General features: G+C 68.0%; 42 protein-coding genes and 1 tRNA gene (1 of these 43 running past the window's edge). 17 read left to right on the forward strand and 26 right to left on the reverse strand.

Annotated features, from left to right (window positions below; all coding sequences use genetic code 11):
- Positions 1–660, reverse strand: partial view of an N-6 DNA methylase gene (locus ABZ321_RS35665; protein WP_354899636.1) — the 5' portion only. Its footprint begins 1,269 nt before the window's first position; 660 of the gene's 1,929 nt are visible here — the first part of the coding sequence; the start codon lies at positions 658–660; the stop codon falls past the left edge of the window.
- A 203-nt stretch (positions 661–863) separates the two neighbouring features.
- Between ABZ321_RS35665 and ABZ321_RS35670 the strand changes: the two genes are divergently transcribed.
- Positions 864–1,391 (forward strand): hypothetical protein, encoded by a 528-nt coding sequence (locus ABZ321_RS35670; RefSeq protein WP_354899639.1) that lies wholly within the window; start codon positions 864–866, stop codon positions 1,389–1,391.
- Positions 1,392–1,559: 168 nt separating this feature from the next.
- Entirely contained in the window at positions 1,560–4,454 is a 2,895-nt protein-coding gene (locus tag ABZ321_RS35675; RefSeq protein ID WP_354899642.1) for an AAA domain-containing protein, read from the forward strand.
- A 20-nt stretch (positions 4,455–4,474) separates the two neighbouring features.
- On the opposite strand, the gene ABZ321_RS35680 is transcribed toward ABZ321_RS35675, so the two are convergent.
- From ABZ321_RS35680 to ABZ321_RS35695, 4 genes are all read right to left on the reverse strand, one after another.
- Entirely contained in the window at positions 4,475–5,410 is a 936-nt protein-coding gene (locus ABZ321_RS35680; RefSeq protein WP_354899645.1) for an HNH endonuclease, read from the reverse strand.
- Between the two features lie 155 nt (positions 5,411–5,565).
- Positions 5,566–7,023 (reverse strand): site-specific integrase, encoded by a 1,458-nt coding sequence (locus ABZ321_RS35685; RefSeq protein WP_354899648.1) that lies wholly within the window; start codon positions 7,021–7,023, stop codon positions 5,566–5,568.
- Positions 7,024–7,128: 105 nt separating this feature from the next.
- A complete protein-coding gene (locus tag ABZ321_RS35690; RefSeq protein WP_354899651.1) occupies positions 7,129–7,341 on the reverse strand; it encodes a helix-turn-helix domain-containing protein in 213 nt (70 codons plus the stop codon).
- Positions 7,342–7,364: 23 nt separating this feature from the next.
- On the reverse strand, positions 7,365–8,189 hold the full coding sequence (locus ABZ321_RS35695; protein WP_354899654.1) for a replication-relaxation family protein: 825 nt from the start codon (positions 8,187–8,189) through the stop codon (positions 7,365–7,367).
- 976 nt (positions 8,190–9,165) lie between these two features.
- Between ABZ321_RS35695 and ABZ321_RS35700 the strand changes: the two genes are divergently transcribed.
- Positions 9,166–9,555, forward strand: coding sequence for a helix-turn-helix transcriptional regulator (locus ABZ321_RS35700; protein WP_354899657.1), 390 nt, complete (start codon positions 9,166–9,168; stop codon positions 9,553–9,555).
- A gap of 442 nt (positions 9,556–9,997) precedes the next feature.
- Here ABZ321_RS35700 and ABZ321_RS35705 read toward each other — a convergent pair whose 3' ends face one another.
- Complete coding sequence (locus ABZ321_RS35705; protein ID WP_354899660.1) at positions 9,998–12,370, reverse strand: DEAD/DEAH box helicase family protein; 2,373 nt, start codon at positions 12,368–12,370, stop codon at positions 9,998–10,000.
- Positions 12,371–12,429: 59 nt separating this feature from the next.
- Between ABZ321_RS35705 and ABZ321_RS35710 the strand changes: the two genes are divergently transcribed.
- On the forward strand, positions 12,430–12,738 hold the full coding sequence (locus ABZ321_RS35710; RefSeq protein ID WP_354899663.1) for a calcium-binding protein: 309 nt from the start codon (positions 12,430–12,432) through the stop codon (positions 12,736–12,738).
- 3 nt (positions 12,739–12,741) lie between these two features.
- Entirely contained in the window at positions 12,742–13,896 is a 1,155-nt protein-coding gene (locus ABZ321_RS35715) for a hypothetical protein (RefSeq protein WP_354899666.1), read from the forward strand.
- Positions 13,897–14,052: 156 nt separating this feature from the next.
- On the opposite strand, the gene ABZ321_RS35720 is transcribed toward ABZ321_RS35715, so the two are convergent.
- Positions 14,053–14,475: a helix-turn-helix transcriptional regulator gene (locus ABZ321_RS35720; protein ID WP_354899669.1), complete on the reverse strand. Its 423-nt coding sequence runs from the start codon at positions 14,473–14,475 to the stop codon at positions 14,053–14,055.
- A 110-nt stretch (positions 14,476–14,585) separates the two neighbouring features.
- On the opposite strand from ABZ321_RS35720, the gene ABZ321_RS35725 reads away from it, so the two are divergent.
- Positions 14,586–14,861 carry a hypothetical protein gene (locus ABZ321_RS35725; protein WP_354899672.1) on the forward strand — a complete coding sequence of 92 codons (276 nt, stop codon included), beginning with the start codon at positions 14,586–14,588 and terminating at the stop codon, positions 14,859–14,861.
- Positions 14,858–15,361, forward strand: a complete 504-nt coding sequence (locus ABZ321_RS35730) for a hypothetical protein (RefSeq protein WP_354899675.1) — start codon at positions 14,858–14,860, stop codon at positions 15,359–15,361. Before ABZ321_RS35725 ends, ABZ321_RS35730 begins: the two co-directional genes overlap by 4 nt.
- A 55-nt stretch (positions 15,362–15,416) precedes the next feature.
- On the opposite strand, the gene ABZ321_RS35735 is transcribed toward ABZ321_RS35730, so the two are convergent.
- Together ABZ321_RS35735 and ABZ321_RS35740 are read right to left on the reverse strand one after the other, a co-directional pair.
- Positions 15,417–15,827: a hypothetical protein gene (locus ABZ321_RS35735; RefSeq protein WP_354899678.1), complete on the reverse strand. Its 411-nt coding sequence runs from the start codon at positions 15,825–15,827 to the stop codon at positions 15,417–15,419.
- 205 nt (positions 15,828–16,032) lie between these two features.
- Positions 16,033–16,350, reverse strand: coding sequence for a hypothetical protein (locus ABZ321_RS35740; protein ID WP_354899681.1), 318 nt, complete (start codon positions 16,348–16,350; stop codon positions 16,033–16,035).
- A 433-nt stretch (positions 16,351–16,783) separates the two neighbouring features.
- On the opposite strand from ABZ321_RS35740, the gene ABZ321_RS35745 reads away from it, so the two are divergent.
- A tRNA-Arg gene (locus ABZ321_RS35745) sits at positions 16,784–16,859 on the forward strand.
- Between the two features lie 21 nt (positions 16,860–16,880).
- Here the strand turns inward: ABZ321_RS35745 and ABZ321_RS35750 are convergent.
- The 11 genes from ABZ321_RS35750 to ABZ321_RS35800 all read right to left on the reverse strand — a co-directional run bounded on the left by ABZ321_RS35750 (position 16,881) and on the right by ABZ321_RS35800 (position 25,125).
- Positions 16,881–18,029, reverse strand: coding sequence for a site-specific integrase (locus ABZ321_RS35750; RefSeq protein ID WP_354899683.1), 1,149 nt, complete (start codon positions 18,027–18,029; stop codon positions 16,881–16,883).
- Positions 18,029–18,241 (reverse strand): excisionase family DNA-binding protein, encoded by a 213-nt coding sequence (locus ABZ321_RS35755; RefSeq protein WP_354899686.1) that lies wholly within the window; start codon positions 18,239–18,241, stop codon positions 18,029–18,031. Before ABZ321_RS35755 ends, ABZ321_RS35750 begins: the two co-directional genes overlap by 1 nt.
- Positions 18,234–19,937, reverse strand: a complete 1,704-nt coding sequence (locus ABZ321_RS35760; RefSeq protein WP_354899689.1) for a replication initiator — start codon at positions 19,935–19,937, stop codon at positions 18,234–18,236. The genes ABZ321_RS35755 and ABZ321_RS35760 overlap by 8 nt, the downstream gene beginning before the upstream one ends.
- Positions 19,934–20,200 carry a hypothetical protein gene (locus ABZ321_RS35765; protein WP_354899692.1) on the reverse strand — a complete coding sequence of 89 codons (267 nt, stop codon included), beginning with the start codon at positions 20,198–20,200 and terminating at the stop codon, positions 19,934–19,936. Before ABZ321_RS35765 ends, ABZ321_RS35760 begins: the two co-directional genes overlap by 4 nt.
- Positions 20,201–20,214: 14 nt before the next feature.
- Positions 20,215–20,715, reverse strand: coding sequence for a DUF2637 domain-containing protein (locus ABZ321_RS35770; RefSeq protein WP_354899695.1), 501 nt, complete (start codon positions 20,713–20,715; stop codon positions 20,215–20,217).
- 17 nt (positions 20,716–20,732) lie between these two features.
- Positions 20,733–20,969: a spread protein gene (locus tag ABZ321_RS35775; protein WP_354899697.1), complete on the reverse strand. Its 237-nt coding sequence runs from the start codon at positions 20,967–20,969 to the stop codon at positions 20,733–20,735.
- The gene (locus ABZ321_RS35780; protein WP_354899700.1) at positions 20,966–22,567 is read right to left on the reverse strand and encodes an FtsK/SpoIIIE domain-containing protein; all 1,602 of its coding nucleotides are present in this window, start codon (positions 22,565–22,567) and stop codon (positions 20,966–20,968) included. Before ABZ321_RS35780 ends, ABZ321_RS35775 begins: the two co-directional genes overlap by 4 nt.
- Before the next feature lie 281 nt (positions 22,568–22,848).
- A complete protein-coding gene (locus ABZ321_RS35785; protein ID WP_354899703.1) occupies positions 22,849–23,238 on the reverse strand; it encodes a transcriptional regulator in 390 nt (129 codons plus the stop codon).
- A gap of 131 nt (positions 23,239–23,369) precedes the next feature.
- Positions 23,370–24,098 carry a GntR family transcriptional regulator gene (locus tag ABZ321_RS35790; protein ID WP_354899706.1) on the reverse strand — a complete coding sequence of 243 codons (729 nt, stop codon included), beginning with the start codon at positions 24,096–24,098 and terminating at the stop codon, positions 23,370–23,372.
- 144 nt (positions 24,099–24,242) lie between these two features.
- Positions 24,243–24,623 carry a hypothetical protein gene (locus tag ABZ321_RS35795; protein ID WP_354899709.1) on the reverse strand — a complete coding sequence of 127 codons (381 nt, stop codon included), beginning with the start codon at positions 24,621–24,623 and terminating at the stop codon, positions 24,243–24,245.
- 184 nt (positions 24,624–24,807) lie between these two features.
- Positions 24,808–25,125 carry a hypothetical protein gene (locus ABZ321_RS35800; protein ID WP_354899712.1) on the reverse strand — a complete coding sequence of 106 codons (318 nt, stop codon included), beginning with the start codon at positions 25,123–25,125 and terminating at the stop codon, positions 24,808–24,810.
- 370 nt (positions 25,126–25,495) lie between these two features.
- Between ABZ321_RS35800 and ABZ321_RS35805 the strand changes: the two genes are divergently transcribed.
- From ABZ321_RS35805 to ABZ321_RS35815, 3 genes are all read left to right on the forward strand, one after another.
- Entirely contained in the window at positions 25,496–26,752 is a 1,257-nt protein-coding gene (locus ABZ321_RS35805) for a helix-turn-helix transcriptional regulator (protein WP_354899715.1), read from the forward strand.
- Between the two features lie 25 nt (positions 26,753–26,777).
- Complete coding sequence (locus tag ABZ321_RS35810; RefSeq protein ID WP_354899718.1) at positions 26,778–27,416, forward strand: 2'-5' RNA ligase family protein; 639 nt, start codon at positions 26,778–26,780, stop codon at positions 27,414–27,416.
- A 456-nt stretch (positions 27,417–27,872) separates the two neighbouring features.
- A complete protein-coding gene (locus ABZ321_RS35815) occupies positions 27,873–31,526 on the forward strand; it encodes an NB-ARC domain-containing protein (RefSeq protein ID WP_354899721.1) in 3,654 nt (1,217 codons plus the stop codon).
- A gap of 898 nt (positions 31,527–32,424) precedes the next feature.
- Here ABZ321_RS35815 and ABZ321_RS35820 read toward each other — a convergent pair.
- Both ABZ321_RS35820 and ABZ321_RS35825 read right to left on the reverse strand, forming a co-directional pair.
- Positions 32,425–32,751: a DUF6331 family protein gene (locus ABZ321_RS35820; protein ID WP_354899724.1), complete on the reverse strand. Its 327-nt coding sequence runs from the start codon at positions 32,749–32,751 to the stop codon at positions 32,425–32,427.
- On the reverse strand, positions 32,711–33,091 hold the full coding sequence (locus ABZ321_RS35825; protein ID WP_354899727.1) for a hypothetical protein: 381 nt from the start codon (positions 33,089–33,091) through the stop codon (positions 32,711–32,713). The genes ABZ321_RS35820 and ABZ321_RS35825 overlap by 41 nt, the downstream gene beginning before the upstream one ends.
- Positions 33,092–33,417: 326 nt before the next feature.
- On the opposite strand from ABZ321_RS35825, the gene ABZ321_RS35830 reads away from it, so the two are divergent.
- Positions 33,418–34,518: an ATP-binding protein gene (locus ABZ321_RS35830; RefSeq protein WP_354899730.1), complete on the forward strand. Its 1,101-nt coding sequence runs from the start codon at positions 33,418–33,420 to the stop codon at positions 34,516–34,518.
- Here ABZ321_RS35830 and ABZ321_RS35835 read toward each other — a convergent pair.
- Positions 34,502–34,945 (reverse strand): hypothetical protein, encoded by a 444-nt coding sequence (locus tag ABZ321_RS35835; protein ID WP_344501393.1) that lies wholly within the window; start codon positions 34,943–34,945, stop codon positions 34,502–34,504. The two genes, ABZ321_RS35830 and ABZ321_RS35835, sit on opposite strands and share 17 nt — an antisense overlap.
- Before the next feature lie 116 nt (positions 34,946–35,061).
- Between ABZ321_RS35835 and ABZ321_RS35840 the strand changes: the two genes are divergently transcribed.
- From ABZ321_RS35840 to ABZ321_RS35855, 4 genes are read left to right on the forward strand one after another with little or no spacing between them, the layout of a single operon-like run.
- Positions 35,062–35,919 (forward strand): ABC transporter ATP-binding protein, encoded by an 858-nt coding sequence (locus tag ABZ321_RS35840; protein WP_354899733.1) that lies wholly within the window; start codon positions 35,062–35,064, stop codon positions 35,917–35,919.
- Positions 35,916–37,421, forward strand: coding sequence for a hypothetical protein (locus ABZ321_RS35845; RefSeq protein ID WP_354899736.1), 1,506 nt, complete (start codon positions 35,916–35,918; stop codon positions 37,419–37,421). Before ABZ321_RS35840 ends, ABZ321_RS35845 begins: the two co-directional genes overlap by 4 nt.
- A complete protein-coding gene (locus ABZ321_RS35850) occupies positions 37,418–37,909 on the forward strand; it encodes a SigE family RNA polymerase sigma factor (protein ID WP_354899850.1) in 492 nt (163 codons plus the stop codon). The genes ABZ321_RS35845 and ABZ321_RS35850 overlap by 4 nt, the downstream gene beginning before the upstream one ends.
- On the forward strand, positions 37,906–39,009 hold the full coding sequence (locus tag ABZ321_RS35855) for a hypothetical protein (protein ID WP_354899738.1): 1,104 nt from the start codon (positions 37,906–37,908) through the stop codon (positions 39,007–39,009). Before ABZ321_RS35850 ends, ABZ321_RS35855 begins: the two co-directional genes overlap by 4 nt.
- Before the next feature lie 17 nt (positions 39,010–39,026).
- Here ABZ321_RS35855 and ABZ321_RS35860 read toward each other — a convergent pair whose 3' ends face one another.
- From ABZ321_RS35860 to ABZ321_RS35870, 3 genes are all read right to left on the reverse strand, one after another.
- Entirely contained in the window at positions 39,027–39,662 is a 636-nt protein-coding gene (locus ABZ321_RS35860) for a response regulator transcription factor (protein ID WP_354899741.1), read from the reverse strand.
- An 11-nt stretch (positions 39,663–39,673) separates the two neighbouring features.
- On the reverse strand, positions 39,674–40,225 hold the full coding sequence (locus ABZ321_RS35865) for a DM13 domain-containing protein (RefSeq protein ID WP_354899744.1): 552 nt from the start codon (positions 40,223–40,225) through the stop codon (positions 39,674–39,676).
- A gap of 72 nt (positions 40,226–40,297) precedes the next feature.
- A complete protein-coding gene (locus ABZ321_RS35870) occupies positions 40,298–41,731 on the reverse strand; it encodes a VWA domain-containing protein (protein ID WP_354899747.1) in 1,434 nt (477 codons plus the stop codon).
- Between the two features lie 168 nt (positions 41,732–41,899).
- Between ABZ321_RS35870 and ABZ321_RS35875 the strand changes: the two genes are divergently transcribed.
- A partial coding sequence (locus ABZ321_RS35875) for a hypothetical protein (RefSeq protein WP_354899750.1) occupies positions 41,900–42,241 on the forward strand: 342 nt, incomplete at its 3' end.

Below are 42,241 nucleotides of genomic sequence, written 5' to 3' on the forward strand. Positions count from 1 at the left end.
CGAGTCGCCGGTGATGACCTCGCCGGGCACGCTGCACAGCTCCAGCCACAGTGTGGCGAGGCGGGCGAGGGGTTCGTCGAGTTCTTGTCCGTACGCCGACGCGCACCCGGCGCGGGCAGCGGCCTGCAGGGTGCCCCCGGAGCCGGCCGCCGGATCGAGCACCGCGCCGCCGTCGACGCCGGCGAGCCCGACCATCAGGTCGGCGAGGTCATCTGGCGTGGCCCGCGGACGGCCGGGCGAAGGCTCGGAAAACCGTCGCCACAGTTCCTCGAAAGCGCCTCGGGCCCCGAACTCGTCAGTCAGGTTTTCGATCTCCGGCAGCAGGTGCCTGACATCGGGGTCGACCTGCCCAGCGCCGACCCTTCCGTTGCGTTGGTGGGCCACCAAGACCGCGGTGACCGACGCAAGCGTAACCGCGGGGCTGTCGGCTACAGCGACGATGTGCCGCCACAGCTTGTCCACAGTGGATAGTTGAGGTGCTTTGCCCTGCCGGTGGAGCCATCGCTCGATCTCGGCCACGTCAAACTCGGGACTCGCCGGCGTGCCGCCGACCGGAGCGGGAAAGTCCGCATGCCGCTTGCGCCAGTTGCTCACTGCGGCGCGGCCGACCCCGGCGAGTCGGGCGATCTCCGCCGCTGTGATGGTGGGGTCCTCCTGCACCTCAACATCGTGACACAGGTGTCAAGCATCCTGTCTGTTGACACGGTTCACGGACGATGCTCTCATTGACGTCGACGCCGGGTCTCGGATTGCGTCCGAACCGGGTTCGACGGACACCGCGTACCTGACGTGGACCCCGCACCGCATCACCCCGTGCCAGGAGTGCCTGCCCGGGGTTCCATCCCCGAAGGAGCAACAGCATCATGCGCAAAATCGTCACCGGACTGGCCGCTGCGTTGGCACTGTTCGTCCTGGCCTGCGGCGCTGCCCCGAAGAGCGACACCATCAGCAAGGCACCCGCCGCGACCGGCTCCGGCGCACCTGTCGCCGATGCCGGCAAAGACACCCCGGCTGCCGCACCCGAGGGCCCGAAGAAGCTCGCCGTGGGCGAGGTCGGCGTGCTGTCGATGTCCGACGGCTCGACCGGTGAAGTCGTCGTCAAGAGCGTGAAGATGCAGGGCAAGGTGATCGTCGCGGCCGTCTCGATCACCTGCAAGACCGGCAAGATGGACTACAACCAGTTCCACTGGTCGATGCTCGCCGGCGACGGCACCAAGCTCGACTCCGGCTTCGACATCGGCGTGAAGAACCAGCTCCACTCCGGCGACATCGGCGCCGGCCAGACGGCCGCGGGCAACCTCGTCTTCGAAGGCACCGCGGCGCAGCTGAAGGGCGCACAGGTGCAGTTCGCCCCGTCGTTCGAGACCCTCGCCTACTGGGTCAACCCGTAACGCCAACCACCACTCCTTCGTGGCGCCAGCCGCTGCCCGGATCGGTAGCAGATCCTGCACGGACGGTTGCGGACACCAAAGCGCGGCGCGACTACCGTCATCGATCAAGCGGCACGCCGCCACACCCTCCTGGCGGCGGCGCCGACCCTGTCCAGAAAGGTTTCGCGGATGGCGATCGGCCGGGTGCCAAGGCTTGTCACCCTCGTGCAACGAGCGCTGGCGGCAGGACCGATGCCGCAGGAAGAGCTGCTGGAAAGGCTCCGGCAGGCCGGTCTGCGAGCCGATGTCGGCGTGGTCTGGGAAACGTGCCGTACCCACGGCATCGCCGATCTGAGAGATGACGTCTGGACGCCAAGAGGTTGGGCACCGCCTGCTGTCGCCGCCAATCCGTCGGGTGATACGACGACGCAGATACCGGCGCAACGCATCGATGGGGAGCGGTCGTCGAGCAGCCGAGCCGAACGCCGCGCAGCGATCCATGTCCGGCGCTATGCCAATGACCTGGGTTTGGCGACACCGGAGCCCTTGGCTCCGGTCGGGCCCGTCCCTGCCGGGTGGGAATCGGCGGTGCACGGAGCGTGCCGGGCACTCGCTGACGAATTGGTGAAAGTCACCAGCCGGCGCACCGAGACAGACGTTTCCCTTGTCGATGGTCATGAAGCCGGGAGGACAGCGAGCCGACGGCTCGTCCGGTTCGAGGCCCAGAGCGAGATCGGCGCCGCCGAGGGCACCCGTGGCGTGCTGATCGTGGACGACCTGCACCTTGAAGTCGATGTCATCTCGGTGTTCGGCACGGTGGTCACGCTGTCGTTGCCGCCGGACGCACCGGCAGCGATCCGGGAGGCGACCCTCCGGCTGGACCTTTCCTGGTTGCTCAGCCTCCAGAGCCGACGACTGCGGGAACTGATGCACGGTGGTCCAGGCTTCAACGCCGAGGCGGCCCTGGCCGCCGTCAGCCCCGACAATCCGAGCAGCCTGTCCCAAGCTCCAGCGATTGAGCACCTGGGGCCCGACGAAGCGGACCAGCTCAACGACGGCCAGCGACATGCCGTGGAACTCGCGCTGGCGCACGGCACAACGTGGTTGTGGGGGCCGCCGGGCACTGGCAAGACGACAACTATCTCAGCTCTGGTGGCCGCGCTGCACGCCCGAGGCAAGCGAGTGCTGCTGGCCGCCCCGACCAACGCGGCCTTGGACGTGGCGGTCGCATCGGTGCTCAAGCGAACACCACAACTCGCCAGCGGAGGTGCCCTGGTCCGCCTGGGCCAGCCAACCGACACGCTCGTCGCGCATCCAGCCGGCGGCGCCGTACTGGTCGACGCCATCGCCGCGGAACGCGGTGCAGCGGTCGCCGAGGAGCGGGTGCGCGTCGGAAACCAGCTCCGGCAGTGCCGGCAGGCGTTGGCCGAACTGCGCCGGATCAAACTCGCGTTGACGGACAGCCAACAGCGAAAGCGCTCCAACCTGGAGAACCAGATCGCCGAGCTCAATGCCATCGCCGCCGGACTGGATCGCCTCCTGCTGGAGGCGCGCCGCAAGATCTGCCGGGAGGCGGCAGTGGTCGCGGCCACCGCCCACCAGACGATGCTTGACACGCTGAAGTCGCTGACCTTCGACGTCGTTGTGCTCGACGAGGCGAGCATGACGACCGCAACGCTTGCCATGCTGGTGGCTGGTGCTGGTTCCGGCCATACGGTCATTGCAGGCGATTTCCGCCAGCTTCCTCCGGTGGTCCTGGCGGACACTCCCGCTGCTCAGGAGTGGTTGCACAAGAGTCCGTTCGAAAAGGCCGGCATCGCGCGTGCCGTCCACGACGGGCGTACCCCGAACCGGCTGGCGGCACTGAATACTCAGTACCGCATGCGTTATGCCATTGCTCAGGTGGTCAGTACCGCGTTCTATCGGGAGAGCCCACTGATCACCGCGGACGTGGTGCTCTTCCGGGAACGGCGCAGTCAGGCGGCCTGGGCGCGTAGTGACCTCGTCGTGCTCGACACATCTGGGCTTGCCGCCCGCACCGCCCGACGGCAGGGCGGCGCCTCCAGGTACAACCTCATGCATTCCCAGCTGGTCGCCGCGCTGCTCGGTGGGGCCACGACCCAAACTCGCGACCTGGCGATGATCACGCCGTTCGCAGCCCAGGCGCGCCTGCTGGAGTCGCTACTCATCGAGTCCGGCCTCAACGGGTGGGCGTCCTCCACAGTCCATCGGTTCCAAGGCGACGAACGTGACATCGTCGTCTACGACACTGTCGACACCGGCCACGGCCTGACCAAGCTCCATCGGTGGTTCACTGACGACGACGCTGACAGCACCGGTCCCCGCCTGCTCAACGTGGCGGCGAGCCGAGCTCGAGACCACCTCGTAGTCGTCGGCGCGTTCAATCAATTGCACCGCAAGGGTTCATCCACAGGTCCGCTGTGGCGATTCTTCGCCCACCTTCTCGACGGCGCGACCAAGCTGAGCTGGCAAGAGGCGATCGGACTGTCGAACGGCGCCACCGAACACGTTTCGCGCGAGTCGGTACTGCGGCGGTTGTGCGGCGACATCAGCAACGCCGCAACCGTCGAGATGTGGCTGCCCACTGCACCGTTGGTGGGTCTGCAGACACTGCTACCGGCCCTGCGTGCGCTGCCACCGGCAGAGGGAGACGCTCGACCCGACACGATCTGGATTGAGCCGGAACGCGACGGCTTTCCGCCGGCGGAGGCTTTGCACGCCCGACGTCAAGGCGTCAACATTCGCCTCTGTACACCGATTCTCGAGTCAAGCGCCGTGATTGGTGACGTCGTCTGGTCAGCCGGCGGCTCGCTTCTCGGCCCGGACCCTGGCGTTGTGCTTCGAACCCAGAACAGGGCCTTCGCCGACCTGGTCCGCCGTACCCAACGCCGCAAGCGATCTCAGACAGTTCCCGGCACCGGGCAGCTCGGAGACGACTGCGGGCGCTGCCGGCGCCTGCTCGTCCGCTTCGAGCTGCCCAGCCGCGGAACCACGGACATGCGCTACCACTGCCCGGCCTGTGATCGCTCGCCGAGCAGCACTCGGGACAAGCGTCGGCGATAGTCGTGCAGGTGTGGCGCCCGTCAGGCGGCTTTGAACATGGTCTCGACGTGCCACTCAAGGAATTCCCGGTTCGGTCGGTCAGGCTTACGTTCCGGGACGGCGATCTGCTCTCCGCTTCGCGAGTAGAACTCTTCGCCGTTGCCGAAGTCTGCGCGGAGTCGAGGACTGACCAGCAGGCGATACGACGGGTCGATGCTGAGATACCCGCGATCGAACATGATGTGGACGTCGGAGCGCAGCAACAGGCCGTTGTCGAGCCGGTGCTCGCCACCGTTCGGCAGCGGCAGGATGTGTGCTGCCTGCAGCACGGGTCGGATCTTCGCTCCGGTGATCGCGCAGCGGCGGTGGTAGGCATCGAGCACGACACCCTGGAAGGCCTGCTGCCCAAGCCGTTGCGGCCGGAGCCTCGGGTCTCCGTACACCGGTCCGCCTCGATGCCACGGCGCGCTCAGGTCGATCTCGAAGTCCGTTCCGGTAAGCCGGTGAAAGAGGTCCAGGAAGTACCGGGCAGACCCACTTTCGGCCAGGTCGTAGCCCTTGCCCTGCACGATGTTCGAGGCGAAGTCAGGTGGCGGCCCTGCGATCGCGTCGGGTTCGAAGAAGCGGGTATCGCGGATGAACAGGCACCCGATGTCCGGATCCTCGTGTAGTGGGATCGGTTCGCGCCGGTAGCGGCCGATGTCCTCGCGCATCTGATGGAGGCCGGCAGCGCCGTTGCCCTCGCCGTACAACTCCCAGGCGGTGGAAATCGGTAGCCGCGCGAAGCCGCTGAAGAAGCCACCGCCAACGACCCGGTTGTGCGGATGGTGGGTCTTGAAGAAGAACGGCTCTCCGATCTGGACAGCGTGGAAGGCCTGCTTGCTGGACGGCCGCCAGAAGTTGACCTCTTGCAGGTTCGGTCGCTCGGCAAGGAACCGATACCAGTCGCCGTCTGTCACACCAACGTAGGCCCTCACAACAGACGAGTTTGCCGTACGGATCGGCCTCGTTCGAGCGCCGGTTGAGCACGGCAGCCATCTTGAGGACTAACCAATCTCGCCACTGCAGCTATAGGGGCAGGTCAACAGGCTGGCGAGGGGTCCCGATGGCGGAACTACTCGGAATCTTCCGATCACAACGTGGCTGCCTTGCCTGCGATTCTGGCGGCAACGGCGTCAGCCGCGTCCTGGTGCATCTGCTTGGTGACGCTTTGGTACGTGTCCCGGGTCAGTGTGGTGGTCGAGTGGCCGAGTTGCTCGGACACGACCTTGATGTCGATCCCCGCATCCAGGGCGATGGTCGCCGCCGAGTGCCGTAGGTCGTGTAGCCGTACCGGCGGCATCCCCGCCTTTCGCGCCAGCAGCCGGAACCGCGCGCTGAACGCGTTCGGATGCCACGGCTGCCCGTCGGGACGGACGAAGAACAGTCCGGTGTCCGGCCACGCCTCCCCGGCGGCGAGTCGCCATGTCGCGCGAAGCGCCCTGTACGTCGTGAGCGCCTGGACGGTGTCGGCGTCGAGGGCGATGTCCCGGTTTCCAGCACGGCTCTTCGGCGGTTTCTGGATGGTCCGGTGACCCATGATGGCGATCTGGTTGTTGACGGTCAGTTCGCGCTTGGCGAGCCGCACTTCGGTGTCGCGCAGTCCGACGGTTTCGCCTCGGCGGAGTCCGCGGTACGCCATCAGGTGCAGCATCGGGTGGATCACCTGGTCGTGGTCGGCTACATAATCGAGGAACGTGGCGACCTGCTCGGCGGTCCAGACCATGACCGGCCCGGGGACCTCGCCGGTGGCCCGCCATCGTTCGACGCGTTCGTCCTCCCACACGATCGGCAGGGCGCGGTCGGCGGGGGTCTTGACGAGCATGGCGGGGTTGGAGCCGACGATGAGTTCGTCGGCGAGGGCGTCGTTGATCGCTTTCCGGAGTACCGCCCGGATGTGTTGCCGGGTGACCGGTCCAGTGGGGCGGACTCGTGCGACGGTCCTGCGGACCGCCGGGTCCGGGCTCGCCTTGAGCGAGCGGATCTCGGCGTTGCGGTGTTCCATGGCCACGAACATCGCCCGCAGGTGGCTGGTGCGCAGCTTGTCGAGGGGTACGTCGCCGAGGTGCGGGATGAGATGGTTCCGGACGATCGACTCGTACCCATGGATGGTGTTGATGTCGGCGGTGAGGTGTTCGAGCCAGGTGGTGAGGTATTCGCCGACGGTGGGCATGTCGCCGAGCGGTCCGTCACCGCGCAGGCGTTGGCGGACGCGGTCGACGTCGGGGAACGGGAGGCGGTGGCGTACCGCGTTCTGGATGACGTCGCCGATCTCGATCTGGCGGCGGCGGTCGCGGCCAGCGAGCGCGAGCAGGGCGCGGGCGTGGTCGCGTTCGGCGACGGCCTGTTGGCGGGTGGCAATGCCGGATCGGCGCAGCAGCCGCCGTTGCCCGTCAAGAGTGGGTGGGAGTTCGAGTTGGTACGCCCAGTGCCCGTGCTGTGGGTTCCAGGATCGGTTCGGGCGGCGGAGTTGGGGGCAGTGGGTGCCGTACGACTTGTCGGTGTGCGGGTCGCGGCAGCCGCAGCGTTTGAAGATGCTTCCTTCTGCCATGGTCGGTGATGTGCTCCGATCAGGGTGGGCAACGGTTTGTCGTGGTCCATCGACGCTCGCCTCGCCGGCGTGTTCAAGTCGTGGTGGGCGAGCACCGACGGTTGCTTACGCGTCGAGGTGGATGGCGGCGAGCAGCGGCGCGGTCGGTACGCGATAAACGGCGCCGACCTTGAGTAGCGGCACCGGGAAGGCGCCGCGGCGGGCGAGCTTGTACGCGGCGGACCGTGAGATGCCGAGGATCTCCGCGGCGGTGGTGAGGTCGGTGGTCGGCCCGAGCGCCCGGAGCCGCTCGGGAGTCCAGGCGCTACGCGCGGACATAGGAGTGAGGGAGAACGTGGTCTTCACGGTCGTGTGCCTCCGGTAGGCAGGTCAGCAAGCGAGAGCGGCCCGGGGTGGCCGTGCAGCCACCAGGGCCCGGTGGCGGGGTGGGTGCCGGAAACGCGGGCCGCGGTGGCGACCGGCGCCCCGAGCGGGCCGAGATCGGCGAGCCGCTGGTGCAGGTGATGCTCACGATCGGGGGAGTGCAGCCACAGCAGGACCGGCCAGGCCGGCCCGCCGAGCGCGACGAACCGGGCGTACCCGGCGAGCTTGCGCAGTAGCTCGGTGAGGGGTTCGGTGCCGGTGTCGTACTCGAGGAAGAACGGCACCCCGGACCAGACGCCGTGCCCGTCAGGGCGGATGAGGGTCTGCGTGATGAGCTCCACCCGGTCACCTGGTCCGGCGAACGCACCGGGTGTGCTGCACCGCGACTCGGGCCACCACCGTTCCAGCGCTTGCGGGGAGTGCCCGGCGAGCTGCGTGAAGAAGCCGTTGACCCCGAGGCGATGCTGCAGGATCCGCGAGGCGGTCCAGCGGCGGCGGATCGCCTTCGCGTACCCAGGTCTGGGTATCGGCTCGTCGCGTTGCGCCGCGACGACCTCGGCGCCGAGCTGGTCGATGACGTAGTGGAACGGATACGAGCCGCCCTCGGCCCGGAACGGCCGGAACCGGTCCACCACCTTCAGCGCGATGAGCCGCTGCAGGCGGTGCTGCGCGAAGTCCAGCGACGGGAACAGCGCCTCAGCGATCTGCCCGGTCGTCAGGACCCCGTGGTCGTAGAGCCAGTCGAGGAGTTGATGGTCGCGGGCAGTCAGCACCGACTGCACTCGCAAGACCTGGTCAGGCACGGTGATTCCTTTCATCTGGTACAGGGGGAAAGAGAACGCAACGTGTCTCTGAGCCGCCGCACGAACGGCGGGACGGGCCACGTGCTGCAGGGACAGCGGCCGGCGACGTCCGTTGCGGGGTCCGGATCAAGACGGACGCCATGACGGCGGTCAACAAGGACGCCAGCACCGACGGCAGCGCGCCCACCGATCTCGCAGGAGGTCTGACACCCGGCTGGCGGGACCGCCCACCGGCCCGCGAGCCCTACATCCCCCTATCCGCCTTTGTGAGCGCTGGCGAACGCCCCCTCCGCTCACAGCCGCTCACAGCCGCTCACATCGCGTCCGGGTCAGGTTTGTGAGTGCGCTGTGAGTAGCTGTGAACGCGGAAAGGTGCTTCCTGCGAGCGTCACGTGGTACGGCAGGCTTGCACTGTGAGTGCGTGTCAGCTGCTGTGAGCGCCGGCAAGCCGGTCAACGTCGGGGTGTCGACACCGCCCCCGCCATGTCACACGGATTACTGCGGCGGAGCGTGGACATGCAGATGTCAACGAAGAGCATCAATGACATCGCTTACGCGTCATCGCCATGTCAACGACGCTGGTCGATCGCCGGGAACCGCTCGCCGCGGCGCTCTGCCGGATGTCACTCGCGTGTCGATCCCCATCGCGCGTAACGCGCAGTGGGTCAATGTGGCACATCACCCCGACGTGACGGCATGTCAAACACCAGGTGAGACTTCACTTGACCTTGACGAAGGGCTGCGCCGAGGCGGCCATGTCAACGAAGATCATCGATTGATATCGCGGCAACCTAGAGCGTGACGCGCCCTGCTGTCACAGTTGCCGCACCCGATGTCACTCCCTGGTGACACGATCGTCGCCAGTGTCGCGTCACGCGCCGGCGACGATGTCACAGCGCGGTTGACGCGGCATGTCATAACCGGCGCGCGCCGTGCCAGCCCCCGTCCGCGGCGGTGTCACAACGGCCCGCTGATCATGTTCATCGGCAGTGACGACTTGACTCTGCGGCAAAGGCAAGCGTTCATCGACGTCCAGCCATCCCGCAAAACGACCGGCAAGGGAGGACTCATGTCAGACGTACCGCCACGCCACGACCCAGCGACGGCGGGCAGCTTCGGCCAGCTGATCACCCGCCGCAGGCACCAGCTCGGCCTGACCCAAGGCGACCTCGCCGACCAGCTGTGCGCCAGATCCGGACGCCCAACCTTCACCCGCCACGAAGTCTCGCGGTACGAGCACGGCCGGCGAATCCCGACCACGAAGCTGCTGACCGCCATCGCCGACGCACTCGATCTCCCAATGGCCGTCCTGCGCCGGACCGCAGCCGCCGACCGCCAACGCCGACACGCGGGGAGCCGACGTTGAGCGCCACCCACCGGGTCGTCCGCCCATCCTGGATCTGCGCCGCCGACGGACTTCCATGGCCGTGCACCGAGGCGCAACGGAGCCTGCGGAACAACGACCTGGCAATGCTGCGCCAGCTCATGGCCAACCTCATGGCCATCGCACAAGGAGAGCTGGACGACATCGACCTGGCAACGCTATACCGGCGCTTTCTCGCGTGGACCCTCGAAGCCGACCAGCGATGCACCATCTGCGGCAGCCGCCGCCACGCCGTGATCCCCGGCGTACCGCCGCGCCTCATCCGGTGCGATGGCCTCCGAGCAGCCGTTGCCGACAGCGACCAGGCTGACCGGCACGGTCCCGACGCTCGAGACGCCCGATCGTGTGCGGCTGCACCTCCGCTGCGTCCCGATCTTCGATAAAACGACATCAACGCGCTCTTGCTGTCGTTTTATCAACATCCTTATGCGTTGGTGAACCCGAGCGCCCGGTACCCGGGCATGCGGCGCTGGAGCGAGGCGGCGAGGATCGGCGTGGCGCGGTCGTAGTAGTCGTGGACCTCGGCGACGGCCTTGCCGGGCGCGGCGCGGATCACCCGGCCAGCGCACTGGACGAGCAGCCCGTCGTAGGCGACCGGCGCGGCCAGGAACAGCGTGTCGAGGGCCGGCGCGTCGAAGCCTTCGCCGATGAACGGCGTTGTGCCGATGACGAGGACGCCGTCTCCCGCCTTGGTGTCGGCGAGCCGGCTCACGATGGCGCGCCGGTCGCTGGTCGACATGCCGCCCTGCAGCACGTACACCTGGCGTCCCTGCGAAGCGAGTGCGGAGTTCAGCGCTTCCACATGTGCGACTCGTCTGGTGAGCACCAGGCAGTTGCGCCCGCGCTGCAGGGCGGCGGTCACGTCGGCGACGATTTGGGCGTTGCGTGCCTGGTCGACGGCGATGGCGCGGTGCGCTTCTGCGATCGCAGTGGACGGCTCGGTGTCACCGGAGCGGAACTCGAAGGCGGTCTCGTGCAAGTACAGCAGCCGCCGTGGTCCCGCGGCAGTCTCCCAGGCGTCCAGCAATGTGCCTTGATCGTTGCCGGGCGGGTCGTGCGTGATCGTGTGCCGGACCGGTCCGAGTTGCCAGAGGACGAGCTCACCGAGTCCGTCACGCCGTGCCGGGGTGGCGGTGAGGCCGAGCCAGAACTGCGCGGCGATGCGTTTGACCGAGTGGTCGTACGCAGCGGCCGCAAGATGGTGGCATTCGTCGACGATGACGTGCCCGTAGCCGTTGGTGAGTTCGGCGACGTCGGCACGCCTGGCCAGGGAGGGCAGCATGGCGATGTCCACCACTCCGCTGAGCTTGCGCCTGCCGCCACCGACCTGCCCTGGCTTGATGCCCAGGAACTGCTCGATCCGGGTGCGCCACTGCTCGGCCAGGGCCTTCCGGTCGACGAGCACCAGAGTCGCCGTTCCCCGCTCGGCGATCACCGCGCAGGCCATGACTGTCTTGCCCGACCCTGGCGGTGCGACGAGGACGCCGTCGTCATGCCCGAGCAACGCGCCGACCGCCGCGCTCTGTCTGGTGTCGAGTTGTGCTGTACAGGCGACGTCGATCTCGCGGCCAGGATTTCGCACGTCCGTGATGGCGAGGCGTGATCCGGCGCGCTCGACGATCGCTTCGACGGTGTGGCGCAGCCCGCGTGGCAGGACCAGGCGGTCGTCGACGGTCAGGTCGTACCCGCGGATGAACCGCGGCGTGTCCCAGGTGGATTTGCGCAGGCGCTGGAGTTCGTAGAACTTCGGGTTGGCCATGGATGCCGCGTGCTTGAACGTCGACAACGCCGCAGGCGTCAGCTGGGCCGCGTCGACGCTCAGCCCGGCGCCGAGCTCCGCGTGAAGGACTGCGGGAAGCGGCGGATGCACCTTCGTGGCGTCGGATCTGCTCAGCGTGGCGACGTCGGCGCCGACGACCGCCTGTTTCGCGCGTCGGGCGACCCTGGCCGCGTCACCCGGGCTGAGCCGGTCGAGGGTCGACAGGTACGCCCACTGGTCCTCGTGCGGCTCCAGCGTCGCCAGGTCGAGGAACGCCGTTAGACCGTCCCTGCGGCGGCGGCCCTGCAGCGGCGCGGCGATCAGATTGCCGAAGCCGCCCTCGGGCAGCACGTCCTGGTTCGGGAACAGCCGGTCGTAGGACCGCAGGTCCATCGTGCCGCGCAGCACCGTGGCCTCGTGGATCAGCGCGGTGCCGACACAGCGGGCAGTGGCTGCGGAGATCGCTTCGGTGAAGAACACCCACACGTGTGCGCCACGCCCCGACTGGGAAATCTCGAGCGCCGCCGGTACCCCGCTGGCGCGGGCCGCTTTGCTGTAGGCGAGCGCGTCGAGCATCGCGGCCGGGCCGTCGAAGTCCGCCACGACGAAGTGGCATGCGTTGTCGCTGAGCAGTGGGTACAGCCCGATGAAGAGGTCACCCACCAGGTGCGCCGAGAGGACCTCGGCGGTGAGCGGGAGATACGTGGCAGCTCTCCGATCGGCTCCCTTGCGCCAGCCGCCGGCGACCGCGGGCATCCATCCGCTCGTGCCGGTTCGGTTGTTCTCCCAACGCAGCGCGTACACGTCGGCCCGAGCCCGGAACCGGTCGGCGTACAGGGCCAGCTTGTCCGCCACCGGCGACGCCATATGGACCAGGCCCGGCGGAGCGACGGCCACGGACAGCTGCTCCGGCGCCGGAGCGGTGTCCTGACCCCGCAGGTCCAGCAGACGCGACAGGCGGACGTTCTCCGCCCGCAAACGCTCCAGCTCACGGCGCAGCCGAACGAGCTCGCTCTCCACCGTCACGTCGGCGCCCATGGCAGGATCGTCGCACGCTGTTCGTCACCGCTACCGATGGTCTCCGCTATCCTCCGGCGGTGGGTTCGCTGAGCCGGAAAGAACTCGATGCGTTGGTCGAAGACGCGACCGTCGACTGCTACAACGAAGATGAGCAGCTGTCCGGCCTGTACACCATGATCGAGGACAACCTCGCCCTGCCGTTCACGACGCAGGTCCTCGGCGTCGAGGTCACGGTCCGGAAGGTGGACCTGCGGGGCTGGCGGATCGTGGCGATCTGCCACCGGGGTCGTGAGCGGCAGGCGATCGCGATCCTCGACCTCCCGCTGCCGGATCCGCCGCCGGGCGGTTCGGAGTGGATCGAGGCGTACCGGCACTGGGGCGGATGACTCTTGAGCGAGTACCAGTACTACGAGTTCGTGGCGATCGACCGGCCGCTGACCATTGCGGAGCAGGCCCAGCTGCGGGCGGTGTCGACCCGTGGCCGGATCAGCGCATCGAGCTTCGTCAACGACTACCAGTGGGGCGACCTGAAGGCCGATCCCGGCGACTGGATGAGGCGATACTTCGACGCCCACCTGTACCTGGCGAACTGGGGCACCCGTCGGATCGCGCTCCGGCTGCCGACGTCGCTGCTGGACCCGACGTTGGCGGCGACCTACTGCGTGGGTCGCGCCGCATCCTCGGTGAGCACGAAAGAGCATGTGATCCTCGACCTGCACAGCGAGGACGAGGACGGTGACGAGGAGTGGTGGGAGGAGGAGGCCGCTCTCGCATCGATCATCCCCGTCCGGGCGGAACTGGCCGCCGGCGACAACCGCCTGCTCTACCTGGCCTGGCTGCTGTGCATGCAGAACCAGGAGCTGGACGAGGATGCACTGGAGCCGCCGGTACCGCCCGGCCTGGCGACGCTGTCGGGTCCGCTGCGCAGCCTCGCCAGTTTCCTCCGCCTGGACGAGGACCTGATTGAAACAGCCGCCCAGGCCAGCGCGCCACTGACCACGAAGGCGCCCTCCAAAGCGGCGCTCGCCAAATGGGTGAAGCACCTGCCGGTGGCCGACAAGGACGAGGCCATCGTCCGGCTGCTGCGCGGCGACGGCGCACATCTTCGCGCCGAGTTGCTGCGCCGGTACGGCGGTGGCGCGGCCATCGAGACTGCAGGCGGCGGCCGTACGGTGGGTGAGTTGCTGGCCGGCGCGGAGATTCGTTGGGCAGCACGGGAGCGGCAGAAACAGGAGCGCAAGGCGGCCGAACAGGCACGCCGGGAAGCAGCGGCCGCAGCGGCTCGCGAGCAGCGTCTTGACGAACTGGCCGCCGACCCGGAACGGGCGTGGCAGCGGGTGGCGGACCTGATCGCGACCAAGAAGCCCAAGGAGTACGACGCCGCAGTTGCATTGCTGGCCGACCTGAAGGCACTCGGCGAGCGCGACGGCCAACGCAAGACGTTCCGGGCCCGGATCCATCAGTTGTGCCAGGAGCACGCCCGCAAGCCGAGCCTGCTGGACCGCCTGGAACGCGCCGGCCTGTACGCCAGCACACCCGGCTGAGTACGAGATAAGCGGTGAGTCCATAAGCGCAGCCCCAACCTGATCGGGAGATCGCGCCTTGCGACTTGCCCGTCCACATCACGGACGGGCAAGTATCACGTCCGACATCTTCAGCGCACACGAGGCAGGCCGAGGCCCAGGTCAACCGACCTGTGCTCAAGACCGGTAGCTGCCCTTGTCCAGCAGATGATCGAACGCCCCGGTAGCAGCGATCTCGGTCAGCTCATCCAAGGCCCTGGCTCGGCGCTGGACAGCGGCCACCGCACGCAGTGCGGTGTTGATGGTGTCCTTTTTCATCTCCGTCCCGGGCAGGGCGTTCGCCTCCGCCAGCACCTCCAAGACGATGCTGGCGACTTCGTTGACGTCCAAGTCGCCGTTCTCAATTTGGCTGACTCGGCCGGGTGTCACGCCTATGAGATCAGCGACCTGACGCTGGGTCAGTCCAAGGCGTTTCCACTCCTCGGCAAGGTGGAAGGCACTGACCCACGCCGCGGTCCGTGCCCGCTCGGCGGTCAGCGCATCGCTGTCTCCGTCGTCGAGCTCGGCACGGATGTCGTCCCAGTCGTGGAACTCGGCCATGAGGCTTTCACCTGCTGTGTTCGGAAGCCAACAGAGGCAGCTCAGATTTCCGCACGACATCATATGGCCCTCTCTGTGGCACGTAAATAATTTTGTGCTACAGTATTGACATGCCGGTCCGGTTCACCGAAAGTGCAAGGAAGCACGGCTTTACCGAGGATGAGGCGGTGTACGCCATCGAGAATGCGGTGGGACATGTTCAGCACTTCACGGATCCTCAGCCGCCGGCCAATATTCGACCCCATCTGTTCATCGGCCCACGCAGCCTCACGGATCACACGTTGCTTGAGGTCTTCCTCGAAGTTCGCGGAAGTACCGTCACGGTCTTCCATGTCATGGAGGCCCAGGAGCGCAGTCTCAACCTGATCGGAAGGAGCTACCGATGACCTCCGAACCACATGCGGCGAGCACCCCCCTGCCGATCGACGGCTACGAGGCGGCGACGCGGTGGGCGGAGCAGGCAACCTTTGACCCGGACGATCCCACCGTGGAGCGAGGCGAGGTCGCCGCCGCCAGCGGGCGCGCCCTGCTACAAGCCGCCCGCGTCGCGGACGAGCAGATGCCAACTGCCGACGACTACGAAGCAGCGGCGCGATGGGCCGAAACGGCCACGATCGACGCAGACGCAACGGTGGAGTCGGGCCCTGCCGCCGCCGAGAGTGGGCGGACGCTGCTGCGCGCCGCTCGTGCCGGCCGACCGGCGCTTGACGTGCAGAACGAGCCGGGACAGGCCTCACCCGTGCGCCGTTTCCGGCTGTCAGTAACTCTCAACGCGGAACTTGACGACTTCGTGGAAGCCAGCAAAGCCCGCGGACATGACACCACGCCGAGCGATGTCATTCGTGCTGCGCTCACCGAATACCTGCGCTCTCATCCCGCAAGCTGAGGTGCCAGACAACTCGGAACTGGCTGATCGAACCAGCATGGACGCCAGGTGACCGTCATTCGGGCTCGTTGGCCCTGCTCATCCACGCTTGAAGGAACAGGATCAGCGTCAACGGGCCGCTGGCGTGCACGAAGGTGAACATGGCGGCCGCGAACCAGGGGGACGGCAGCTGCTCGGCGCGTGCGAAGACGACCCACGTTGCAAAGTCGAGCGCCAAGGCCAGACCTGCTGCGCCGAGCGCGATGAACCGCTGCCACCGCTGCCGCTCGCGCCAAGGTGCGAACGCCCATCCGGCGGCGGCCGCTGGCAGCACCGCGACAAGACCGGTCATCGCCCCGAGACCGACCTCAGACTCCACTCCGAGCGCGGGGAGTGCCCGCCACGCCTGAAAGCCGGCTGTCAACATTGCCGCTGCTACAACGACCAGCGTCACGGCGCCGAGTAATACCAGCCAGATCGGCGCCATCCGGCGTGCAGAAGTAGCGGCAGGCAGGCGGCGCCTGCCGTCGCTTTGCAGTTGCCCGATCTTCCCGGCTGGGACTGTCGACGGCCGGAAGTCTGTAGATTCGGTTGGAGCCCGCTGCGGTGGTGCTGGGTTGCCCGACGCCGAGACGCCAGTGGTTGACGCTCCCGGCGTATGTAGAGCTGTCTGACGCGCCTGCTCGAGGGCATCAAAGGTCGTGGGCGGCGCCACCGTTGCGGTCGAGTGCGGCAGCGAGGCGAAGCGCGCCTGAAGCGAGCAGCATCGCGAGGAGGTCGGTGAGGTCCGCGCAAGTATCACAGTCCAATTTCCGGCAGCCTGCGTGCCGTTCGATGATGGACAGGACCGTCGCGTGTGTCCACGCGGCTACGTATGGGGCCTGTTGCCAGCTGGGTAGTGCATCGACGGTCTCGGCGAGCTCGTCGACCCGCTGTTGCGGTACGACGTATGCGGCAGCCGCGGCTTGGACCCGGCGTTGGAACTCGTCCCCAGTCAGAACCTCAGCCACGGCTGGCACCACGCTGCCGCCGACCGAAGCGCGTTGTTTCGACCCGGCGGCCGGAGGTGGCGAAGTCCCGTTCACACAACAGCTGAGTCCCTCCTTGCACGGTGCGAGGGTACGCGGCAACACCGGGTTCAAGCTGCCCCGTTCCACGTCCGACGCCGGCATCGTCACGTTGGTCGGACCTGGCGCCCTGACGAAGAACAAGACCATCAGTGGCTGAACCAGCATCAGGCCGAAGACGTCTCGGCGAGTGCTCGGCCAAGCGAGCTAACCTCGGTCACGGGATGCCAACCGGGCATATCGGGCGGACTGGGCCGGTCGCAAGCGCCGATTGTGTGATCGGTCCGCGCTCCCACCAGCCCGAACGAAGCCAGGTCACGCCGGGGTGGGATATGCCGACGCAGGTCAGCGGGGGCGTCGGTACACTGTGCACCGCGCCCTCGTAGCTCAGGGGATAGAGCAACGGTTTCCTAAACCGTGTGTCGCAGGTTCGAATCCTGCCGGGGGCACCAGGCCAAGGCCATGATCAGCACTTACTCGGCCTTCTTACGGATCTTGCGTGCCCGTTGCGTGCCCGATGTCTTGCGGGCCGTCTTGTCCAGGTGAGCTGCGACCTGGTCGTCGCTGCCGTCCATCGCCCGGGCGTAGTGCCTGGTCGTGACGCTGGAGTTGGCGTGCCCGAGCCGCCGCGCCGCAACCAGGACGCCGTGCGACTCAGCGACCCAGCTCGCGTGGGTGGCGCGCAGGTCATGCGGCGTCACGTCACCGAGACCAGCCGCCTCGACCGCGACCCGGAACCGGCGGCGGAACCCGTGGTAGCTCTGCTGTCGCTCGTTGGTGTGCTTCTGCCGACCGCCGAACAGGAACGCGTCATTGTCGTCGGACAGGTTGCCGAGCAGTTTCTGTACCTCCTCCACCACGAACGCCGGAAGGCTCAGCGTCCGGCGCTGGTGTGACTTCGGGGTGCCGATCACCGGGCCGCCGGCCACCTGCGACACCGCTTCGGCGACGACCACACGGCCTTTGTCCACGTCGACATGCCGCCGCCGCAGCGCCAGAGCCTCACCGATCCGGAGGCCGCCGTAGGCCAGGAAGTGGATCAGCACCCGATCCCCCAGCTCGCAGGTTGCCGAAAGTTTGCTGACCTCCTTGACCGTGAGGATGCGGGGGTCAGCCTCGGGCAGCCGAGGGAGCCGGACCCCTCGACATGGCGTCACCGGCACCATGTCGTTGTCGACCGCCGACGTCATCACCTGCGACAGCAGCCGGTACGCCTGCCGCACCTGCGAGGCGGACACGTCCTCGGACAGCTTGCCGACCCAGCTCGACACCGCGATCGGCTTCAACGCCGACAACTTGACCTTGCCCAGGTGCGGGTAGATCAGCCGGTCCAGGACGGACCGGTAGCTCTCCTTGGTCTTGGGCTTCCATCGCGACAGCGCCGAGGCGTACCAACGGTCTGCCCACTCCTGAACCGTCGTCTTCCCTGCCGCAGGCGAGATCCACCGGCCCTGGGTGATCTCGCCCTCGACGACGCTGAGATACCGCTCCGCGAGCCGTTCGGTCGCGAACGTTGTCGGCGCCGGGTGGTCCTTTCCGTCCGGGCCCTTGTACCGCGCCTGCCATTGGCCGGACGGCAGTTGCCGAACGCGACCGAAACGACGCTTCTTCTCCTGTGCCATCACGCCACCAGCCCGTTGCTGTGCCAGTGCATGTCGACGGCCTCCACCGTTGCCTCCTTGATGTAGGCGGCCAGCACGCACTGTTGGATGCGGACATGCGTGCCGACCTTCACGTATGCGATCCGGCGTTCCGCGATCAGGCGACGCACGAACCGCTCCTTCGTCCCGAGCTGCATAGCGACCTCAGCCACGTTCAACAGCCGGTCATCCACCCTGCGGTTCCTCCCCGTTGTCATCCGTTTCGCTTGGGTACTGCGCGGCGCGGTCTCTCGCCGCGTTGATGGCGTTGCGCCACTGCATGCGTTGCGCGAGTGCTCGCAGGAGGCGATGTCGCATGGGTGGCATGTCCGGGTCGTTTGGCTTCGCCAGCTCCCAGGCGACTGGTGACGGCGTGCCCGCTTCGCCGTCGGTGACCGGGACCTGGTCGATGCCGGCCGAGACGCCGAGGAGTGCTTTGACCCAGGCGCGGGCGTCGTGGCGGTGGTCGGCGAGGGTCTTGCCCGACCAGTCGCGGGAGACGAGGATGCGCCGGCCGCCGATGCCGAGGGTGGCCCGCTGGTGGACCTTGCCCTTGCAGTTGCCCGGGCGGAGCTTGGCGTGAGCCTTCTTTGGCTGGATGCCGTACAGCAGCCAGTTCGCGCACCGTTCCGAGCACGGCGTGACGCGGAGCTCGTGCCAGAGGCGTTCGAGATGCGCCCGCTGCCGGTCGGTCGTCATGTTGTGGCAGTCGGCCGCGGACTTGGTGATGTACTTCGTGATGTACCCGACCGTGCGGTCGATGTCCTTGCTGTCCGCCGCCACCCCGCGAGCGTCGACGTGCTTGCCGAACCGGATGACGTGCGCCGGCTCGGCGTCGGGGTCTTCGTCGATCGCGTCGAGCGCCTCGTCCCAGGTCGGCAGCGGCTCTTGAGTGCCGGAGTCGCACCACGTCTCGCCGTTCCAGGTCGGTCGGCAGGTCGGGCTGTCGACGCGCGGCCACCACACCTGGTGGTAGGTAGCCGCCGCGACCTCGCGCAGCACCGCGCGGGAGATGGTGCCCCGGATGGCGAAGTGTGCGTGTGGGGCGAGGCGTCGTTGCGGCTCGACGCAGCCCGCGTACTGGACGTTCCAGCCGACACAGCGGCGCAGGTTCTGCCAGAACCGGTCGAGCAGCCGAGGAAACGTGATCGCGTCCCAGGCCGCGCGCCGGTAGTCGTAGCGGGACGGGTCGACCGGTGAGCCGTCTTCCCGTACAGGGCCGTACGAGTCGAGGGTCATTGTCAGCCACATCGACGGCCGATGCTCTGTGCCGTCCGGAGCCGTGTAGACGCGGCCGACCGTGCGTGGCTGGACCTTCTGCCGTGGGAGCACCGGTGCGTCCTGGCGCCGTCGCGTGGACCGCTGCCGCTTCGGTTCCTCGGGCTTGTCGTGCGACGGGGCGACCGTGCCGCGCAAGCCTTCCGTTGCGATGGCCTCCTCCGCCTCGCGGATTGCTTCGTCGACCTCGCCGACCTCGTCCCACTTGGACTCCCGGACCGCCTGGTCGCGGAAGTACTCGAGGTGTGCCCGGAGGCTGATCAGCGACCGGTGTTCTTCCGTGGCCGGGTTCGGCGCCGGGGCAGGCTCGTCGACGCGGTGCCAACCCTCCCGGATCTGGGTCTTGCGCAGCCGACGAGCCCGCTTCGCGCACGGGACGCACTTGTCTTCACGGGTGGCGCCGCACGGGATGTCGATGATTTCTGTCTGGCCGGTTGCCAGGTCAGTGCGGCGCAGCCCGACGGGGCGGAGGCAGACGCCGTACTCGACAGCCATGTCCTTCACGACGTCAGCGGCAAGGGGCATCAGCATGCGTGCGGCACGGGAGCCGGGGCGCGGCCCGGCCTCGGTTTCGGTGCCGAGGCCGGGCAGGGTGTCGGCGGTGATCGTCATCGGCGACCCGCCAGCTTCGCGGTCGGTCGGTACCGTTCGCCGGGACGCAGCGCACCGAGCAACAGACGGTCGTATGCGTCGCCGCCACCGCGGAGCACCCGATCACGGCGTGCCTTCGCGTACACCGCCAACATCGGATCGCAGACGCGCCGCCGACCCCACGGCAGCCGCTGCACCGTCATCCCGAGCGAACGGCTGTGTGCGTCACCGGGTGCGTGGACGTAGTCGGCGACGGCTTCCACGAGCATGCGCAAGGGGTTCATGGCGTGGACCTCCTTCACTTGACGACACCGGACGGGATCGCGCCGTTGAGGCGCTGGAACACCGGGACGGCCGCCGCGACCGGTTCGGGCACCGAGACCTGGTCGATGACCACCGGCGGCTGCTCCTGCTGCACGGGCTGCGGCTTCGTCGACAGCACGAGCTTCACCAGGGCCATGAACGCCAGCGCGGGCACCGCGGCGAGCAGCCCACCAGAGATGCCCGGCTTCGCCACCGCTAGCTGCGCCGACAGCGACAGCACAACCGCCGCCGTGAGGATCGCGAACGGGTACCGCGTCGACTCCCCCGAACGACGGCGCCGCCGGATGACGAGCGCGCAGGCGATCGGGACGAGTTCGGAGATCGTGGCGTTCGCCCACCCGAACCAGTCCGCCGTGCCAGCCGGAGAGTTCTCCATGGTCCAGTCGTGGACGTGGGTGAACGACGCGGCGCCGGCCATGCCCGCGACCACCAGGAGGATGACGACCAGGAGGATGCCTTCGATGTGCTGACGCATGTGACGCACCTCCGTTCTCACTTGGCTTTCGGGGTGATCGGGACACGGATCCAGTCGGGCGGTTCGCCGGTCGAGGCGACGGCTTCGGACAGGCATCGCCAGAGCGCCCAGGCTTCGGCAGGGGTGAGGTACATGCGCCGGCGGCCCGCGCCCACGGCGAGGTAGAGGTCTTCGTCGTCGGTGACGCGGACCGTGACGGCGGACGAGCCGGTCAGCACGTGTGGCGCGCGGAGGCGGTAGAACCGGCGCGTCATGCCGCCTCACCGTCCAGGAGGTTCGTCAGCGTGTCCGGGAGCAGGGGACCTTGCGCGTGCCGTCCGGGCTTGTAGACGTGCCTGGGTTCCCGCCGTTGCGTCGATACCGCCGCAGGCCGCTCGACGACGACGGGCGCGGCGTGGGTGACGGCCATGTCTCGGATCTCGTCGTCGGTGACGTACGCGAACCGGACTCGCTCCGGTTCCGGGCGGTCGTCGAGGACGACGTACCCGATGCCGCGCATGGACGGCCGCGCGGACAGCTGGTCGCAGAGCGCGCCGCGAGCCCGGGAACCCTGTCCGAGGACGAGGTCGACGTGGTTGGGTTCGTTGAGCCGCAACGCGATCCGGGTCGGGAAGAAGTCGCGCAACTCGACCACCTCTTTACGCGGGTCCTGGGTCGCGCCAATGACCAGCACGCCGAGACCCGCGCCCTGCGTGAGCAGCATCGCCAGCGCGGCCTTGGCCCGGGCGCGCAGCTCAGCGTCCTGCAAGAGCGCGACGAGCGCGAGGATCTCGTCGACCATCAGCACGTACAGCGGCTCGTCCAGCGTCGGGGTGTGCGCGCGGGTCTTGCCCTGCATCCGGGCCTGCCGCTCGCGCATGACCTCGACGAGTTCTTCCAGCATGGCGACCATCGGTGGGACGGTGGCGTACTCGTACCGGCTGAACAGCCCGCGACCGAGGGACAGCTCAACGCCGCCCTTCGGGTCGATACCCCACAACCTCACCAGCCCGGACCGGATCGCCGGGGCAAGGGCACGGATCAGCGACCACTGCACCGAGCCCTTGCCCGCGCGGGTCGCGCCGACGATCAGGACGTGGGTTGCGAGGAGGCGCAGCACGTACCGGACGAGATCCTCACGCAGGCCGAGCGGCAGCGCCTCCAGGTCGGTCGCCTCCGGAATGTCGAAGGCGGGCACCGTGCGGCGCAGCGGATCGCGACGGACGAACACGAGCCACACCAGCCGAGGACGGTCCCGGTACCGGAACCGGTCGACCAACCGCAGCACCTGGTTGGTCCGTGCGGGCGGCTGCTCGCGCCGGCCCGAGTAGACACGGCAGATGCGGGCGCCAAACGAGTACGCAAGGTTCGCCGCCGCCGCGTGGTAGTCGTCCGGGCTCTGCCCGCGCGGCATCCGCAGCAGCACCTCATCAGTGGCGTAGGTGCAGCGGACCTGCAGCAGGCGCGGCACGTTGAGCTTCTGCTCGAACCGTTCCGCGAGGCGGCAAACCGTCATGGCCTCGCGCCAGTGCAGCTGGTACACGAACAGCCGCTGCCACCAGGACAGCACCGGCAGCACGATCAATCGTTCGCACCACGGCCGCCAGCGCCACCACCACACCCCGACCGTCGCGCCAGCGACACCGGCGAACAGCACGAGGACCTCCCAGCCGTGCCGGTACCAAAGCCACACCGCGAGCACTGCGAGGGTGACGGAGGTGCGGTTGCGCCACAGCACTGGCATCAGCCGGACGAGCCGGACCGTGGCCTTGAACAGCAGGTACGGGATGACGATCCACATGACCAGCCACCACGGCGCCGGAATGGACAGGCGCCGGAAGTTGACCAGCGGGACGTTGTTGTTCTTGTTCACCTTCGACCTTTCCTACGCAGGCGCCAGCGCTGCGAACCGCCCCCGCGCGTCCCGGCGGACCGCCAGCAGTTGCAGCGGCATCCCGGTGAACCAGCGGGTGAAACGGCCCCGCGCATCGCGCGCAACAGGCATGAGCAGCAGGAGTTGGCCGGGGCAGGCTTGGCGACGCCGCCCAGAAATGGGCATGATGAAACCCGCCTTCCACACCTCAGCAATGGGCTTGGTTGGCAGCGGGGCGGTCCGGCTTCCTACGGCATACAGACCGCCCCGCGCTGTTGTTCTTAAGCCGCTTTCCTCGCAGGCGTCGAGGATCGGAACCCCGCCGCCCGGTACGAGTACGCGAGCCGACCGGTCGGACCGACGTACGGCGTGACCGTCATCCCCTCGAACTCGACCGGCGCGAACGGCGCACCATTGTCCGGGACCGGCTGCACGGGTGCGGACACCTTGACCGCCACCTCGCGTGCCCGCCCGGCGAGGTCGGGGTCCATGTCCATTACGCGGACACTCCACACCCGCTGGCCGGTGAGCTTGTCCAGCGCAGGAGTGCGGGCCTTGGTCACCTCGTTGTAGTCCTGCGCTTCGACGATCGAGTCCGGCACCAGCACGCACCCCGCGGGGAACACGTCCTCGAACCGGATCGAGAACCGACTACCACCTTTGAGTGCCACGCTTGATCCTCTCAGACAACCGCTTAACTTGTTATGTGTGACTTAAGTGTAGCGACGAAACCTAGCTTGTTAAGTGCCCAGGGATCGAAGTTTGACGAGATGCCCACATTGAAGTAATGCGGGCATCCCGGCTAGGTAATCGGGAACGAGTCCTCGAACTCATGCCGCGACGGCGGCACAGCGACATCGAGCGCGAACGCCGGCTGCCCCGCCCGCGTGTAGACCGAGAACAATGCCGTCAGCAGCCAGCCGCCCTCGTCAACCTCAAGCAGCTTGCACTCGTCGGTCGTCGCCGGACGTGCAGAGATGCGTTCGGTCACGTGATCGAAGTGCAGACCCTTGCGCACCGACAGGTGCCGCAGCAAGCCTTCTGACAGCGGTTCAGCCGAACCGACGGCGGTGCCCACAGCCAGTTGGACCGGTACGTATGCCGCGCCCAGCTCGACCGGACCAAGCCCGTCGATGCTGACCAGACGACGCCGCACCACGATTGGTGACCCCTCGTCGATGTTCAGCGCAGCGCTTGCCCGCGCCGGAGCTGGAACCTCGGCGACGTCCAGGACACGGATCCGACCCTCCGCCTCGCCAGCCAGCAGTGACGCAGCGTGCGCCGGCAACGATCGCGGCTCAGCAGGCTTCGACCGGACGAACCGACCCTTGCCCTGCTGCGTGTCGATCCAGCCGGCCTGCCGCAGGATCTCCAGAGACCGCACGACCGTGGGCCGGGACGTGTCGAACTCGCCCATCAACGCGGTCTCGCTGGGCAGCATCTCGCCGGACGCGTACGTGCCGTCCTCGATACGGGCCTGCAGCGCGTTGACGATGGTTATGTACTTGGGAGGTCTGTACTCGATCGGCACGGAGACCCACCATTCAAAGACGACAACATAGCTTGTCAAGACCTTAACTGTGAGAGCGCCGCGCTGTCGAACCTCCATGAGGAGTTAGCCGACGAGCACGACGCGGCGAAGCCCCGGCACCAGGCGATGCCGAGGCCCGATCCATCAGCTCGCGACAGATGCGCGGAGAGCGTCGATGTGCTTGCGCCACAACGCTTCCATCGCGCTTTCGTAGCTGCGTGAGTCGACCTCGTCGACACCAGGCGCGCCGGCCTCGACCGTCTCGACGTACTCGCACGCGTACTCGTACAGGGCCGTTCGCGCGCTGTCGCCGTACCAACGCTGCTGGCTGGAGTCGAGCGACTCCCAGCGTCGCGCGGCGTCGTCGATCACGAGCCGCCGGTCGTCCTGGTCGGTCAACCGGTTACCCCGGAGGCCGACCGCAATGTCGTCGTCGAGTCGCGTGACGCGGCCGACGAGAGGGAGAAGTGCGATGGCGATCTCCAACCGGAGCGCGTCATCGCGAAGGTCGTCTTGCACGATCATGCTGCGCCGCCCTTCCACGTGTTCCAGGCGAGCCCGGGGATGTCACGATGGACGGCGGTCCCTTGGTGTTACGAGCATCAAGGGGCCACCTGCGTCCTTCCATGACGAGCCAGGGCCGCTATCCAACCAGGTTGAACTCACCGTCCCCCGGCACCTTCGATGTCGACGATCACGCCGCCGTTGCTCACCTGCATGCTTCCTCCTTGTCATCCGCCAGCCCCTGGTCGGGCGGCGATACCTTCTGAGCAGCCATCACCTCGCGCAGCTTCGATGCGTACGCCAGCGCCGAGTCTCCGAGGCGTTCCGCGGCACGGATCGCGTGGTCCCACGAGCCGCCGAGCCCGAAGTCGACGACCACGGTGACGTCATCGTCTTTGATGACCAGGACCGGGGCACCGTCGTCATCGACCGCCAGCCACGACCGCATCGTCCGGACATCCAGGTCGAGGTCGGCCTGGGGCGCCACTGGCGTTGCTGCGACATAGAACTGTGCTTCTCGCACTTCCCTGCCTCCGTCACCCGCCCTGTCTCAATCGGCCTGAATGGTCTCGGACGAGCGGTACTGGCTCGGCACGCCAAGACAGTCGGGGCAGGTCTTCCGCACGAACAGGCGCGGACCCTCGGTCGTCGTCAGCGTCCGCAGCGCCGTCGACACTCGCCAGCCGCGACCCTCACAGGCCCGGCACTGAGCAGGCAGGCCATCAGTACATACCGCCATGACACCCGTCTGAGACACACGACAAGCATCCGAAATCGCCTATGTACATAGGAGGTCCGCGCTGTAGTCCCCTTGTAGTCCCGTTCGTAGTCCCGGCGCTGTCCACGCTGTGTTCGGGCAGCTACATTGAGTGCAAGCGTCGGGGAGGACGGGCATGAACAGCACGAGTTTCGGCGAACGTCTCCGTTTGCTCCGTGAGCAGCACGGCCTTACGCAACAGGAGTTCGTCGACAAGCTCGCCGCCCTGGCCTGGACAGACCTCAAAGAGCGAGTCGGCATCGACCGGCAGATGGTGTCGAAGTGGGAGCGCGACGTCAAGGCCCCAGACCGACGCTATCGCCGGTTGATCTGCACCCTGTACGGCGTGACTGAACAGCACCTCGCCATGTCAAATACGGCGAAGCCGCCGGCTGCCAAGAGCGCGAGCTCGGCCAGTGTCGACGCGCTGTTTGAGTCGCCGCTTGACATCGCCGAGCGCAGGCAGCGTCTGACCATGTCGAACACCGACGACCACGTGACCGCCGAGTTCGACGACGCCATTGACTCGATTGTCGAGCTGTACGAGCAGCAAGGCCCCGAGCCTCTCGTCAACTACGTCGTCCTCCAGCGCCAGCAGGTACAACGCGCCCTGGACGGATCACAGCGCCCGCACCACCGCGAGAAGCTCTACCTCATCGCCGGCAAACTGTCCGGGCTGCTCGGCTACATGGCGGTCAACCTCGGGAAGTTCAGCGCAGCCAGCGCGTACAGCGAGGAGGCGTTCCAGCTCGGCGAGTTCGCCAGGTCCACCGACCTCCAAGCCTGGGCACGCGGCACGCAGAGCTTCTGCGCCTACTACGTCGGCGACTACCGCACCGCGGTCGACCTCGCGCGCGACGGCCAGCGGTACGCCAAAAACGGGCCGCAGGCCATCCGCCTCGCCAGCAACGGCGAAGCTCGCGCCCTAGGCAAGCTTGGCGACGTCCGAGGTGTCGATGAAGCCGTTCAACGCGCCTACCGCCTTGCAGAGCAGCACGCGACACCACCCGGGGTGTCATCGTGTATCTCGTTCGGGCTGTACAGCAACGCCCGCACGGCATCGAACGCCGCGACCGCATACGTCGATCTCGGCCTGCCGGATCGCGTCCGCGAGTTCGCTGATCAGGTGATGCCGATTTTCGAAGCTTCCGAGTCTCGCTGGAGCCAATCACTCGTCCGGCTCGACATCGCCAAGGCGCTAATCCTGGCCAACGAGCCGGAGCCCGACGAGGCCGCCCGCCTGGTCGTCGAAGCTCTAACCCTGTCGGCGGAGCGGCCGATCCTGTCTGTTCTCAAGCGCAGTCGAGAGTGCATCGACGCCGCGTCGCGCTGGTCCGGCACGGCCGCGCTCATCGAGGCCGCCGAGACGCTCCGCGCGGTCGAACGGCGCTGAGCATCGAGCACTATCCTCGCTTGCTATGAGCCGACAGCAGGAGGACTGGGACCGCTTCTCCTCGCTCACCACGATGCAGAACCACTGGGACCGTCCAGCATGGACACCAGGCCGCCAGGCGTACTACTGGTATCTGACATGGGACTCTGCCCCGCTGCGCAGCCTTGCCGAACAGTGCCAGAGCCGACTACAGCTGCCGTACCTCGATCCCGTCCCGCTCGATGCCCTGCACCTCACCATGGCGAAACTGGCCTGGGAAGACCAGATCACCCCCGCGGAGGTGAAGGAAACCGTCGGACGCGCAACCGACCTATGCACGTCGCTGCGGCCGTTCACGTTGACGGCTGGACCGCTCGCTGGCTCACCCGGCGCCGTCCGCCTCACCGTCACACCTTGGGAGCCCGTGCTCGAACTGAATCGCCAGCTTGTCGCAGCGGGTTCTGCCAGTTGCCTCAACGATGAAGCCGCTTTCCGTCCTCACATCGGCGTGGCGTACTGCAACAGCAACGAGTCCGCCAAATCGTTGATAGCGAGAGTCGAACCGCTCCGAGGTCTTCCGACCGTTAGCGTCACTACAATGTCTGCTGAACTCGTCCTGCTACGTCGAGAAGGGTCCACCTACCGATGGTCGACCTGCGCATCTGTGCCGCTCGGCATGGAGTAAACGAGCGCGTTGCACACCGCTCAGGGCGTGGCGCGTGGGCGTACCGAGTTGAATACCGCAGCGACCACTATCCCCGAAAGCCCTTCGTATGCGTCCGTCAGGACGGTTTGGGTACCGTCAGCGCTCCGCACTAAACGCTGACGGCTTTAAATAGCGGCTTATACTATGAGGTCCAGAAAAAGCACGCAGCTGCTCATCTAGCGATGATGGGTCCGTGCTGGTGCATAGTCGGCCAGGGAGCGAGAACGCCAGATGCGATCGAATAGCAGGTCGGGACGGGCGCACATCCCCGATGCGGTTCAGGCTGCGCTGTGGGCTCTTAGCCACAACACCTGCTATGCACCGGGCTGCGCGGAGCCCGTGGTCGCCGAGGTCGCTCCGGGCAGGTACCAAAAGAACGCGCAGATTGCACACATTCATGGCGTGAAACAAGGGTCTGCCAGGTATCGTGCCGACTTGCCCGCCGAGGAGCGCGAGTCGTTTGGAAACCTGCTGCTTCTGTGTACGCCTCACCACAGCGAGGTCGATGATCGACTAAATGGAACATCAATGTATCCCGCTGATCTACTTCGCCGCTGGAAGGCTGATCGTGAAGGCGACGATGCTCACACCCTGGCGGCGCTCGGCGGCATTAAGAATGATCGGCAACTAGAGACACTGCTGATTGACTCGTTCAAGCTTCCGTTGAACCGTTTAGAGGCTATAAGCGCTCGCGTAGAGCATGCATCAACGGTGGCAGAAGCCACGGTCGCCGCGCTCCGCCAGGCTATTGCCGATCTACACGGTGACAGAACAGGTCTGCACGCGCCTCCAAACATGGCGCCGCCGCTGGACCGAATGATCGACAGGGGACAGCTCGGCGTAGATCTCCTAGAGGCGGTGCTCCAAGCTGACGGTGGTGACATCGCGGTGACAGGTCTGTATGGTGCTGGCGGATTTGGCAAGACCCGCCTAGCGGCGTGGGTCTGCCATCAACCCGAAATACAGAAACGGTTTAGCGGTGGCATATTGTGGGTGACCGTCGGCAACGAAACCACTGATGCTAATGTCGCCGAACAGATCAACGACTTGTCCTACAGATTGTCTGGAGAACGCCCCACGCTGGCCAACCCAGACTCGGCGGGCACCGAGTTAGGACAGCGACTCGACGCCATTGAGCGCCCTGTCTTGCTGGTCATCGATGACGTATGGGATGAAGTGAGACTTCGGCATTTTCGGTTCGGTGGACGCCGATGTACCCGCCTCGTAACGACCAGGATTCCGGATCTCTTCCCTCAGTCATCCACGCGGGTCAACGTTGATGCGATGACATCCGAGCAGGCAGTTGAACTGGTTGAGTGGGGGATTTCGGAGCTTGCCGCCATCGCAACGCAGCGACTTGTGAAACTTACTGGATATTGGCCTGTACTGCTAAACCTCGTCAACGGCGCGTTGAGAGTACGCATCAGCCGCGGACTGCCAACCGAGATCGCCGTGGCGCAGGTGATTGATCGGCTAGCCGCAAACGGCCCGGCGACGTTTGATCCACGGCGTCCCGCCCACCGAAACCAGGCCGTAGCGACGACCATCAGAGCAAGTCTCGACCTACTCGACGATGCCGATAAGGCGCGCTACCTTGATCTTGTCATCTTCGCCGAGGATCTCGAAATCCCACTCGATGCGCTCGCCCTGTTGTGGGCAGGTCGCGACACGGAAGGGCTCTGTGAGGAGCTAACGAGCCTGGGCCTCGTCGCCGATTACCGCCTAGACGCTGCAGGTCCTCGAGTCTTGCTGCACGACGTGATTCGGTCGTACCTCATTACCCAACGAACGGCTGCAGAACACCAGGCCGTTCATCGCCGATTCGTCGATGAAGTGGCAGCGGTGATACGAACGAACGATGCAAATGAGATCGTCTGGTGGTCCCTGCCGCGTGAACTGACATTTCTCTGGACCCAGCTGGTACGTCACCTGATTGAAGCTGACCGTGCTGATGAGGCGTCAGCACTGGCGCTCGATCTTCGATGGGTTGAAGCATCGATCATGGCGTGCGGATCGACCCTGCATGTCGAGGATGACCTCAACCGCGTTGGTGGGCCGAAGGCTGCGCTGCTCGTGGAAGAGTTGCGCAGGATTTCGCACTTGCTGATCCCCACCGAGCCTCCAGCAGCACTTGGCGTGACGATCGCGAGCCGCTTGGTCGGCTACGAGACACTTTCAGTATTGGCAGAGAGTCATCTTCGCACTCTCCGGCGCCCATATCTAAAAAGCCGGTGGGCTCTTCCCGATATGCACGACAGAGGGTTGACGCGCTCCATTGAGGTGCCCGGCAGCATAATTACCGACTGCGCCTTTACGCCAGATGAAGCCGCCGTAATTTCGGCGAGCACTGATGGAGCACTGCGAGTGTGGGCCGTAAGCACTGGGGCCCTGCAATTGACGATATTCGGCCATAGTGATTGCGTGAACAGCTGTATCGTATCTCCATGCGGAACTAAGATCGCCTCCGCATCCGATGACGGGACTGCCCGCATTTGGGACAGACATACGGGCATGTCAATAGCAGTACTACGTGGCCACACAAGGCGAGTAATGGATTGCGCATTTTCACCCGATGGAAGCCTCATTGCTACTGTTGGTACGGATAAGGCCGTCCGAATCTGGGATGCCGTGTCCGGGCAATCGAAGCGGATCCTGACGGGTCACACCAACAGCGTTAATTCATGTACGTTCTCGCCAGACGGCCGATTCTTGGCAACGGCCAGCACCGACAAGACCGTACGCCTTTGGGAAGTCCGCACGGGCCAACTTCATCTGATGTTGGCGGGTCATCGACAAGCAGTATGGGACTGCGCATTCTCGCCTAATGGCGCCTTGCTCGCATCCGCCAGCACTGATCGTTCCGCCCGCCTTTGGGATGTATCTACAGGCTTACAGATCACCACCCTGCGAGGCCACACCACTGCGGTCACGGCCTGCGCCTTTTTGCCGAATGGCGAATGGCTAGTTACGACGAGCAACGACAAAACCGCACGGTTGTGGCGCATTGACACCCGCACGGAATTTAAGGTGTTCTTCGGGCACACCGAGTGGGTCAGTGATTGCGCAGTCTCCTCAAGCGGCTCCATCCTTGCGACAGCAAGCCACGATACTTCAATGCGCCTGTGGAAGCTATCCCAAATAACGTTGGGCCCATATCCCAACGAGCACAGTACGCCAGCACGTGGAGTTGCCTTCTCTGCTGACGGTGCAGTGCTGGCCTCTGCGACTTCTGGCACCTCAGGACTGAGTAGGCGAGCTCATCTCTGGGACGTAGCCACCGGTGGCGTGCATCGCGTACTTGGTGCACACACAATACCGATCCAAGCCTGTGCGTTTGCTCCCGACGCTGCGACGGTGGCGACTACCGGCCATGGCGACGTGAATCTTTGGAGCACTGTGGACGGCGGCCTCACCAGCACGTTTGCTATCCCAGGAGTCGTTCACAGTTGTACGTTCTCTCCGGATGGAAAGCAGCTCGTTGCGACAAACGACCAAGGCGAAGTCTACGTTTGGAATCTGGACGATCACAGCACATTGAGACTCTCCGGGACCGTAGATGGCTCCGTCAATACATGCGCCTTCTCTCCAGATGGCGCACTACTTGCTACAGGCGACTCAGCTGGAGCTATTAGATTTTGGAACGCCCCAGCCTGTCGTCCGAGAAGAAGAATTGCCGACCATCAAGGCGAAGTCTTTTGCTGCACATTCTCCCCAGATGGACAACGTTTCGCCTCAGGAGGCGAAGACCGATCGGTAAGACTATGGGACCCAATTGCCGGCACTGTCATTCGTCAGCTTCATGGCCATACCGCGCCCGTTCGTGGCTGTGATTTCTCTCCGAGTGGCAGCTTGCTTGCGACAGTTGGCGAGGACCGAGCGGTTAGAATCTGGAATCTCGAGACTATGACTTGCATTGCAGCGCTATACCTCGCGGAATCAGCCTACTCTTGCGCTTGGCATCCGACCGAGCCCCTCTTGGCCGTTGCAGGCCGCGGCGGAACTTATCTGCTGGAATACTGCACACCGCGCAGCCAGACGCCGATGTATCCAAGACAAAAGGGGTATGTGTCACACCCAGCGCGGCAATGACCTTATGCCGTAGACGCTGCCCTGCGTACTGTCAGTTTCGACACGGCCGTCGAAGCTTATTTCGAGCTCGATCGTTGCCGAATTTGGCTGTACTAGATCAAGGCGCCTTCGGCGCAGGCTCGGACGTGGACACCCGGCTCGGCGTGCAAACGGCGCCCGGCGCAAGCGCCGGCGCCGGAAGCCCGCCCGGCCCGGGGCACCACGTCCGAGCCGTACGGAGAGCGCCTGAGAAGGGCAGCCAGACAAGCCAAAGGCGCGAGGCGGGATGCCTGTAGCAGTCGAAGCACCTCATTTCAATCTGAGCTACCGCGACGTCCGTGGGGCTACAGACCGTCGCTCCCGCAGCGTTGCCCTCCGCGTGTAGTTGCGCTTCTGCCTCCCGGCGGGCCTCAGGGTCCCGGAGGGGGCCACTCCTCCGCACTCCCGCCACGCAGGCGAAGCCAAGCAGACCGCCGACGGGGGCGCCAAGCGTCCGCGCGGCCCTCACCCTCCGCGCGCACGAGGCACCCCCGCCGGCGGCCCGCTTCCCAGGGGTGCATGACGGGTGTACGGAGGAGCTTCAGCGCTGAGGGCGTAGCGCGGAAGCAGGTCGGCCGGCGTGCCCGTTGCGTGCCCGGTCTCAGGGTCAACAGCGGTCAATCACGGGTATTCAGCGGGAGTAGGCAAGCCAGCGAGGCGCAGGTCACCGCAGGTGAGTGACCGCGCCTCGCTTGATCGACCTGAATTCCTAAACCGTGTGTCGCAGGTTCGAATCCTGCCGGGGGCACCAGGTCACAGGCTTATGGCACGTTCTTCCTGATCTTGCGTGCCACTAGCCTTCCGCGCCACCTTGTCGAGGTGCGTCGCCACCTCTTCGTTGAACTGGTGCGGCGCCTTGGCGGAGGAGCCGCGCTGAGGTTCATGGTGTGTCGCAGGCCGTCAGCGCCGTGTCGAGGGCGGCCAGGAAGTCCAGCAGCTCGCGCCGGGCGGCTTCGGTGGGTGTGTGGCAGTTCAGGAAGGTCGACGTGACGCGGTGCGTGCGGTCCTCGGCCAGCTCGATCAGCTCGGCGAGCTGCAGCCGGGCCTCGGTCACCACGCGCTCCCCCGCCTGACGGCACCACGCCTCGACGAGGGCGGGGTCGGTGGAGATGGCATCGATCCCGCAGCACGCGGTGACGCACTCGACCTCGCAGTAGGTGATGCAGTCACTCAGGGGCGAAGGTACTTCGACCGACACGTCCGCCATTGCCGCTCCTTCCGCTGATCCCGCCGCGTCGAGCAATGGATGGCAGGTTGCCGGCGAGGGCGGCGGCCGCCCAGCCGACCATCGCGATGAGCAGGGTGCCGACCGCGAGGTCGACGATGTTGTTGGCGAGGCGGTCGGTGACCGTGCCGCGGGCGGTGAAGCCGCCGTCCTCGTCGGGTGGTCCGCCGCCGCCGAGGACGGCGACCGCGACCGTGGCGTAGAGCAGGTGCAGCAGGGCGATGCCGGGGCGGCACAGCAGCGCGCTGGCGCCGAGCAGGAACCCGGCGCAGGTGATGTCGAGGACGGGAGGGCGATCCAGCCACGGTCCGGCCGGCGGCAAGGGCGACGGCGGCCGCGGCGGTGCCGGTCAGAGCCCAGAGCCCACCGGCGGCCCCGCCCCAAGGGGGCATGACCAGCGCGGCGCCGGTGCAGCCGAGCGCGAAGCGCAGCCGGGCCCAGCGACCGTCGAGGTGGGCGAGGTCGCCGAACTCGGCTCGCTGCGGGGAGACCCAGACCGGCCGGCCAGCGCAGGAGGCGCAGCGGGGCGTCCTCGGTGGGGCCGTCCGGGAAGCGGCGGTGGAGTGCGATCGCCACGCAGATCGGCGTCAGCAGCAGCACGATGAAGTACGGCATCACGCCTCGCGCGAAGCACTATTCTCGCTTGCTATGGGCCGGCAGCGGGAGGGGTGGGCCGGGCCCGGAAAACGGGCGAAGGTGCTCCTGCTGGTCCTGTTGGTGCTGCCGGTCGGGGCGCTGTGGTTGTGCGCGCTGCCGCGGACCGGGGGCGCGGGGGTGGTGGCCGGGGCGGCCGCGCTCGCCGCCGTCGCCGTCGCAGCGCTCGCCCGGGCGCCGCGGCCCGCGATGGCCGTCGCCGCGGGGTCGGTGCTCGCCGACGTGGTGTACCGGGGGGCGCCGGAGCCGGCGGCGTTGTGGGCGCCGTTCGAGTTCGTGGGGCTGGGGGTCCTGCTGGTGGTGCTCGCCCGGCGGGCGCCCGCGCCCGCCGGGGTCGCCGTCGGGGTGGCGATGACGGCGCTGCCGTTGCGGATGTCGCTGCACGTGCCGGGCGACCGGGTCGAGGCGTCGGTGCTGCTGGTGAGCGGCGCGTTCGGGGCGACGGTGTGCGTGGCCGGCGCCGGGCTGTACCTGCGGCTCGGCGACCACCGCAGGCGCGAGGCCGAGGAGCGGGCCCGCCGCGCGCACCGGCTCGACCTGGCCAGGGACCTGCACGACCTGGTCGCGCACGAGGTCACCGGGATCGTGATCGCGGCGCAGGCGGCGGGCCTGCCGGAGATCGAGGCGGCCGGCCTGCGCGCCCTGGACGGGATGGACCGGATGGTCAGCACGCTGCGGGGGCCCGCGTCGCAGCGCGTCCTGGGCGTCGGGGACCTGCCGGAGGTGGTGGAGCGCTTCGGTGCGACCGGTCCCGCCGAGGCACATCTGTACATGACGGAAATCCCGGCGATGTCGGCCGAGGCCTCGAAGGCGGCCTATCACGTGGTGATCGAGGCGCTGACCAACGTCCGCCGGCACGCCCCGGCCGCGACCGAGGTGACGGTGACCGTGAGCGTCGCGGACGGCCGGGTCGGGCTGGTGATCGTCAACGACCGCAGCGGATCGACGGCGGTCAGGGACGGTGGCGGGAGCGGGCTCGCCGGCCTGCGGGAGCGGGTCGAGGCGCTCGGCGGCGAGCTGCACGCGGGGCCGCGGGGCGACGGCTGGCAGGTGACCTGTCACCTGCCAGCCGGTGAGGTCACGCGTCGCTGGTGAGTGTGATGAGCAGGATGGCGGCGAAGACCAGGATGAACGGCATGAGCAGTCCGATGATGCTGATCGGCCGGGCGAGCAGCCGCTTGCCCGGGTTCATCGGCTGGCGGGCGCCGCCGTACGGCGAGGGCTGCGGCGGCGCGAGGTTCGCGACCTTGCGCCGGTTGATGATGTTCCAGAGCACGACGAACGGCGTGATGAAGAACGAGCCGTAGCCGTACCAACCCTGGATGAGGGTCTTCGACGTCATCTCGCGGAACGTGGCCATGCCGCAGTCGCGGCAGAACGGCCCGTCGACGTGACGGAACTGCATCATGATGATCAGGCCCCGGTGCCCGCGGAACTTGGTCTGCGCGGTCGGGACGTTGTTGCAGAACCGGCAGGGGGTGAGCTGCGCGGCCTGTTGTTGCTGCTGAGCCGAGATGGCCATGGTTCATTCCTCCCGTGGAAGCGGCAACAGGCTACGACATCCCACCCCCAAATGGGGGGCGCCGTCTCTCCCGTTCGGCAGATGTGCCCACCACGTGCGACCGCGAGGCTGGACCCATGCTTGAGCTGATCGACATCACCAAGGTCTACAAGGGGCAGAAGCGCGCGGTCGACGGCCTGACGCTGCGGCTCGGGCCCGGCCTGGTAGGGCTGCTGGGGCCGAACGGCGCGGGCAAGTCGTCCCTGCTGCGCATCGCGGCGACGGTCACCCGGCCGACCCGGGGGCAGGTCCGCTTCGACGGCGCCGACGCGGTCACCAGGCCCGCCCCGCTGCGAAGAGCGCTCGGCTACCTGCCGCAGGACTTCGGCGTGTACCCGCACCTCACCGGCCAAGAGTTCCTCACCTACCTGGCGGCGGTCCGCGGCCTCTCGCACCGCTCCGCCCGCGCCCGCGTCGGCGAGCTGCTCGACCTCGTCAACCTCGCCCACGCCGCGAAGCGCCCCCTCGGCGGCTACTCCGGCGGCATGCTGCGCCGGGTCGGCATCGCGCAGGCGCTGCTCGCCGACCCGCGGGTCATCGTCGTCGACGAGCCCACCGCGGGCCTCGACCCCGAGGAGCGGGTGCGCTTCCGCAACCTGCTGAGCGACCTGTCCGCGGACCGGTCCGTGCTGCTGTCCACGCACATCGTCTCCGACGTCGAGTCGGTCGCGACCAGGATCGTCGTCATGGCCGCCGGCCGGATCCGGTTCGACGGCGACCCCGGCGACCTGGTGCGCAGCGTCGCGGGGCACGTGTGGGAGCTGCCGGTCGACCCCGCCGACCTGCCGGGCGTCCAGCAGCGCATGCCGGTGACCAGGCAGATCCGCACCGGCGGCCACGTCAGGGTCCGGGTGCTCGCCACGCAGCGCCCCGCCCCGGACGCCACCCCCGTCGCGCCGGACCTCTCCGACGCCTACCTGGCGGTGACCCGGTGACCGCCGTCATCGGGCTCGCGGTCGCCGACTTCCGGGAGCGGGTGCGCCGCCCCGCGTACCTCGTGATGCTGATCTCGGCGGTCGGCCTGGGCTGGCTGGCGGTGCCGCCGACCGACGCCCGCTGGGTGGTGCTCGACGCCGGCGGCTTCCGCGGCACCTACACCAGCGCCTATGTCGGCCTGGTGACCGCCCTGACCAGCGCGTTGTGGCTCACGTTCGTCGGGTTCTACCTGGTCCGCGACGCCGTCGCCCGCGACGTCCGCACCGGGGTCGGCCAACTGCTCGCGGCGTCGCCGCTGCGCACGCCGGTGTATCTGGCCGGTAAGTTCGCCAGCAACCTGCTGGTGCTCGGCTCGATGGCGGCGACGCTCGCCGTCACCGCCCTCGCGCTCCAGCTGCTGCGCGGCGAGTCGCGGACCGTCGACCTCGTGGGGCTGCTCACGCCGTTCGTGTTCCTGGCGCTGCCGATGCTGGCCGTGACGGCCGCCGCGGCGCTGCTGTGGGACGCGACGCCGGTGCTGCGCTCCGGCTTCGGCAACATCCTGTGGTGCTTCGTGTGGATGGTCGGCGCCATCGGCGGCCAGTCCGCGTCGGCGCCGCTCGGCGGGATCGGTGTATCGCAGCTGGCGGGCACGATGCCGGCGACGTCCGACTCGTTCGGCCTGGGTCTGATGTACGTGGACGCTCCACTTCGGACGTTCGACTGGCCGGGCCTGCCGCTGGATCCGCCGTTCGCGGCCGGCCGGGTCGCGCTGACCCTGCTCGCGGTGGCCGTGGCCCTGCTGCCGGCGCTGTGGTTCCACCGCTTCGACATCGCGACCCGTGGCCCCGCAGCGGCGGTCTCCGCCGGCGAGCCGAGGACCGTCTACAAGGGACTCCCGCAGACGCCGGCCGTGGTGACCGGGTCCGCGGTGCGGCTGCCGTTCGCCGAGCTCCGCGTCCTGCTACGGGGCACGCCATGGTGGTGGTGGACCGGTGCGGCGCTGCTGGCCCTGCTGGCGCTCGCCTCCCCGGTCGATCCCGGCTCCGTGCTCGCCGTCGTGTGGATCTGGCCGGTGATCCTGTGGTCGCGGCTGGGCACCCGGCGCGAGGCGGGGGCGATCCTCGCGGCGTATCCCGGTCCGCGCCGGCGCCTTCTCGCCGAGTTCGCCGCGGGTGTACTGCTGACGGCCGGCACCGCCGCGCCACCGGCGATCCGGATGGCCGTCGAGGCGGACCGGGCGGGCCTCGCGGCCTGGACGGCCGGCGCGCTGTTCATCCCGGCGCTCGCCCTGGCCCTCGGCACCCTCACCGGCGCCGCACGCACCTTCCAGGCGGTCTACACGATCCTCTGGTACATGCTGATCAACGACGTCGCGGCGGTGGACTTCATGGGCGCCCTGCCCTCGGGCGGCCCGCCGCCGGCTCTGGTCGCGGCCTCGGCGCTGGCGCTGCTGGGAATCGTGTTCTTCTTCCGGACCGTCAGAACATTCGGCGGCCGTGGAAGCGTCTGTTGGGGGTGACGTTCGAGGAGTTCGTGCACGGCAGGGGCGCGGCCCTGGTGCGCTTCGCCCGGCTGCTGACCGGCGACGAGCACCGGGCCGACGACCTGGTCCAGGAGGTCCTGGCCAAGGCGTTCGTGCAGTGGCGGCGGGTGTCGGCGGCGGAGCGCCCCGACGTCTACGTCCGCCGGATGCTGGTCAACGCCAACACCTCCTGGTGGCGCCGTCGCTCCAGCGGCGAGGTCACCGTCGCGCTGGTCGCCGCGCCCACCGCCGCCCCCGACATCGGGGTGGCGGTGGCCGAGCGGGACGCCCTGTGGCGGATGGTCCTCGCCCTGCCGGTGCGCCAGCGGGCGGTCCTGGTCCTGCGCTACTACGAGGATCTCGACGACGTCGCGATCGCGGAGATCCTCGGCTGCTCGGCCGTCACCGTCCGGACCACCGCATTGCGCGCGCTCACGACCCTGCGCGCCCGTCACCAGCCCTCTTCATCCCGGAGCGTCTCATGAGCACCCAGCTCGAACAGGACCTGGCGGCCACGTTCGGCGCCCACGACGGCGACGTCGTCGACACGTCCGCCCTCGCCGACGCCGCCGCCCGCCGGGGCCGCCGCTTGCGGGCCCGCGCCTATGCGGTGCGCGGCGTCGCGCTCGTGGCGGTCGTCGCCGCCGCCGGCGCGGTCACCGTCTCGCGGTCCCCGGGCGTGCCCGGGCCGGCCGCGCAGGCGTCCCAGAGTGCCGGCGCCGACTGGATCAGATACCCGCCGCCGGGCGGCTGGTCCGTCCCCGGCCTGCCCGCGGTCGCGGTGCGCGCCGACCCGTCGAGGATCGGCACCGACCCGGCCCTGCTGCACTTCACCGTCGACGAGTGGAGCGTGGTGTCCCCGTACACCACGTGGCGCTCGACCGGCGGTGTCGAGACGATCGAGTTCGCCCGGGACGGCGCGACCTACAAGGTGTCCCTGGCGAAGACGACCGCCCTCCTCGACCGGCTCCTGGAGGACGAGAACCGCGACCCGGCCGGCCACCTGCCGACCGCCACCGACCGGGGCGACGGCCTCTTCGTCTTCACCTCCGGCCCCATGCAGCGCTTCTACTACCAGCGCTGGCAGCCGGTTCCCGGCGTGTGGGCGCAGCTCTTCGCCGAGGACGCCGCCACCGCCGACGCCGCGCGCATCAAGGCCCGCGTCCGCCTGGACGTCACGTTGCGCTGCGCCGCGCCCGTCCAGCTCACTGCCCTACCGGCCGGCGCCGGACTGCTGGGCTGCGAGACCACCCTCGCCGGCAACGACCTCCCCGGCCGCCTGCTCTTCGCCACCCTCTGGGCCGGCGAGAACACCGTCGACCGCGCCGAGATCTCGATGATGCGCGTCGGCCTGTCGGCCACCTCGGCCGCACCCACCCTGACCATCGGCGGCCGCCCCGCGGCCGTCTTCACCGACGACCGGTTCCGCCCCTCCGTCGAGTTCCCCGACGTCAACGGCCTGCGGATCCACATCGCCGGCACCGGCACGTACACGAGCCCGGCGCTCCTGACGATCGCCGAGGGCATCCGGGTGGCCCGCGCCCCCTTCGACCCGTCCACCTGGGCCGACCGGCTCGTCACCTGACGCGCCGGTCTCGGCCGTCACGCCACGGTGCCGGTGTCCCAGGCCCAGACGGCGATGCCGACGCGGTTGCGGACGCCGAGCTTGCGCTGGATGGCGGCGACGTGGGTCTTCACCGTGCCGGCGGAGATGAACAGCTCGGCGCCGATCTCCGCGTTGGTCCGGCCCGCCCCGACGTGGGCGGCCACCTCCAGCTCCCGCTCGGTCAGCGCCTCGACCGGCGCGGGCCGGGCCGGGCGGGGTCCCGTGACGTGCTTCAGCAGCCGCACCGTGATCGACGGGCTGATCAGGCTGTCCCCGGCGTGCGCGGCGCGGACCGCCTCGACCAGCAGGGCCGGGCCGGACCGCTTCAGCAGGAAGCCGGACGCGCCGTCGCGCAGCGCCGGGTACACGTACTCGTCGAGGTCGAACGTGGTCACCACGACGACCCGGGTCGGGCCGCCGGCGAGGTGCCGGGTGACGGTCAGCCCGTCCATCCGTGGCATCCGGATGTCGAGCAGCGCCACGTCGGGGGCTAGCTCGCGGGCCAGCCGCAGCGCCTCCACCCCGTCGGCCGCCTCCGCGACCACGTCCAGGTCGGGCTCGGCGCCGAGGATCCGCCGCAGCCCGTCGCGGACCATCGGCTGGTCGTCGGCGATGAGCACCCGGATCGTCACAACTGAGCAGCCTAGGCGAGCTGCGCCGCCCCGAACGACACGGAGAAGCGCTTGCACCAGATCGTCACGGAGCGCAGGCTCGCGAGGTCGGTGCCGGCGGGGATCGCGTAGGCCTGGTCGCCCTTGTTGCCCTTCAGCCTGCCCAGCTCGACGTACCTGCCGTCGTCGAAGACCGACCAGCCGGCCTTGCCCGCGACGACGGGCTGGTCGGTGAGCCAGACGCGCAGGTCCGGCCCGTCGGAGGTGCTCAGCCCGGCGATCTCCAGCCGGTGGGTGCCGTCGGCCGCCCGGACCAGCCGCGCCGTCCCCGACGTCTCGTGCTCGTGCGTGACGAACGTGCCGCTGGCCACGACGACCGGCGCCACGACGACCGGCGCCGCGGTGCCGCTCTGCGTCGCGACGGCGCCGCCCTGCGCCTGGCCCGTCGCGGTCGGCCCGGTCGGCGCCGTCAGGGCCTCGTGGACGGTGGTGTCGGTGAACAGGCGCCACGGCGCGAACCAGTACAGGCCGAACCCCAGCACGGCGACGAGGACGGCGGCCGGGACGGCCAGCTTCCATCTCATGCGCTTCAGTGAACCGGCCATCCGTTCCGCGCGGCCAGCCTCCGCGTGCTTACCGGGTGCTTACGGTTCGCCTCATGAGGGCAGGATGCGGGCCGCCGCGGCGGCGGTGTGCCAGCGGCTGACGAAGCCGAAGATCTGGCCGTACAGGTCGTCGTCGGAGAACTGGTCGATGTCGTCGATCGGGATGAAGCCCGCGTTGTCGACCAGGCCGCCGCGGACGTTGTCGAGGCGGGCGAGGACGCCGTAGTCGGCCACGCCGAGGCCGAGGAACATCCAGTACACGGGGCGGTCGCTCGAACGGACCAGCAGCTCGGTGATCTGCTTCTCCGCGTGGACGCCGCCGTCGGACCAGAACAGCACGAGCGTCGGGTGGGGGGACGGCTCGGCGGCGGTCCAGTCCAGGATCTCCTTCATGACGCGGGGCTCGAAGTTGCCGCCCTCGGCGCGCTTCTTGTCGGCGGCCAGGCGGTCGAGGTAGTCGTGGGCGTCGGCGACGCGGACCGGGGCGGAGCGGACCGGGAAGTCGCCGAAGAACCACACCTCCATCTCGCCGTTGTCGTCGAGGAGGTCGGCGATCACGACCATCCGCTCCAGGGAGCGCTGCATGACGCCGCTGCGGAAGAGCTTCTTCGTGGAGCCACTGCAGTCGATGGCCAGCACCACGCGGAACGTGCGCCCGTCGAGGCCGCTCTTGACGAGGGAGACGGCGACGGCGTACTTGCGCAGGTCGACGTTCGACGCGCCGGGCGCGGGCTTGGCGAGGCTGATCTGCTTGGCCTTCGTGAGGCCGACGGCCGGCGCCGCAGGCGCCGGGCCCGCCGACGGTGGCGGCGGCGCGAAACCAACCGGAGCCGCGGCCGGAGCAGGCGGTGGCGGCGCGAAACCAACCGGAGCCGCGGCCGGAGCAGGCGGTGGCGGCGCGAAACCAACCGGAGCCGCGGCGGGAGCGGCCGAGGACGGTGGGTGCGCGAAAGCCGGGGGCGCGGGCTCCTCGTCGACCGTCAGGCCGGCGTCGGTGACCAGGCCGCGCAGGCCGTCGGTGAAGCCGTCGCCGACGCAGCGGACCTTGATCGCGTCGCGGTGGCGGTAGACGTCGCCGACGATGAGGGCGTCCTGGACGTCGGGGGTGCCGAGGTCGAGGCCGTACAGCTCGCCGTCCGGACCGTGCACCGAGGCGCGCAGCCCCGGCACCGCGGCGAAGGTGCCACCGGCGACGGTCAGGCCGATCCTGACCCGGACCGTGGAGCCCGACCAGCCGCCCGGGGTGACCTGGAGTTGGTGCCGGGTGACGCCGGCGACGGTCTGCGGCGGCATCCACCGCGCCCCCGCCCCGCCGGGCTGGTTGTAGAAGACCATCGCTTCGTCGCCGGGGGCCCGGCCGGACTCGTCGAGCAGAAACGCGACCAGGTCGACCTCGGGTCCCGCCGAGTGGCTCACTTCCACGGTGTACGACGCCGCCACCGGCAACGCCGTGTTCTGCCCTCGGGCCAGGATCGCAACGGTCACGCCGATGATTGCACCACAACGAGGCCAGCCCCAGTCCGGCCTGCCCGGACGAACTGTCATGCCGCTCGGGTGGGGTGCGTGCTCGCGCACCGCCGGAATGCTGGAACCCGTAAGCGCACGGGCCGACGCCATGGCCCGTGACGACGGATCGCTGATCAGGGAGTACCCATGACCAGTTCCACTGCCGAGCGTGGCCGCACCGAGACCAGCGAGCGCGAAGAGGAAGGCCCGCTGCACCCGCTGCTGCTGGCCGCGCTCATGTCCCGCCGCGAGGAGCGCGGCGAAGGCATCTTCGAGCACCCGCTGCTTCTCGCGGCCCTCGCCCGGCGCCGCGGCGAGGAGGGCGAGGGCAGCATGATCGAGCACCCGCTGCTGCTCGCGATGCTCGCCCGCCGCCGCGGCGAGGAGAGCGAAGGCAGCATGATCGAGCACCCGCTGCTGCTCGCGATGCTCGCCCGCCGCCGCGGCGAGGAGAGCGAAGGCAGCATCATCGAGCACCCGCTGCTGCTC

This window comes from Dactylosporangium sp. NPDC006015 (assembly GCF_040614215.1).
Classification (GTDB): domain Bacteria; phylum Actinomycetota; class Actinomycetes; order Mycobacteriales; family Micromonosporaceae; genus Dactylosporangium; species Dactylosporangium maewongense.

What these genes read in the sequence shown, in the direction of transcription:
- ABZ321_RS35810 (WP_354899718.1), top strand. Translation starts at nt 26,778, where the DNA reads ATGAGCCGACAGCAGGAGGACTGGGACCGCTTCTCCTCGCTCACCACG.
- ABZ321_RS35725 (WP_354899672.1), top strand. Translation starts at nt 14,586, where the DNA reads ATGCCGGTCCGGTTCACCGAAAGTGCAAGGAAGCACGGCTTTACCGAG.
- ABZ321_RS35705 (WP_354899660.1), bottom strand. Translation starts at nt 12,370, where the DNA reads ATGGGCGCCGACGTGACGGTGGAGAGCGAGCTCGTTCGGCTGCGCCGT.
- ABZ321_RS35730 (WP_354899675.1), top strand. Translation starts at nt 14,858, where the DNA reads ATGACCTCCGAACCACATGCGGCGAGCACCCCCCTGCCGATCGACGGC.
- ABZ321_RS35770 (WP_354899695.1), bottom strand. Translation starts at nt 20,715, where the DNA reads ATGCGTCAGCACATCGAAGGCATCCTCCTGGTCGTCATCCTCCTGGTG.
- ABZ321_RS35700 (WP_354899657.1), top strand. Translation starts at nt 9,166, where the DNA reads ATGTTCATCGGCAGTGACGACTTGACTCTGCGGCAAAGGCAAGCGTTC.
- ABZ321_RS35690 (WP_354899651.1), bottom strand. Translation starts at nt 7,341, where the DNA reads ATGTCCGCGCGTAGCGCCTGGACTCCCGAGCGGCTCCGGGCGCTCGGG.
- ABZ321_RS35865 (WP_354899744.1), bottom strand. Translation starts at nt 40,225, where the DNA reads ATGAGATGGAAGCTGGCCGTCCCGGCCGCCGTCCTCGTCGCCGTGCTG.
- ABZ321_RS35765 (WP_354899692.1), bottom strand. Translation starts at nt 20,200, where the DNA reads ATGAACCCCTTGCGCATGCTCGTGGAAGCCGTCGCCGACTACGTCCAC.
- ABZ321_RS35830 (WP_354899730.1), top strand. Translation starts at nt 33,418, where the DNA reads ATGGGCCGGCAGCGGGAGGGGTGGGCCGGGCCCGGAAAACGGGCGAAG.
- ABZ321_RS35775 (WP_354899697.1), bottom strand. Translation starts at nt 20,969, where the DNA reads ATGACGCGCCGGTTCTACCGCCTCCGCGCGCCACACGTGCTGACCGGC.
- ABZ321_RS35750 (WP_354899683.1), bottom strand. Translation starts at nt 18,029, where the DNA reads ATGGCACAGGAGAAGAAGCGTCGTTTCGGTCGCGTTCGGCAACTGCCG.
- ABZ321_RS35735 (WP_354899678.1), bottom strand. Translation starts at nt 15,827, where the DNA reads ATGGCGCCGATCTGGCTGGTATTACTCGGCGCCGTGACGCTGGTCGTT.
- ABZ321_RS35840 (WP_354899733.1), top strand. Translation starts at nt 35,062, where the DNA reads ATGCTTGAGCTGATCGACATCACCAAGGTCTACAAGGGGCAGAAGCGC.
- ABZ321_RS35675 (WP_354899642.1), top strand. Translation starts at nt 1,560, where the DNA reads ATGGCGATCGGCCGGGTGCCAAGGCTTGTCACCCTCGTGCAACGAGCG.
- ABZ321_RS35835 (WP_344501393.1), bottom strand. Translation starts at nt 34,945, where the DNA reads ATGGCCATCTCGGCTCAGCAGCAACAACAGGCCGCGCAGCTCACCCCC.
- ABZ321_RS35685 (WP_354899648.1), bottom strand. Translation starts at nt 7,023, where the DNA reads ATGGCAGAAGGAAGCATCTTCAAACGCTGCGGCTGCCGCGACCCGCAC.
- ABZ321_RS35805 (WP_354899715.1), top strand. Translation starts at nt 25,496, where the DNA reads ATGAACAGCACGAGTTTCGGCGAACGTCTCCGTTTGCTCCGTGAGCAG.
- ABZ321_RS35795 (WP_354899709.1), bottom strand. Translation starts at nt 24,623, where the DNA reads ATGATCGTGCAAGACGACCTTCGCGATGACGCGCTCCGGTTGGAGATC.
- ABZ321_RS35760 (WP_354899689.1), bottom strand. Translation starts at nt 19,937, where the DNA reads ATGACGATCACCGCCGACACCCTGCCCGGCCTCGGCACCGAAACCGAG.
- ABZ321_RS35820 (WP_354899724.1), bottom strand. Translation starts at nt 32,751, where the DNA reads ATGGCGGACGTGTCGGTCGAAGTACCTTCGCCCCTGAGTGACTGCATC.
- ABZ321_RS35720 (WP_354899669.1), bottom strand. Translation starts at nt 14,475, where the DNA reads ATGGCCGAGTTCCACGACTGGGACGACATCCGTGCCGAGCTCGACGAC.
- ABZ321_RS35670 (WP_354899639.1), top strand. Translation starts at nt 864, where the DNA reads ATGCGCAAAATCGTCACCGGACTGGCCGCTGCGTTGGCACTGTTCGTC.
- ABZ321_RS35855 (WP_354899738.1), top strand. Translation starts at nt 37,906, where the DNA reads ATGAGCACCCAGCTCGAACAGGACCTGGCGGCCACGTTCGGCGCCCAC.